This is a genomic window from Bacteroides muris (ex Fokt et al. 2023), assembly GCF_024704895.1.
GTDB lineage: Bacteria > Bacteroidota > Bacteroidia > Bacteroidales > Bacteroidaceae > Bacteroides > Bacteroides muris.
Genome location: NZ_JAMZEE010000011.1, coordinates 56,933 through 107,374 on the forward strand (window position 1 = coordinate 56,933; position 50,442 = coordinate 107,374).

The 50,442-nt window shown below is 46.2% G+C and carries 44 protein-coding genes, 2 tRNA genes and 4 pseudogenes (1 of these 50 running past the window's edge); 17 read left to right on the forward strand and 33 right to left on the reverse strand.

All coding sequences use genetic code 11. The features are described from left to right. The 5 genes from M1B78_RS06360 to M1B78_RS06380 all read right to left on the reverse strand — a co-directional run. Positions 1-1,140, reverse strand: the 5' portion of a protein-coding gene (locus tag M1B78_RS06360) for a site-specific integrase (protein WP_257931418.1). 75 nt of this gene lie to the left of the window's left edge; 1,140 of the gene's 1,215 nt are visible here — the first part of the coding sequence; the start codon lies at positions 1,138-1,140; its stop codon lies off the left edge, out of view. Between the two features lie 117 nt (positions 1,141-1,257). Further along, positions 1,258-1,330, reverse strand: a tRNA-Gly gene (locus tag M1B78_RS06365). 8 nt (positions 1,331-1,338) lie between these two features. After that, a tRNA-Tyr gene (locus tag M1B78_RS06370) sits at positions 1,339-1,421 on the reverse strand. A gap of 73 nt (positions 1,422-1,494) precedes the next feature. Further along, the gene (gene ribH / locus M1B78_RS06375) at positions 1,495-1,989 is read right to left on the reverse strand and encodes a 6,7-dimethyl-8-ribityllumazine synthase (protein ID WP_136010574.1); all 495 of its coding nucleotides are present in this window, start codon (positions 1,987-1,989) and stop codon (positions 1,495-1,497) included. Positions 1,990-2,133: 144 nt separating this feature from the next. Next, positions 2,134-2,817 (reverse strand): tetratricopeptide repeat protein, encoded by a 684-nt coding sequence (locus M1B78_RS06380; RefSeq protein ID WP_136010575.1) that lies wholly within the window; start codon positions 2,815-2,817, stop codon positions 2,134-2,136. Positions 2,818-3,054: 237 nt separating this feature from the next. Here M1B78_RS06380 and recF point away from each other — a divergent pair, with 237 nt between their 5' ends. Next, the gene (recF, locus tag M1B78_RS06385; RefSeq protein WP_257940205.1) at positions 3,055-4,167 is read left to right on the forward strand and encodes a DNA replication/repair protein RecF; all 1,113 of its coding nucleotides are present in this window, start codon (positions 3,055-3,057) and stop codon (positions 4,165-4,167) included. After that, a complete protein-coding gene (locus M1B78_RS06390) occupies positions 4,164-4,454 on the forward strand; it encodes a DUF721 domain-containing protein (RefSeq protein WP_136010577.1) in 291 nt (96 codons plus the stop codon). The genes recF and M1B78_RS06390 overlap by 4 nt, the downstream gene beginning before the upstream one ends. Before the next feature lie 4 nt (positions 4,455-4,458). Here M1B78_RS06390 and M1B78_RS06395 read toward each other — a convergent pair whose 3' ends face one another. The 7 genes from M1B78_RS06395 to gap form a co-directional block, all read right to left on the reverse strand. After that, a complete protein-coding gene (locus tag M1B78_RS06395) occupies positions 4,459-5,250 on the reverse strand; it encodes a histidinol-phosphatase (protein WP_176469047.1) in 792 nt (263 codons plus the stop codon). Beyond that, positions 5,247-5,777 carry a 5-formyltetrahydrofolate cyclo-ligase gene (locus tag M1B78_RS06400; RefSeq protein ID WP_257940222.1) on the reverse strand — a complete coding sequence of 177 codons (531 nt, stop codon included), beginning with the start codon at positions 5,775-5,777 and terminating at the stop codon, positions 5,247-5,249. The genes M1B78_RS06395 and M1B78_RS06400 overlap by 4 nt, the downstream gene beginning before the upstream one ends. Then, a complete protein-coding gene (locus M1B78_RS06405) occupies positions 5,695-7,434 on the reverse strand; it encodes a S41 family peptidase (protein ID WP_136010579.1) in 1,740 nt (579 codons plus the stop codon). Before M1B78_RS06405 ends, M1B78_RS06400 begins: the two co-directional genes overlap by 83 nt. Before the next feature lie 31 nt (positions 7,435-7,465). Beyond that, positions 7,466-7,942, reverse strand: coding sequence for a deoxycytidylate deaminase (locus M1B78_RS06410; protein ID WP_136010580.1), 477 nt, complete (start codon positions 7,940-7,942; stop codon positions 7,466-7,468). A gap of 12 nt (positions 7,943-7,954) precedes the next feature. Then, the gene (locus M1B78_RS06415) at positions 7,955-8,473 is read right to left on the reverse strand and encodes a DUF4847 domain-containing protein (protein ID WP_257940206.1); all 519 of its coding nucleotides are present in this window, start codon (positions 8,471-8,473) and stop codon (positions 7,955-7,957) included. Continuing rightward, on the reverse strand, positions 8,470-10,572 hold the full coding sequence (locus M1B78_RS06420; protein WP_430732563.1) for a M3 family metallopeptidase: 2,103 nt from the start codon (positions 10,570-10,572) through the stop codon (positions 8,470-8,472). The genes M1B78_RS06415 and M1B78_RS06420 overlap by 4 nt, the downstream gene beginning before the upstream one ends. A gap of 100 nt (positions 10,573-10,672) precedes the next feature. Beyond that, positions 10,673-11,683, reverse strand: a complete 1,011-nt coding sequence (gene gap / locus M1B78_RS06425; protein ID WP_005835458.1) for a type I glyceraldehyde-3-phosphate dehydrogenase — start codon at positions 11,681-11,683, stop codon at positions 10,673-10,675. Between the two features lie 140 nt (positions 11,684-11,823). Between gap and mscL the strand changes: the two genes are divergently transcribed. The 4 genes from mscL (at position 11,824) to M1B78_RS06445 (ending at position 15,324) form a co-directional block, all read left to right on the forward strand. Next, positions 11,824-12,264 (forward strand): large-conductance mechanosensitive channel protein MscL, encoded by a 441-nt coding sequence (gene mscL, locus M1B78_RS06430; RefSeq protein ID WP_136010582.1) that lies wholly within the window; start codon positions 11,824-11,826, stop codon positions 12,262-12,264. Between the two features lie 189 nt (positions 12,265-12,453). Next, positions 12,454-12,849: an HU family DNA-binding protein gene (locus M1B78_RS06435; RefSeq protein ID WP_136010583.1), complete on the forward strand. Its 396-nt coding sequence runs from the start codon at positions 12,454-12,456 to the stop codon at positions 12,847-12,849. 76 nt (positions 12,850-12,925) lie between these two features. After that, a complete protein-coding gene (gene guaA / locus M1B78_RS06440) occupies positions 12,926-14,479 on the forward strand; it encodes a glutamine-hydrolyzing GMP synthase (RefSeq protein ID WP_257931416.1) in 1,554 nt (517 codons plus the stop codon). 152 nt (positions 14,480-14,631) lie between these two features. Further along, positions 14,632-15,324, forward strand: a complete 693-nt coding sequence (locus tag M1B78_RS06445) for an SGNH/GDSL hydrolase family protein (RefSeq protein WP_136010585.1) — start codon at positions 14,632-14,634, stop codon at positions 15,322-15,324. A 19-nt stretch (positions 15,325-15,343) separates the two neighbouring features. On the opposite strand, the gene M1B78_RS06450 is transcribed toward M1B78_RS06445, so the two are convergent. Beyond that, entirely contained in the window at positions 15,344-16,006 is a 663-nt protein-coding gene (locus tag M1B78_RS06450; protein ID WP_257940207.1) for a Crp/Fnr family transcriptional regulator, read from the reverse strand. A 100-nt stretch (positions 16,007-16,106) separates the two neighbouring features. Continuing rightward, complete coding sequence (locus tag M1B78_RS06455; RefSeq protein ID WP_257940208.1) at positions 16,107-16,871, reverse strand: rhomboid family intramembrane serine protease; 765 nt, start codon at positions 16,869-16,871, stop codon at positions 16,107-16,109. A 170-nt stretch (positions 16,872-17,041) separates the two neighbouring features. On the opposite strand from M1B78_RS06455, the gene M1B78_RS06460 reads away from it, so the two are divergent. The 3 genes from M1B78_RS06460 to M1B78_RS06470 are packed head-to-tail and all read left to right on the forward strand — an operon-like array spanning position 17,042 to position 21,698. Beyond that, complete coding sequence (locus M1B78_RS06460; protein ID WP_257940209.1) at positions 17,042-18,982, forward strand: amylo-alpha-1,6-glucosidase; 1,941 nt, start codon at positions 17,042-17,044, stop codon at positions 18,980-18,982. A 14-nt stretch (positions 18,983-18,996) separates the two neighbouring features. Then, a complete protein-coding gene (locus tag M1B78_RS06465) occupies positions 18,997-20,265 on the forward strand; it encodes a glycosyltransferase family 4 protein (RefSeq protein WP_136010589.1) in 1,269 nt (422 codons plus the stop codon). A 17-nt stretch (positions 20,266-20,282) separates the two neighbouring features. Beyond that, positions 20,283-21,698 (forward strand): glycoside hydrolase family 57 protein, encoded by a 1,416-nt coding sequence (locus M1B78_RS06470; RefSeq protein WP_257940210.1) that lies wholly within the window; start codon positions 20,283-20,285, stop codon positions 21,696-21,698. 83 nt (positions 21,699-21,781) lie between these two features. On the opposite strand, the gene M1B78_RS06475 is transcribed toward M1B78_RS06470, so the two are convergent. Then, complete coding sequence (locus M1B78_RS06475; RefSeq protein ID WP_257931413.1) at positions 21,782-23,365, reverse strand: DUF4270 domain-containing protein; 1,584 nt, start codon at positions 23,363-23,365, stop codon at positions 21,782-21,784. A gap of 28 nt (positions 23,366-23,393) precedes the next feature. Next, positions 23,394-24,212: a glycogen/starch synthase gene (locus M1B78_RS06480; RefSeq protein WP_257931412.1), complete on the reverse strand. Its 819-nt coding sequence runs from the start codon at positions 24,210-24,212 to the stop codon at positions 23,394-23,396. Between the two features lie 246 nt (positions 24,213-24,458). Here M1B78_RS06480 and panC point away from each other — a divergent pair, with 246 nt between their 5' ends. Then, on the forward strand, positions 24,459-25,316 hold the full coding sequence (gene panC / locus M1B78_RS06485; protein WP_257940211.1) for a pantoate--beta-alanine ligase: 858 nt from the start codon (positions 24,459-24,461) through the stop codon (positions 25,314-25,316). A gap of 32 nt (positions 25,317-25,348) precedes the next feature. Continuing rightward, complete coding sequence (gene panD, locus M1B78_RS06490) at positions 25,349-25,702, forward strand: aspartate 1-decarboxylase (RefSeq protein WP_005823568.1); 354 nt, start codon at positions 25,349-25,351, stop codon at positions 25,700-25,702. Positions 25,703-25,766: 64 nt separating this feature from the next. Here panD and M1B78_RS06495 read toward each other — a convergent pair whose 3' ends face one another. From M1B78_RS06495 to M1B78_RS06510, 4 genes are all read right to left on the reverse strand, one after another. Beyond that, entirely contained in the window at positions 25,767-26,060 is a 294-nt protein-coding gene (locus M1B78_RS06495) for a hypothetical protein (RefSeq protein ID WP_257940212.1), read from the reverse strand. A 515-nt stretch (positions 26,061-26,575) separates the two neighbouring features. Beyond that, positions 26,576-28,876: a bifunctional dihydroorotate dehydrogenase B NAD binding subunit/NADPH-dependent glutamate synthase gene (locus tag M1B78_RS06500; RefSeq protein ID WP_257940213.1), complete on the reverse strand. Its 2,301-nt coding sequence runs from the start codon at positions 28,874-28,876 to the stop codon at positions 26,576-26,578. Between the two features lie 263 nt (positions 28,877-29,139). Beyond that, positions 29,140-30,414, reverse strand: a complete 1,275-nt coding sequence (gene serS / locus M1B78_RS06505; RefSeq protein WP_257940214.1) for a serine--tRNA ligase — start codon at positions 30,412-30,414, stop codon at positions 29,140-29,142. Positions 30,415-30,537: 123 nt separating this feature from the next. Beyond that, on the reverse strand, positions 30,538-31,707 hold the full coding sequence (locus M1B78_RS06510) for a 6-bladed beta-propeller (RefSeq protein WP_246866946.1): 1,170 nt from the start codon (positions 31,705-31,707) through the stop codon (positions 30,538-30,540). Between the two features lie 517 nt (positions 31,708-32,224). Between M1B78_RS06510 and M1B78_RS06515 the strand changes: the two genes are divergently transcribed. Further along, complete coding sequence (locus M1B78_RS06515; protein ID WP_246866960.1) at positions 32,225-32,527, forward strand: transposase; 303 nt, start codon at positions 32,225-32,227, stop codon at positions 32,525-32,527. After that, positions 32,515-32,703, forward strand: coding sequence for a hypothetical protein (locus tag M1B78_RS06520; RefSeq protein WP_257940215.1), 189 nt, complete (start codon positions 32,515-32,517; stop codon positions 32,701-32,703). The genes M1B78_RS06515 and M1B78_RS06520 overlap by 13 nt, the downstream gene beginning before the upstream one ends. A 486-nt stretch (positions 32,704-33,189) precedes the next feature. Here M1B78_RS06520 and rpmA read toward each other — a convergent pair whose 3' ends face one another. From rpmA to M1B78_RS06545, 4 genes are all read right to left on the reverse strand, one after another. After that, positions 33,190-33,459, reverse strand: coding sequence for a 50S ribosomal protein L27 (gene rpmA, locus M1B78_RS06530; RefSeq protein WP_136010598.1), 270 nt, complete (start codon positions 33,457-33,459; stop codon positions 33,190-33,192). A gap of 22 nt (positions 33,460-33,481) precedes the next feature. Further along, entirely contained in the window at positions 33,482-33,799 is a 318-nt protein-coding gene (rplU, locus tag M1B78_RS06535; protein ID WP_136010599.1) for a 50S ribosomal protein L21, read from the reverse strand. Positions 33,800-34,425: 626 nt separating this feature from the next. Further along, entirely contained in the window at positions 34,426-34,842 is a 417-nt protein-coding gene (locus M1B78_RS06540) for a DUF3667 domain-containing protein (RefSeq protein ID WP_257931405.1), read from the reverse strand. A gap of 16 nt (positions 34,843-34,858) precedes the next feature. Then, positions 34,859-35,548: an HAD family hydrolase gene (locus M1B78_RS06545; RefSeq protein ID WP_257940216.1), complete on the reverse strand. Its 690-nt coding sequence runs from the start codon at positions 35,546-35,548 to the stop codon at positions 34,859-34,861. Between the two features lie 173 nt (positions 35,549-35,721). Between M1B78_RS06545 and M1B78_RS06550 the strand changes: the two genes are divergently transcribed. The 4 genes and pseudogenes from M1B78_RS06550 to M1B78_RS06565 all read left to right on the forward strand — a co-directional run. Then, on the forward strand, positions 35,722-37,953 hold the full coding sequence (locus tag M1B78_RS06550; RefSeq protein WP_257940217.1) for a GH92 family glycosyl hydrolase: 2,232 nt from the start codon (positions 35,722-35,724) through the stop codon (positions 37,951-37,953). A gap of 11 nt (positions 37,954-37,964) precedes the next feature. Next, positions 37,965-38,511 (forward strand): annotated as a pseudogene (locus M1B78_RS06555) (RNA polymerase sigma-70 factor); the annotation flags it as partial. Then, positions 38,512-39,051: pseudogene (locus M1B78_RS06560) on the forward strand (glycoside hydrolase domain-containing protein); the annotation flags it as partial. A gap of 217 nt (positions 39,052-39,268) precedes the next feature. Next, positions 39,269-39,538: pseudogene (locus M1B78_RS06565) on the forward strand (glycosidase); the annotation flags it as partial. 502 nt (positions 39,539-40,040) lie between these two features. On the opposite strand, the gene M1B78_RS06570 reads toward M1B78_RS06565, so the two are convergent. The 9 genes and pseudogenes from M1B78_RS06570 to M1B78_RS06610 form a co-directional block, all read right to left on the reverse strand. Beyond that, complete coding sequence (locus tag M1B78_RS06570) at positions 40,041-40,925, reverse strand: TraB/GumN family protein (protein ID WP_257931402.1); 885 nt, start codon at positions 40,923-40,925, stop codon at positions 40,041-40,043. 77 nt (positions 40,926-41,002) lie between these two features. Next, positions 41,003-41,515: a C40 family peptidase gene (locus M1B78_RS06575; protein ID WP_136010603.1), complete on the reverse strand. Its 513-nt coding sequence runs from the start codon at positions 41,513-41,515 to the stop codon at positions 41,003-41,005. Beyond that, positions 41,512-42,321: an ABC transporter ATP-binding protein gene (locus M1B78_RS06580; RefSeq protein ID WP_136010604.1), complete on the reverse strand. Its 810-nt coding sequence runs from the start codon at positions 42,319-42,321 to the stop codon at positions 41,512-41,514. Before M1B78_RS06580 ends, M1B78_RS06575 begins: the two co-directional genes overlap by 4 nt. 25 nt (positions 42,322-42,346) lie before the next feature. Next, complete coding sequence (locus M1B78_RS06585) at positions 42,347-43,834, reverse strand: DUF5687 family protein (protein WP_176469061.1); 1,488 nt, start codon at positions 43,832-43,834, stop codon at positions 42,347-42,349. 83 nt (positions 43,835-43,917) lie between these two features. Beyond that, positions 43,918-46,752, reverse strand: a complete 2,835-nt coding sequence (locus tag M1B78_RS06590) for a M16 family metallopeptidase (protein ID WP_257940218.1) — start codon at positions 46,750-46,752, stop codon at positions 43,918-43,920. Positions 46,753-46,855: 103 nt separating this feature from the next. Next, on the reverse strand, positions 46,856-47,656 hold the full coding sequence (kdsA, locus tag M1B78_RS06595; RefSeq protein ID WP_257940219.1) for a 3-deoxy-8-phosphooctulonate synthase: 801 nt from the start codon (positions 47,654-47,656) through the stop codon (positions 46,856-46,858). Positions 47,657-47,679: 23 nt separating this feature from the next. Further along, positions 47,680-48,606, reverse strand: a complete 927-nt coding sequence (locus tag M1B78_RS06600; RefSeq protein WP_136010608.1) for a diacylglycerol/lipid kinase family protein — start codon at positions 48,604-48,606, stop codon at positions 47,680-47,682. A gap of 59 nt (positions 48,607-48,665) precedes the next feature. Further along, complete coding sequence (gene miaA / locus M1B78_RS06605; RefSeq protein ID WP_257940220.1) at positions 48,666-49,583, reverse strand: tRNA (adenosine(37)-N6)-dimethylallyltransferase MiaA; 918 nt, start codon at positions 49,581-49,583, stop codon at positions 48,666-48,668. A 314-nt stretch (positions 49,584-49,897) separates the two neighbouring features. Continuing rightward, positions 49,898-50,436: pseudogene (locus M1B78_RS06610) on the reverse strand (Arm DNA-binding domain-containing protein). Positions 50,437-50,442: the final 6 nt, after the last annotated feature.

Genomic DNA, 50,442 nt, shown 5'->3' on the forward strand with positions numbered 1-50,442 from the left:
GTCTGAATGTCCCAATGCTTCACTTATCAATGCAATGTTTACCCCCGATTTCTTTAGGACGCTTGCGAATGAGTGCCGGGCGACATAGGTTGTCAAGTTGGCTTCAACTCCAAGTTGTGCGGCAAGTAGTTTTAGATTCTTATTGACCTTTCCTAATATCTTATGTATTCTATTCTGTTTTTGTAGGGCGGTCTTATGTATCTTACTGTCTAAAATCGGAAACAGATAGCCTTTACTCTCTTTTGAATATTTCTCGATTATCAGCATAGCTTCCTGCGGTATTCCTATCTTGATTAGCTTTTTTGTCTTTTGACGAATATAGTGTAATCTGCCATTTTGAATATTCTCGTGTGTTAGATTGGCTATGTCTGTGAAATTGATTCCACCGCATAGATAGCTGAATACGAATATGTCTTTGCTCAACTCCATATACTGTTGCTTTCCAATAGACTGCACTTCTGTTGTGAATTTCAGTACGTCTGCTTTGGCAATGGCTCTCTTTTGAGTAGTGGTGTCGAACTTGTTGATTTTATATTCGTCAAACGGATAATCGGACTTCCGGGCGCACTTAGCTTTGATGGCTTTATTATATGTACTCCGGAGCGTGCGAAACATTAGGCTTATAGTAGTTTCTTTATTGTCTTTGGAGCGTAGCCATTTCTCATATTTGGTAAGCCAAGAAGTATCTATATCGCTGAAAGGTATATCTAACCTACCTTTTGTGAACATTTTAAGCGAATTGAAAGAACTTTTATAGATGAGGCGGTTGCCGCATTTGTCTTCACGTGTGTATTGCTCTATCAGTTCGTGATAGAACTCACTAACAGTTTTCAGTTCAAACTTGGTATTCTCATTATTGAGTAGGGTAGTAGTGGTATATTCTTTCTGTTCGACATTCAACTCTAACATTCGCTGTTGAAGTTCTCGTTGTTTATCCAAGATAATCTTTTGAATATACTCTTTGTTAGGGCAGTTAGGCTTAGGCTTTTCTTTAATGAAGTCCCAAAGGGTAGCTTTGATGGATAGACCTAAACTCTGATACTTTTTCTTGCCGTCTTTACAGATGCGTAGCATTAAAGGGTGTTCACCGTTTGATAGTGTCTTTGACTTGTAACATACCACTGAAATTGTAGCGTTCATACTGATTTTTGGTTTAACTCTCGGTTTAACTCACTCGGTTAAACCACGCTAAATTCAGCACCCTTTAAAAACAAAAATCAGATAGAAATCTTGCGATAACTATCTGATTTTCAGAAGAGCGGAAGACGGGGCTCAAACCCGCGACCCTCAGCTTGGAAGGCTAATGCTCTATCAACTGAGCTACTTCCGCAATTTTTGTGGGCAAAGATGGATTCGAACCACCGAAGGCGTAAGCCAGCAGATTTACAGTCTGCCCCATTTGGCCACTCTGGTATTTGCCCCTTTGCACTTAAGATTCTATTTCAATTCTCTCATTGAGTAGGTTTGTTTCTCAATTGCGGTGCAAAGATACGACTATTTTTGTAAACTCCAAGCAAAATCTATCATTTTTATTGCAGAAATTGCACATTCGTCTCCTTTATTGCCCAGCTTACCACCGGCGCGATCCTCTGCTTGCTCCATTGTATTGGTGGTAATTAATCCGTAAATTACTGGTACATCGCCACTTGCGTTTAATTGGGTGATTCCTTGGGTAGCACCCATGCAAACATAATCAAAATGTGGAGTATCTCCTCTGATTACACAACCAATTGCAATAACTGCATCGACTTCACTGTATTCGATAAGTTGGTTGGCACCGAAAGTCAGTTCAAAACTGCCAGGTACTGTTTTTACCAGGATATTTTCATCTTTGGCTCCATGTCTTTTTAAGGTGTCTATAGCACCTTTTAGGAGAGCACCGGTAATATTATAATTCCACTCGGATACAACGATGCCGAATTTCATTTTTTCCGCGCTGGGTACAGAACTGAAATCGTAGTCTGAAAGATTGTGATAAGCTGTTGCCATAAATAAGGAATTAAGAATTAAAAATTAATAATTGAAAATAGAAGAGAGAGGGGAGAAGAAAGAGGCACGGACTACACGGATTCACGGCTATTTTCCGTGTTTTCCGTGTAATCCGTGCCTAAGATGTCTTTATAATAAGGTATATTACTTCTTCAGCAGTTTGGCTTGTTCGATATACTTGTCGATATCCATTGCCTGGTATGAACGGAAGTATTTATCCTTGATAGTGGTATACGCCTGGATTGCATCGTCATACTTACCTTGCTTTACCAAGATTTCTCCGGCTTGCAGTAGGTAGATGGGGCTGAGTGAGTTGTTGTCAGCTTCGTTGGCGGCTTTCAGCAGCATAGAAGCGGCTTTGTCCAGTTGACCGAGCTGCGCATAGCAGTTACCCATGGCACCTTTCATGGCAGGAGCAACCATTTGGTCATCTCCGTCAAAGCTGTCCAATGCTTTCACTGCCTCGTCATATTTGCCGAGGTGTGCATAGCAGAGACCCATATAGGCTTTTGCAAGATTGGCTGCTTTTGTGCCGCTGTATTCGTCTGCAACTTTTGTAAATCCAGCAAAACCGATGCTGTCGCCGTTCAGTGCTTGTGCATAAGCGTCTGCCTCAAAGTATTCTTGTCCTTTAAATAGGGCTGCTTGTGCTTTTTCTTCACGGGGGTCTGCATAAAGGTTCTTGTACATCACTACGCCGGCAATGATGATGATTACTGCTGCTACAGCGCCGATGATTGCTTTTTTGTTTTTAATGAAAAAGGCCTCCGATTGTGTCAGTGCATCCTCCACGTTTAAGGCTTCATTCGTCTTTTTTTGTTCTGCCATTTTTATATAATCTTTTTGTTATTATTCTTATTTATCTATTTCGACCCGCAAAAGTAAGTTTTTTATAGCTATCAACGAAATTTAGCGGCATCTTTTTTTGTTTTGTATCAGAAAACACTGGAATTATTTCTACTTTTCAATGAGCCGGGCTTCACCTCTGTATTAAAAATAAGCAGGCTTATTTTGTACTGCTTTCGGTTTTGTATTATCTTTGTAACCGAACTCATCGTTGTTATAATGATATTGAAGCGTATATCTATACTCAATTATAAGAACTTGGAGCAGGCAGAGCTTTCATTCTCGCCCAAGTTGAACTGTTTTTTCGGACAGAACGGTATGGGGAAAACGAATCTGCTGGATGCGGTATATTTTTTGTCTTTCTGTAAAAGTGCCGGTAATCCCATTGATTCCCAGAATATCCGCCATGATGCCGACTTCTTTGTTATTCAAGGATTTTATGAGGTTGCCGGCGGAACCCCTGAGGAAATATACTGTGGCATGAAAAGACGACAGAAGAAGCAGTTTAAGCGCAACAAGAAAGAGTATACGCGTTTGTCTGACCATATAGGTTTTCTGCCTTTGGTCATGGTCTCTCCTGCCGATTCGGGGTTGATAGCAGGAGGTAGTGATGAGCGCCGACGTTTTATGGATGTAGTCATCTCACAGTACGACAAAGAGTATCTGGAAGCTTTGATACGATACAATAAAGCCCTGGTGCAGCGGAATACCTTGCTGAAGAGTGAACAGCCGGTGGAAGAAGAACTCTTTTTGGTTTGGGAGGAGATGATGGCGCAAGCCGGCGAAGTGGTGTTCCGCAAACGTGAGGCCTTTATCCGTGAGTTTATTCCTATTTTCCAGTCTTTTTATTCATTCATTTCGCAGGATAGAGAGAAGGTGGGATTGAGTTATGATTCCCATGCCCGCGATGTCTCTTTGCTGGAAGTGCTGAAGGAAAGCCGTGTACGCGACCGGATTATGGGTTATTCGTTGCGTGGTGTGCACAAGGACGAACTGAATATGCTTCTGGGGGATTTCCCTATCAAGCGTGAAGGGTCGCAGGGACAGAACAAGACTTATCTTGTGGCGTTGAAGCTGGCACAGTTTGATTTCCTGAAACGTACCGGGACTACTGTTCCCTTGTTGTTGCTGGACGATATTTTTGACAAGCTGGATGCCTCGCGTGTGGAGCAAATCATCAAGTTGGTGGCAAGCGACAGTTTTGGACAGATTTTTATAACAGATACCAACCGTGAACATCTGGACTGTATTCTGCATAAAGTGGGCAGTGATTATAAGATGTTCCGTGTGGAGCAGGGAACGGTTGCCGAGATGAAGGAGGAAGAGGCATGAAGCGCAATAATGCCGAACAGATAGGTGAACTTATCCGTCATTACCTCAGGCAGGAAAGTCTGGAGTCTCCGCTGAATGAACGGCGGCTTATCAGTGCGTGGCCCGAAGTGCTGGGGCCTACCATTGCTTCCTACACCCGCGAACTTTATATAAAGAACCAGGTGCTTTATGTGCACCTCGCTTCTGCTGCCCTGCGCCAAGAACTGATGATGGGGCGTGAGTTGTTGGTGCGCAACTTGAACCGTCATGTGGGGGCGCAGGTCATAACAAATATCATATTCAGATAAATTATCACCGGTCTGTCAGCATCCTCAGCTCATCTATTCTTTCAATCTTCAGTTCTTTCAATTCCCGGACTGCCCGGTCATAATACACCGGAGTTTCCAAATCCTTGTTGTCATGCGCATCCAGTCCGATGATGGCTGTACAGCCTTCATTGGCAGCGATTCGCCAGAACTCCGGGCATGGGTATGTGGATAAACCGTGCGCTTCATTGTAGGCTACATAGCCTATATTGTATTCCAGCGGGACATTTAGGCGTGCAGCAGTACGGCAGATGTGCCGGCTGATGGTAGAGCAATGGTGGTCGAACTTCGGATAGGAGCGCATGAACAAGTCCGGATGGGCAAGACAAGAGAATAATCCGCTTTCCATACCTTCGATGGCGCTTTCTTCGTAAAGGTCGAGCATATCGCGGCTGTCCGTATGATGGCCGAAATAGGGAAATTTTTCATCGGTGTGGTAGTGATGGTTTCCGAAGATGATATAGTCCAGCCGGTACTTCTTGATTTGTTCTTTCAGCCAATGGATATGTTGGGGGAAGTATTCACATTCAAGTCCTATCCTGATGTCTATCCGGTCGTGGTATTTTCCACGGAGCATCTTGAGGCTCTCCACGTAGCCGGGAAGCTCTTCGGGGAGCATCCGCATGTCGGCTACGTAGTCGGTACGGTATTTCCAAGGAGTATGGTCTGAGAAACCGAGTATCCGGTAACCGCCTTTGATGGCACTGAGCACATAGTCTTCGTCATCTCCGGTGGCATGCATGCAGCGTGTGGTGTGTGTATGATAATTGGTTTTCATTGCGTTATTATTTCATCCATGCGTATGTCAAATGGTTCTGCAGGAACTTCTTCTACGAGTTGAAACGGGAAACAGATGCCGGCTTTGTAGGCTGATGGGATGTGGGGCAGAAGCCGGTCGTAGTAACCTTTACCGCGCCCAAGACGGTTGCCGTTACGGTCGAATGCCACGCCGGGAACCACAATGAAGTCAATGTCTGCATAGTCGGTAAATAACTTGCCGGTCGGTTCTTTGATGCCGTATGCACCGGGTTTCAAGTCCTCAGGTCTGGTGTACAGTCGCAGTTCCAGGTCGTCACCTGCAACTACCGGAAGCAGTATCCGCTTTTTGCGGTTCCACTTCCGGATAAATTCGTGTGTATCCACTTCGTCTTTGAGAGAGTGGTAAAGCAGTACGGTTTTTGCCGCCCTGAAAGTAGGGTGTGCCTCGAGGGCGGCAAGTATTTCAGCAGACTGACGCATAGCGGAAGAGCTGTGTCGGGTCTTCAACAAAGCTATCTGCCTGCGCAGTTCTTCTTTCTTTTCCATCATCTTTTTTATCCTCTATGATTGGTGTTGCTTCCGGGGCTTTTGGGAATGCCTCTCCACGTTCCAGAATATCTAGTGCCTTCTTGACGGTAGCATCGCTCTGGTTGATGTAGCGGATGTATTGCTCCCTCCCCAGTATGTTGTAGATAATGTTGCCGTAAATGCTCCTTTCCAGTAGCTTGTAGGACTTGTGGATAAGCAGGTTGCGCCGCTTTACTCCCTTGGAGTCTGCAAAACGTACAAACTGTTCCACAACACCTTGGTGGCGAAGGTACTTCAACAAATCCACTTCATTGTTGTATTCACTCAATTTCGTGCGGTTACGATCGGTATACTGGAAGCTGAATTGCAGAATCAGTCCCTTGTTGCTTACTTCTATCAGGTAAGAAGATACTCCGGTAGTGTCTTGCGGAACGAATACGTCTGGCATAATGCCTCCTCCTCCATATACGGGTCTACCTAAGCCGGTAGAGTAACGCAGTTTTTCGTCCAGTTTGATACTGTCTTTGGAGAAGAATTCGCCGTGTTCGTAACGGGTAATCCAGTCCATTTCGTATTTGCTGTCCTTGCCGTTTTCGTAAGGACGCTGGATGCAACGGCCCGATGGAGTGTAATAGCGGGCAATGGTCAGGCGGATGGCGGAACCGTCACTGAAGTCGATGGGCTGCTGTACGAGTCCTTTGCCGAAGGAACGGCGTCCTACAATGGTTCCGCGGTCATTGTCCTGAATGGCGCCTGCAAAGATTTCGCTGGCCGAAGCAGAACTTTCGTTTACCAATACTACCAGCGGCAGTTTTTGGCAACTGCCGGTGCCGTTGGCATATTCCTCCATGCGGGGGTATTTGCGGCCATGGGTATATACTATCAATTTTCCTTCCGGCAAGAATTCGTTCACCATGCGCGTGGCTGCTTCCATGTAGCCTCCGGTATTGTCGCGCAGGTCGATAATCAGTCCTTTGCACTTCTCATGACTCAGTTGTGCTATTGCATTCAACAGTTCTACATGCGTGGTACGTCCGAATTTGCTGATTTGTATATATCCGTAGTCATCGTCGACCATATAGGCTGCATCAATGGTGTTTTGCGGGATGTCGCCGCGTGTAATGGTGAATTCGAGCAATTCCTTTTCCGTGGCACGCTTGACACCCAACTTCACCTGACTGCCTTTCGGACCTTTCAGATTGCGCATGGCCTTTTCATTTGTCAGGCCTTTGCCTGCAAATAGGCTGTCGTTGACCATCACAATGCGGTCGCCTGCCATCAGACCCACTTTCTCGGACGGTCCGCCGGGAATCACGCTGTTCACGTGTATCGTGTCTTCTTGAATGGTGAACTGGATACCTATACCGCTGAAACTGCCTTCAAGTTCGGAATTGACCTCTTCCAGTTTCTGTGCGGGGATGTAGGTGGAGTGGGGGTCAAGTTCCGCCAATATCTGCGGCATGGCCTTTTCTACCAGATCGGTCATGTTGACGGTATCCACATACTGGTCGTCAATAACACGCAGCAAAGCATTCAGCTTGTTGGACGAGCTATTGATGATTCCCAGTTTGTTACCGGCAAAATGCCTGGCGTAAAACGTTCCGATAAGAATTCCCGCTACTACACTGATTGCGATGATAAGCGGCATAAAGCGGGATGTGTTTTTTGTACTCATGATGTTTATTTACTATTAGACTATTTACAATTTACTGTTCGGATGCACAAGCAGCCTCCGATTTTAACTTTCCATTATCCATTGAAATAAACACCACCTCGATGCCTGCTCGTTTCAAAAGTTCGACACCATCCTCCAGGCGGTATTTTTCGGAGTAGACCACTCGCTTGATGCCTGCTTGGATAATCAGTTTGGCGCATTCTATGCAGGGGGAGGCAGTGACGTACATGGTAGCACCGTTACTACTGTTGTTCGAACGGGCTATTTTGGTTATGGCGTTTGCTTCGGCATGGAGCACGTATGGTTTGGTTACGTTGTTCTCCTCTTCACACACATTCTCAAAGCCGGAAGGGGTACCGTTGTAGCCGTCAGAGATAATCATCTTGTCTTTTACAATCAGTGCACCGACCTGGCGGCGTTTGCAATACGAATTTTCAGCCCAAATGCTTGCCATACGTATATAACGCTTGTCCAATGCTTCTTGTTTGTCTTTTGTAGAATCGTCCATTATATTTATGTTTTATTGTTGCGGGGTGAATCCCATGATTCTGGTTGTCGGTCCGTCTTTAAAATAGAGGGTCAGTGAATTGGCATCCCCTTCATACTTGTACACGTTTTGCAGTCCGGAGATGAATGCCTTGGCCAGTGCATCGCTCTCTGCAGAGCCGCTGATTTTTAGGTTGAAGTTCAATGATTGCGATTTTCCATCGACACTCCAGGTTCCGTTGACGCTTGAGTTGATGCCTTGTCCGTTGACGCTGGTGCCCATCAATTCTCCATCCAGTTCGGTACCTTCAAAGTTTAGAGTGAAGTTGCCTTCTGTCTTAAGTGCTTCTCTGCTTTTTCTCTCGGCCTTTTCATCCTGCCATAAACCTGAATAGAACTGTCTGTTACTGTCCTTATTGGTGAGCCGGCTGAGCTTCCACGTCTTCCCTGTGAATATCCCGATAACATCGTCCTCGTTGTCGCAACTGCTTAGCAGGGGAAGCAACGAAAGCACGAGCAGCATACAACTGATGTTCCTTATAAGTTTTTTCATTTCTTTATTCCATTTCTGATTAATAATGCGTCGATTGTAGGCTCTTGTCCACGGAAGCGTTTATAGAGAGCCATCGGATGCTCCGTTCCGCCTTTGGAAAGGATGTTCTCGCGGAAGGAGGCGGCGGTCTCCGGGTTGAAGATGCCCGTCTGCTTGAATAGCGAGAAAGCATCTGCATCCAGCACCTCTGCCCACTTGTAACTATAATATCCGGCAGAATATCCTCCGGCAAAGATATGGGAGAATTGTGTGCTCATGCAGGCTTCTGCCACAGAAGGCAGAATCTGTGCTTTTTCCCAAGCCTTCTTTTCATAGGCTTTCACGTCACCTTCAAACGGGGTATTGCGTGTGTACCAGGCCATATCGAGCAAGCCGAAACTTACCTGGCGGAGGCAGGCGTATGCCGCGTTGAAGTTGGATGAATCCACGATGCGCTGTACCAGTTCGTCCGGTATCAGCTCTCCGGTCTGATAATGGCGGGCAAACGTATGGAGGAATTCCTTTTCGATGGCGAAGTTCTCCATGAATTGGGAGGGGAGTTCTACAAAGTCCCAATATACGTTGGTTCCGCTCAGGCTTCCGTAGGTGGAATTGGCAAACATACCATGCAGGCTGTGTCCAAATTCGTGCAGGAAGGTTTCTACTTCGTCGAAGGTCAGCAAAGCAGGCTTGCCCTGTGTCGGTTTGGTGAAGTTCATCACGATGGATATGTGGGGACGGCTGTTCTCGCCGGTTTTTTCGTCAATCCACTGTTCCTTGTAGCTGGTCATCCAGGCTCCCGAGCGCTTGCCTGCCCGGGGGTGGAAGTCGGCATAGAACACGGCTAGGAATTTCCCGTCTTTGTCGAATACCTCGTAAGCATCCACATCCTTATGATAGACGGGAATATCCGGATTCTTCTTAAAGGTAATGCCGTACAGCTTGGTGGCAAGACCGAACACACCGTTCTTCACGTTGCCCAGCTCAAAGTAAGGGCGGAGCAGCTCATCGTCAATATTGAACTTCCGGTCCTTCAGTTTATGAGAATAGTACGCCCAGTCCCACGGCATCAGGGCGAAGTCTTCTCCTTCCGTCCGGCGTGCCAGGGCTTGCACTTCGGCATATTCTTGTTTGGCGGTAGGCGTGTAAGCCTCCAGCAGTTGGTCCAGCAGCTTATACACGGACTCACTGTTCTGTGCCATGCGCTCCTGTAGGTTGTATTCGGCAAAGTTGTCATACCCTAAGAGTTGGGCAATCTCCATACGGACATTGGCCAGTTTTTTTACGATTTCCAGGTTGTTGCTGGCATTGTTGTGCGTACATTTCGTATTATAGGCCATATACAGCTCATGACGCAGGTCACGGTTGTCCGCATACGTCAGGAAAGGGCCATAGCTGGGAGCCTGCAAGGTGAATACCCAGCCTTCGACGCCTTTTTCTCCGGCTGTCTCTGCAGCGGCTTCTATGGCGCTTTCCGGCAGGCCGGAAAGTTGGGTGGAGTCCGTAATCACCAGTTGGTAGTCGTTCGTCTCCTTCAGCGCATTCTCGCTGAATTGCAAGGTGAGCAGGCTGAGCTCCTGGCTCAAGGCGCGGTATTTGTCTTTTGCCTCGCCCTTGAGGTTGGCACCGCTGCGCACAAACCCGTTGTAGATGTTCTCCAGCAGTTTCTTCTGTTCGGAGTTCAGCCCTTCCTTGTCTTGCTGTTCGTAGACGGTCTTGATACGGGCAAACAGCTTCTCGTCCAGGCTGATGTTGTTTTCGTGCTGGCTCATCAGCGGCATCATCTTGCGTGCAAGCTCCTGCAATTCGTCGTTGGTCTCCGCGCTAAGCAGGTTGCCGAACACGGTGCCGGCACGCTGGAGCATATCACCGGACTTCTCGTATGCCAATATGGTGTTGGCAAAGGTCGGAGCTTCGGGATTGCCGGTGATGGCATCGATTTCTGCCTGTTGCCTGCGGATGCCTTCGCGGATTGCCGGCTCAAAGTGGGTGATTTCTATCTTATCGAACGGAACGGCCCCGTGTAGTGTGGAGTACGTCTCGAAAAAAGGATTTTTCTGGTCGGTTGTACAACTTGTCATGATGCAGAACGAAATTAAAGTGAATATAAGTTTTTTCATGATTACTTTTATCAATAAAGCTCGAACTTCCTGCAAAGTTGCAAAAAAAACAGGCGACTTCATAGAAGCCGCCTGTTTTTTATTATTTTCTAACTGTATATTAGCAGTTAACCGATGCCATATGAGCAATCAGGTCGAGAACCTTGTTAGAATAACCGATTTCGTTATCATACCAAGATACAACCTTAACGAAAGTATCAGTCAAAGCGATACCAGCCTTAGCGTCGAAGATAGAAGTACGAGTGTCACCCAAGAAGTCAGAAGAAACAACTGCATCTTCAGTGTAACCCAGAACACCTTTCAATTCGCCTTCAGAAGCTTCCTTCATGGCAGCGCAGATTTCAGCATAAGTAGCGGGCTTAGCCAAGTTAACTGTCAAGTCAACTACAGATACGTCCAAAGTCGGAACACGCATAGACATACCGGTCAGCTTGCCGTTCAATGCCGGAATAACTTTACCTACAGCCTTGGCAGCACCGGTAGAAGACGGGATAATGTTGCCGGAAGCAGCACGACCACCTCTCCAGTCTTTCATAGAAGGACCGTCAACTGTCTTTTGAGTAGCAGTTGTAGAGTGAACGGTAGTCATCAAACCGTCAGTGATACCCCATTTGTCGTTCAATACCTTAGCGATAGGAGCCAAGCAGTTGGTAGTACAAGAAGCGTTAGATACGAATTGAGTACCCTTAACGTAAGTCTTTTCGTTAACACCGCAAACGAACATCGGAGTGTCATCCTTAGAAGGAGCAGACATTACAACATATTTTGCGCCAGCTTCGATGTGAGCTTGTGCTTTGTCTTTGCTCAGGAACAAACCTGTAGATTCTACAACATATTCTGCCTCTACTTCGTTCCATTTCAAGTCAGCCGGGTTTCTTTCTGCAGTGATGCGGATAGCCTGGCCGTTAACGATTAATTTGCTGTTTTCAACATCTGCTTCGATAGTACCGTCGAATTGGCCGTGCATAGTATCATACTTCAGCATGTAAGCCAAGTAATCTACCGGGCAAAGGTCGTTGATACCTACGATCTGAATATCGTTTCTCTTCATTGCAGCGCGGAAAACGAAACGTCCGATACGTCCGAATCCATTAATACCTACTTTAATCATTTTGTTTAAACTTTTAAGGGTTTTATAATGTTTAAAAATAAACTTTCGTCTATAAATTGCATTTCTTCCAGATTTGCGGTGCAAAAGTAAGAAAATGTTTTTATATTCGTAACCAAAATCATAATTAAATAATTGAAAAGATGGGAAAATGTTCGTTTTTACAGGAATTTAAGGCTTTTGCCATGAAGGGCAATGTGATAGATATGGCTGTCGGCGTGATTATCGGTGGGGCATTCGGAAAAATTGTCTCTTCCATTGTGGCAGATGTGATTATGCCTCCTATCGGATTGCTGGTGGGCGGTGTCAACTTTACGGATTTAAAGTGGGTGCTGAAACCGGCTGTTTTGGAAGATGGAAAAGAAGTGGTTGCTGCTGTTACGTTGAATTATGGTAACTTCCTTCAGGTAACTTTTGATTTTCTGATCATTGCCTTCTCCATTTTCATGTTCATCAAGTTGCTGACCAAGCTGACTGAAAAGAAGAAAGAAGAGGCACCTGCCGCTCCTCCGGCTCCTCCAGCACCGAGCAGGGAAGAGGTGCTGCTGACCGAAATCCGTGACTTGCTGAAAGAACGGAAGTGATTGTGGCTCTGTGCGCCTGCCTCTTGGACGGAGAGATGCAGAGTATAGGAGTGAATGATGATTGAAAGCCTTTTAATATGTAATTGAAAGCCTTTTAATAAAGCATTGTAAGGCTTTCAATCAATCTTCTTCCTGCGGGATGGCCGGCCTGACTTCCGGCTTGTATGAATCTCAAATAACGAAAAAATTATGTTCTTTAAGAAAAGCCGTGCCAAAATAGCGGGAAAATTCAAATGGTTTCCTCGTGCGTGTGTGTTGAAGCATCCTGTGAATACGCAAGAATTGGGCGAAGCCATCAGTCGCAAATGCACGGTAACCCCGGCTGATGTGCATGCCGTTATCCGTGCCATGCCCGAAGTGATGGCGTTCTATCTCGAAAACGGGCGCAGTGTGCATCTGGACGGTCTGGGGTCGTTCTACTACAAACTGAGTTGTGCCGGAAAAGGGGTGGACAGCCCCGAAGAGGTAAGTGTAGAGCAGGTGCGGGCAGTGCGTGTGCAGTTCATTCCCGAGCGGAGCAAGCAAGCGGACGGTTATCGCCGTGTGTTGGGTGAAGGCGTGGAATTGGTGGAGTTCGGGAAATAAATCGCAGATTTTACGAGATATTCCCTTACTTTTTTCTACTTTTGCAAATCATTTATTAAAGTCTATACGGATTTATATGCAAGAGAAGATTATTATTCTTGATTTCGGCTCGCAAACCACGCAGCTCATCGGCCGTCGGTTGCGCGAATTGAATGTCTATTGCGAGATTGTGCCTTACAACAAGTTTCCATACGGAGATGAGAGTGTAAAAGGAGTTATCCTTTCGGGTAGCCCCTTTTCTGTTTATGATGAGAGTGCATTCAAGGTAGATTTGAGCGGGATTCGCGGGAAATACCCCATCCTGGGTATCTGCTACGGTGCACAGTTCATCTCTTACAGCAACGGCGGACGGGTGGAACCAGCCGGTACCCGCGAGTATGGGCGTGCCCATCTCGGCTCGTTCGATTCGGAGAACGTCCTTTTTAAAGGGGTAAGGAAGAATACACAGGTGTGGATGAGCCACGGAGACACGATTACCGCCATTCCCGATAACTTTAAGCCTATAGCTTCTACGGATAAGGTGGCGATTGCCGCCTACCAGGCAGAAGGTGAAGACATGTGGGGAGTGCAGTTCCATCCGGAAGTATTCCATAGCGAGGATGGTACGCAGATGCTGCGTAACTTCGTGGTAGACGTTTGCGGTTGCAGCCAGAGCTGGAGCGCTGCATCGTTTGTAGATACCACTGTGGCCGAACTGAAGGAGCAGCTTGGCAACGACCGCGTTATTCTGGGACTGAGTGGCGGTGTTGATTCTTCGGTAGCCGCCGTGTTGCTGCATCGTGCCATCGGCAAGAACCTGACCTGCATCTTCGTAGACCACGGGCTGCTTCGTAAGAATGAGTTCAAGAATGTGATGAACGACTACGAGTGCTTAGGGCTGAACGTGATTGGCGTGGATGCCAGCGAGAAGTTCTTCAAGGATCTGGAGGGAGTGACCGAGCCTGAGCAGAAGCGTAAAATCATCGGCCGCGATTTTGTCGAAGTCTTCGATGCCGAAGCGCACAAGATAACCGATGCCCGCTGGTTGGCACAAGGCACCATTTATCCCGACCGTATCGAGAGTCTGAACATTACGGGTAAGACCATCAAGAGCCATCACAACGTGGGCGGTCTGCCCGAGGAGATGAACCTCCGTCTGTGCGAACCGTTGCAGTGGCTGTTCAAGGACGAAGTACGCCGCGTGGGACGCGAATTGGGAATGCCCGAACATCTGATTACCCGTCATCCTTTTCCTGGTCCGGGACTGGCTGTCCGTATCCTGGGGGATATAACACCGGAGAAGGTGCATACTTTGCAGGAAGCCGACGATATTTTCATCCAGGGCTTGCGCGACTGGAAAGTGGAGGATGCCGACGGCAACGAGACATCGCTCTACCATCAGGTGTGGCAGGCTGGTGTCATTCTTCTGCCCGTACAGAGTGTGGGCGTCATGGGCGACGAACGTACCTACGAACGTGCAGTGGCCTTGCGTGCCGTCACTTCCACCGATGCCATGACAGCCGACTGGGCGCATTTGCCCTATGAATTCTTGGGCAAGGTGTCCAACGACATTATAAATAAGGTGAAAGGTGTGAACCGCGTCACATACGACATCTCTTCAAAACCACCCAGCACAATAGAGTGGGAGTGAGATTGACCAATGATAGTGTTGAGGGTGTGTCAAAACCTTCTTTTTAACAAAATCATCCTTGCTACAGATATCTGTGACAGGGGTGATTTTCATATTTTTGGTGTTTTGACACATCCCCGTTTTTTATAAATAGAATAATAATGAATAGAACGATGAAACTTTTATGTATGATTGCTGTCTTTTTGTGCTTCCCCTGGGTAGCCTCTGACGCACAAAAGCAGGATTGGGGAAATTTGAAACGCTATGCAGAGGCAAACAAGGAATTGCTGCGAAAGGGAAAGCAAAAGAACCGGGTGGTTTTTATGGGAAACTCCATCACGGAAGGATGGGTGGCAAACGATGCCGCTTTCTTTGAGGACAACGGTTATGTGGGCCGTGGCATAAGCGGGCAGACCTCTTCTCATTTTCTGCTCCGTTTTCGCGAAGATGTCATCAAGCTTGCTCCGGCGCTGGTCGTGATAAACGCAGGTACCAATGACGTAGCGGAAAATGCAGGCGCTTATAATGAAGAATACACTTTTGGAAATATAGTGTCTATGGTAGAGTTGGCACGGACCAATAAGATAAAGGTGATTTTGACCTCTGTGCTGCCTGCTGCTGCCTTTGGCTGGAACCCTTCTGTCAAGGATGCTCCTCAAAAGATAATGCAGTTGAATGCCAGAATCCGGAAGTATGCCCGGGAAAACAAGATTCCTTATGTCGACTATTACAGTGAGATGGTAGAAGTGGAAGGCGGTAATAACGCTTTGAACCCCTCGTATACCAAAGACGGGGTACACCCCACTTTGGAAGGATATAAAGTGATGGAAACCTTGATAAAGAAAGCGATAGACAAGGTGCTGTAGTAAACCCCGGCTCAGGTGGCTATAAGAGCTTTTCTGCGTCGGGAATCATTATCTCGCCTCTGCGCAGTTCGAGCAGGCCTTTCCCCTGCATGTCGTTCAACGCTCTCGATACTCCCATGCGGGTATCATTGACTACCTGGGCCAATTCTTCCATTTTAATTTTCAGTATTTTCCTGCCCGACGGACGTTCGGTATGTGTCAGGATAAAGTTGCCGATACGTTTTTCAAGGTTGTCGGCGGTTTTCGCCCAAAGACGGTTGTTCAGGCTTTGGGCGCGGTTGCTGATGATATTCATGTAATTCAGGCGGAATATGTCGTATCTGAACAATTCGCTCATGGCGAAAGCCTTGCTGATGCTTACGGTGTGGGTTTCTGTCTGAGCTGTGTGGGTTGAAACGTAGGAGGTGTTCATTCCGAACAAAGATTGCGGCTCTATGACGTAGGGTGCCTGATAATATTCCGTGAAATTGTATGATGCATCCGCAGATGATGTGTATGAGGAAACTTCACCCTTCAATACAAATATCAGTTGACTGCATGTGTCGCCTGCTTTCACAATGACTTCGCCTGCCTTGTGCTTCGTAAAGTCCAGTTTTACTTTTCCCAGGATATTGGTAAAGTCTTCTTGTGCGAGTCCTTGAAAGAGTGGCAGTTGCAATAATGTATCAAACATTGTATTCATAATGCTTTTTCTTCTTGTTTTGAAACAAAAATAGACATTATCAAGGTGTACTGTAAACTCTTTACCCCTCTTTTTGTTTTTTTATTGTTTCTTAAACGTGCTATTCAATCCTTGTAGACGAATCCTCGTTCTTTTTCTCTTCCTTCCTATCGTCCTCATCCTCATTGTCTTCCTTATCCTCATTGTCTTCCTTATCCTCATTGTCTTCCTTATCCTCATTGTCTTCCTTATCCTCATTGTCTTCCTTATCTTCCTCATCGTCTTCCTCGTCTTCCTCTCCGGCAAACGGGTCAGGCCGTTGGGGACCGTATCCCATAAAGCCTATGGCACACAACGTGCCTGCTATGGCTCCACTGAGGTGCCCTTCCCAGGAAGTGGTCGTCTTGGCAAACTGAGGGAACATGTTCCATACCAGGCCGCCATATAGAAACGTTACCAGCAATGAAATGGCGGTGAGCGGTACGTGCCTGCGCAGTATGCCGCTGAAGAACAGAAAGAATGCCAGTCCGTATATGATGCCGCTGGCTCCGATATGCCATCCCGGTTTCCCTATAAGAAAGGTAAGCGTACCGCATCCTATCCAAATGGCAAAAAAGATGTAGGGGGCTATGTGGCGGTAGAAATAGAACAGGCACCACATCAGGAAAAAAAGTGGAATCGTATTGGCGAACAGATGCTTGAAACTGCTGTGTACCAGTGGGTGTGCGAAAATTCCGAACATGCCCCGCTGTTCCATCGGATATACTCCCAGTTGCGTGAAGTTCCAATCCATGCCTATCTCCAAAAACTTCAAAATGTATAAAATGAATAGCAGGAATAGAGGTATAACCGCTGCCAATGCCATTTTCTGTATGTCATGCTTCATATTTCGTACGTTGATTGCTATTTTTGTACAATACTACGGAATATTTGACGAAAACCGAAAAAAAACTGACTTTTTATTTTGGCTATAAGCTTTAATTCGTATTTTTGGGCATCGCTACATGGCTTGTAGCGCATATACCGAAATAATTAACCTTTAAATAATGCACAACTATGAGTTATTTACGATTTGACAAGACCCTGATGATTAATCTGCAAGAATCTTTGCCAAGGGAGATCTTGCGGACGAATAGATCAGGAGCCTATCATTGTACAACAATTGTAGATTGTAACACACGCAAATATCACGGTCTGTTGGTGATACCAGTCCCCAATCTCGATGATGAAAACCATGTGCTGCTGTCTTCTTTGGATGAAACTGTAATTCAGCACGGTGCGGAGTTCAACTTGGGGTTACATAAGTATCAAGGAAACCACTTCAGTCCCAACGGACACAAGTACATCCGAGAGTTCGACTGTGAAAACATCCCGACAACTACTTATCGTGTAGGAGGCGTCATCCTTCGTAAGGAAAAGATTTTCGTACATCATGAAAATCGGATTCTGATTCGTTATACCTTGGTCGATGCCCATTCGGCAACCACACTCAGATTCCGCCCTTTCCTGGCATTCCGCAGTGTGCGCGAGTACACGCACGAAAATGCGCAGGCAAGCCGCGACTACCAGTTGGTGGAGAATGGCATTAAAACTTGCATGTATCCCGGTTATCCTGAGTTGTTCATGCAGCTCAACAAAAAGAATGAGTTCCACTTTCAGCCTGACTGGTATCGTGGTATCGAGTATTCTAAAGAACAGGAACGCGGATATGACTTCAACGAAGACCTTTATGTGCCGGGATATTTTGAAGTGGATATAAAGAAAGGTGAAAGCGTGGTCTTCTCCGCCGGTATCTCCGAGATTTCTCCCCGTAAGTTGAAGCAGACGTTTGAGTCTGAGGTGGCCGACCGCACTCCGCGTGACAGTTTCTACCACTGTCTGAAAAATTCGGCGCACCAGTTCCACAACAAGCAGGGAGAGGAGCATTATGTGCTTGCAGGCTATCCCTGGTTCAAGTGTCGTGCTCGTGACTTGTTCATCTCCTTGCCGGGGCTTACTTTGGCCTTAGGCGAGCAAGATGAATTTGAAGACGTGATGAAGACAGCCGAAAAGGCCATCCGTGAGTTTATCAATGGAGAACCTTTCTCCTACAAGATATACGAGATGGAGCATCCGGACGTGCTGCTGTGGGCTGTCTGGGCTTTGCAGCAGTATGCCAAGGAGACTTCGCGTGAAAATTGCCGGCAGATGTACGGTAATCTTCTCGAGGAGATTGTTGACTATATCCGTGAACGCAGGCACGACAATCTCTTCCTGCACGAAAACGGACTGTTGTATACCAATGGCACCGAAAAAGCGGTTACCTGGATGAATTCCACCGCCAATGGCCGTCCGGTTATTCCGCGTACGGGCTACATCGTGGAAGTGAATGCCCTGTGGTACAATGCCCTGCGTTTTGTGGCCGATATGGTTCGGGAGGGAGGCAATGAAATTCTTGCCGATACTCTGGACGCTCAGGCGGAAATAACCGGAAAGTCTTTCGTAAACGTTTTCCGCAATGAGTATGGTTATCTGTTCGACTATGTGGATGGTTATATGATGGATTGGAGCGTACGCCCCAACATGATATTTACCGTTGCCTTTGACTATTCTCCTTTGGATAGGTCGCAGAAGAAGCAGGTGCTCGATATTGTGACGAAAGAACTGTTGACTCCGAAGGGCTTGCGTACTCTGAGCCCCAAGAGTGGCGGATACAATCCGAATTATGTAGGTCCCCAGATGCAAAGGGATTATGCCTATCATCAGGGTACGGCATGGCCGTGGCTGATGGGTTTCTACATGGAAGCATATCTGCGCATCTATAAAGTGAGTGGCGTGTCGTTTGTAGAAAGATACCTTATCGGTATGGAAGATGAAATGACTTCCCACTGTATTGGCGCATTGCCCGAACTCTTCGATGGTAATCCTCCGTTTGTAGGAAGAGGGGCAGTGTCATTTGCCATGAATACGGCAGAAATCCTGCGTATCTTGAAGTTATTGTCTAAATATAATTTATAAAAGGAGGAACGAAGATGAAAGTTTTAATGTTTGGATGGGAATTCCCTCCCAAAATATATGGTGGTCTTGCGGTTGCTTCTTATGGAATAACTAAGGGATTAAGTTTGCAGGGTGATGTGGAAACTACTTTCTGCATGCCCAAGCCGACAGGTGAAGAAGAGGATTTCTTGAAGATAGTGGGCATGAACCAGGTGCCCATCGTGTGGCGTGATGTCGATTACAATTATTTGAAGTCGAGGCTGACGCGCAACATGACACCGGAAGATTATTATTCTTTCCGCGACCATATCTATTCGGATTTCTCTTATATGCACGTCAATGACATAGGCTGCATGGATTTTGCTGGCGGTTATCCCGGCAACCTGCACGAAGAGATAAACAACTTCTCGGTGATTGCCGGAGTAGTGGCTCGCCAGCAGGAATTTGATATTATTCATGCCCACGACTGGCTGACGTATCCTGCCGGAGTACATGCCAAGATGGTGAGCGGAAAGCCGCTTTGCATCCATGTACATGCTACGGACTTTGACCGCTCGCGTGGAAAAGTCAATCCTACCGTCTATTCTATGGAGAAGAACGGTATGGATTATGCCGACTGCATCATGTGTGTGTCCGAGCTGACCCGCCGCACGGTGATTGAGCAGTATCACCAGAACCCTAACAAAGTGTTTGCAATGCACAATGCTGTATATCCGCTTTCGCAGGAATATCAGGATATACCTCGTCCCGAACATACCAAGGAGAAGGTGGTTACCTTCTTGGGACGTATCACGATGCAGAAGGGGCCCGAATACTTTGTGGAAGCTGCTGCACTCGTGTTGAAACGTGCGCGTAACATTCGTTTCGTAATGGCCGGTTCGGGCGATATGATGAATGCTATGATTAATCTGGCAGCCGAACGGGGTATTGCCGACCGCTTTCATTTCCCGGGCTTCATGAAGGGAAAGCAGGTATATGAGGTTTACAAGAACAGTGATGTATTCGTTATGCCTTCCGTTTCTGAGCCTTTCGGTATCGCTCCATTGGAAGCCATGCAGTGTGGAACCCCTTCCATCATTTCCAAACAGTCGGGATGCGGTGAAATCCTTGATAAGGTCATCAAGACCGATTATTGGGACATTCATGCAATGGCAGATGCCATTTATTCCCTCTGCACCAATCCCGCTCTCTTCCGATATCTGCAGGAAGAGGGCAAGAAGGAAGTGGATGGAATTACGTGGGAAAAAGTAGGCTTGAGAATCCGCGCCCTCTACGAGGATGTGTTAAGAAACTATGGTAAATAACAAAAACAATAATAGAAATGAGAACTATCTGTCTTTATTTTGAAATACATCAAATTATTCATCTGAAACGTTACCGTTTCTTTGATATCGGTACCGATCATTATTACTACGATGATTATGCCAATGAAACCAGTATCAATGATGTAGCCGAACGCTCTTATATCCCGGCATTGAACACCTTGATTGAATTGGTGAAGAATTCCGGAGGTGCGTTTAAAGTGGCTTTCTCCATCTCCGGCGTGGCATTGGAGCAATTGGAGATACATGCGCCGGCTGTTATAGACCTGCTGCGTCAGCTCAGCGAAACGGGCTGTTGCGAGTTCCTGGCTGAACCTTATTCTCATGGTCTTTCTTCTTTGGCCAACGAAGATTGTTTCAAGGAAGAAGTGATGCGGCAGAGTGCCAAGATGAAGCAAATGTTCGGTAAGGCGCCGAAGGTATTCCGTAATTCCAGCCTGATTTATAATGACGAGATTGGTGCGATGGTGGCAGCTCTGGGATTCAAGGGTATGCTGACGGAAGGAGCCAAGCATGTGCTGGGGTGGAAGAGTCCGCACTATGTATATCACTGTTCTATGAATCCTAACTTGAAGTTGCTGTTGCGTGACTTTAAGTTGTCTGACGACATCAGCCTGCGTTTCTCCAACTCTGAGTGGAGCGAGTATCCTTTGTTTGCCGACAAATATATCAGTTGGATTGATGCTTTGCCGCAAGAAGAGCAGGTTATCAATATCTTTATGGAACTTTCTGCTCTGGGTATGGCACAGCCGTTGTCTTCCAATATTCTGGAATTCCTGAAGGCATTGCCGTATTGTGCTAAAGAAAAGGGAATTACTTTCTCTACACCGACGGAAATCGTTACCAAACTGAAATCTGTTTCCCAGTTGGACGTTCCATACCCGATGTCTTGGGTGGACGAAGAAAGAGATACCAGCTGCTGGCTGGGTAATGTGATGCAGCGTGAAGCATTCAACAAGCTGTATAGTGTTGCCGAACGTGTCCATCTCTGTGATGACCGCCGTATCAAGCAAGACTGGGATTATCTGCAGGCAAGTAACAACTTCCGTTTCATGACTACCAAGCAAAGCGGTGTCGGTTTGAACCGTGGCATTTATGAATCTCCTTTCGATGCTTTCACCAATTATATGAATATTCTTGGTGACTTTATCAAACGTGTAGATTCTCTCTATCCGGTGGATATAGATAATGAAGAACTGAATGCATTGCTGACCACCATCCAGAACCAAGGTACCGAGATAGAGGAACTTCACAAGGAATTGGCGAAAGCGCAGACCAAACTGGAGAAGATAAAGGCTGCGGAAAAGAAAGAGAGCAAGGCTACAGCTAAATCTGCCGCTGAAAAACCGGCAAAGGCCAAGGCCTCTGCCAAAAAGCCTGCTGCTAAGAAAACAACTAAAAAGGCTGTTGAATAATATCGGCAGCTTGTCCCATCAATCATAAAAAAAGCCTTCCGTTCTACAATGAACGGAAGGCTTTTTTATGGAATATCTGTCAGTTACTTGTTGAAACTGGTATATGTTACTTCTATCTTCAATGGAGATTTTACTTTACCGTTTTCTTCTTCCGGACCTCCTTTCAGTTTGGCATATCCCGGCTTGAGGTCATGCTGGATACCGGTCATGGTTTTGTTGCCACTACTGTTTGTACTGTTGTCATAGGTAATGGAAACCGGAATCAGCAATACCTTATCCCAGTCTTCATTTTCTTTGTTCCAAGTTTCCTCCCACTCTGTCTCATTCCAAGAACTGCCGGCTTTATCTTTGGCGGCTTTCTTGGCAGCTTGTTTTTCGTTGATGCAAGTGGTAACCAACCGGGCTATGTTGCTGAATACGTATTGATTGGTGGCAAATGCATTGTGGGTTGTTGTAAATGAGGTGATATTATCCCTGACTTTGTTGTCTTCAAAGAAGCTCTTCAAGTCCTGCTTACGTATCAACAGCACGTCATTGGGGGCACTCATGCTATATTCGTAGTCGCTGTTTATATTGTAATTCGTGAAAGTCAACTTCACGGCATTCAGGGTGTCATTGGACAGTTTGTTGTATATTGAATCGTATGGCATGGTGGCTTGAGTGAAGATGCCCGCAGGAGATTTGATATAAGTCCATCCGGTTTCTTCTTCAGCCTTTTTCTTTATCAAATCGGAATTCAGGAATTGGTTTGCTTGGATAACTTCTTTGGTAGAAGCAAATATAGTATTGGTTATATATCTCAAGGAGTCGGTTCCGTCTTTCTTTTTGAGAGCTACACCGGTTGTATCGTTTGTGTAGTGTGTACAAAGTTCCATTTCCAAAGCTACGTAGTCTACATAAAGGATAGTTCCATCTCCCAAATCGCTCTTTACGTATACTCCTTTAAAGACCTTATCTATGAAGGTATCCGAATCCTTGAAGTATTCAGGATTTGCCCGATAAACCTTTAGTATCCTGTCTTCGCCAAAGGTCTTTTTATCCAGCGGGAATGTTACATTGGGATAGAAAGTATAATAACCGTTATTGTCTTTTTCAAATCTTACAGAGTCCGGAACAGATGTGTCGAAAGCTGAATAGGCCTTGCGTCCGAGCAGGGATTTGTCATCGTACTTGTTGTAGTACTCCTCCGGATTGATGTTGGTATAGCGGTTCTTGTCCAGCTTCTTGTCCAGTTCATAGATACTCATCCGGCATGCGTTCAGGGAGTCGCCGAACCAACTGGAATAATAGACAGCCAATTGTATTGAAACTACCGAGTCGCCTGCCATTATACCGGTAGCTTTCGTCGGATTTCCTTTGCTGTCCCATTCGGTTTCCCTATACACTTCCGGAAGGGAGAAGTTCTCCGTGCAGTTCAATTCCGTGAGGAAACTTGTTTCGTAATAACCGAATTCCGGATCGGAAAACTTGCCTATATATCCGGTACTCGTCTTGGCAAATACGGAATCAACGGGAAATGAACGTGTTATTACATCAAAAGTTGTAGTATGCGCTGACATGCGGTCAGAATCGGGTAACATGCCCAAACCTAATGTACCGGTGTTGTCATCGCATCCAAAGAAAGTCAGGACTGCCAAAAGCAATGTTCCCAGATATCTTACTTTCATAGCTTTATTGTCTAAATCAATTTTATTTTTATTTTGTTTCCCATACTTTGTCGTAGAAGTCGTTGCAGGCTTCGGTAAAGTTTTCGGGAGATTGATATTCCAATACCGGTTTTCCGGATTCGCGGGCATAGTTCATCACTTCCTCATCGACATGCTTGCTTTGCTGGATAATGCCGTCGGAGAAGTCCGCAGCCAGTTTGCAAAGTGAAGTGTAGTCAATAGGTTCCTTCAATCCGGCAATATCTTTCTTGGTGATGCCTTTCAGCAACAGCTTGTTGGGGAAGTCTGCGTGGAAAGGTTGCTTGAAGTCATCTTCATAAAGAGAAAATACGACCTTGGCATCTCTGAAGGAAGGTTCGTCTTTGTAAGCTTTCTTGATATACAGAGGCGCCAAAGCGGTCATCCAGCCGTGGCAGTGGATGATGTCAGGACACCAGCGCAGTTTCTTCACTGTCTCCAGTACACCGCGGGCATAGAAGATGGCGCGGGCATCATTGTCTTCATACTCTTCACCGTTTTCATCCATTGCCTGCAAGCGGTTTTGGAAGTAGTCGTCATTGTCGATGAAGTACACTTGCATACGTGCAGACTGGATAGAGGCAACCTTGATGATGAGCGGGTGGTCGGTATCGTCAATGATGAGGTTCATGCCAGAGAGTCGTATCACTTCATGCAGCTGGTTTCTGCGTTCGTTGATATTTCCCCATTTGGGCATAAACGTTCTGATTTCTCTGCCTTTTTCTTGAATAGCCTGAGGTAGGTTTCTGCCTACGAGGGACATTTCGGATTCTGAAACGTAAGGAGTAATTTCTTGGGTTATAAATAAAACCTTGTTCGCCTTTGTCATAATAACAATGTTCTCAATTATTTTGCAAAGATATAAAAAAAAACGGGCAATAAAGCAAACGTAGCCTGTCTATAATTCCTTATGAATTGTTAACTGTTTGTTTTTCAGTGATTAAAGTGCTTGGGGCTTGGCTGGAAAGTGTATTGGGTTTTGCATTAATTTGCGATATTTCTTCTTTATATGCTAAATAATGGTTTATTTTGCACCGCTTTTGCGAACAACCAAGTTATTATATAACCAATTAAAATGGAAATAGTACATACTATCAAGGACTTGCAGGCCGGACTTTCGGCTTTGAGAGCCCAAGGAAAGAAGGTAGGTCTGGTGCCTACGATGGGTGCTTTGCATGCCGGTCATGCCTCATTGGTGAAACGTTGTGTGGCAGAAAATGACGCTGCCGTAGTAAGCGTTTTTGTAAATCCGACTCAGTTTAATGACAAGAATGATTTAGTGAAATATCCCCGTACGCCGGAGGCTGACTGCCGTCTGCTGGAAGCGTGTGGAGCTGCATTTGTCTTTGCACCTTCGGTGGAGGAGATGTATCCGGAACCGGATACCCGCCGTTTCAGCTATGCGCCGCTGGACACAGTGATGGAAGGGGCATTCCGTCCGGGGCATTTTAACGGTGTCTGCCAGATTGTGAGCAAGCTGTTTGATGCGGTGAAGCCGGATTGTGCCTACTTTGGCGAGAAAGATTTCCAGCAGTTGGCCATTATCCGCGAGATGGTCCGCCAGATGAAGTATCCTTTGGAAATTGTAGGGTGTCCGATTGTGCGTGAGGAAGACGGGTTGGCTCTGAGCAGTCGCAATGCCCGTTTGTCTGCCGAAGAACGCAAAAATGCACTGAAAATTTCGCAGACTTTATTTGAAAGTCGTACCTTTGCAGCCTCACACACGGTAGCTGAGACACGGAAGTTTGTGGAAGACACCATCGCAGCCGCCCCCGGATTGCGTTTGGAATACTTTGAACTGGTGGATGGCAATACCTTACAGAAGATTGCCGATTGGGAGGAAACTTCTTATGCTGTGGGTTGCATCACAGTGTTCTGCGGGGAAGTTCGTCTGATTGATAATATCAAGTACAAAGAGCCTGCTGCCTTGTAATTTATGATTAGTAATTCGTAATTTATAAAGATATGATGATTGAAGTGTTGAAGTCGAAAATCCATTGTGCCCGCGTCACGGAAGCGAACCTGAACTATATGGGAAGCATCACGATCGATGAAGATTTGATGGATGCCGCCAACATGATTGCCGGCGAGAAGGTGTATATAGCCGACAATAATAACGGTGAGCGTTTTGAAACCTACATTATTAAGGGCGAGCGTGGTTCTGGCAAAATTTGCCTGAACGGTGCGGCAGCCCGCAAGGTGCAACCCGATGACATTGTTATTATCATGTCCTACGCGCTGATGGACTTTGAAGAAGCCAAGTCGTTCAAGCCGACGGTGATTTTCCCCGACCCGGCAACGAACAAGGTGGTGAAGTAGTCTCTTTATTGAAATATAGAAATAAAGCCTCGTTTGCAATTTATCTGTAAACGGGGCTTTGTTTTTACTTCTGATACTTCTCCGCAGGGTTCGTATGAGAATGAGGAGCCGATTTAATCTTGTCGAGTAAATACAGAATCTCAGTTTGGACATCAAAATTATATCTTTGGTAATCCTGATAGGTGGGCATCAGGTCCGGATAAAGTGTGTGGGCACACCGGTCTTTGCCCGGAAAGCATATTTGTATGGAGTTGGAGATAGAGCCTTGCATACCGGTATAGGGTAGCCGGAATAAGGTTTGTTCCATATAGGTATTGGGGGCTTGTCCGCTGGGTATTCCTACAAGGGTAGCACCCATTTTCCACAGATAGAAAGTGTAGTGGAAAGCTGCACTGAAGGTACGTTCGTTGGTAATGACGTAAATGTGTTCCTTCCAGTGCTAGGTAACGCTGATTTGCTTGTTGATTGGCTGTGGGAGGTAAAAGGTAGGTGTGTCCGTCTTGCAGATTGGATAGGAAAATGTTTACCTTGTCAAAAAAAAGTCTGTTTTGTACCGGGAGTCCGGCGTAACTCGTTCTCCAGATGGAAAGCTTGTTCGTAGAAGAATACTTTTCCTCCGAAGCCGCTGTAAGGGTCGGGATGGGTTGCTGCCAGTTCTTTTACCAGATACCGAAAGTCTGAAGCAAGGGAATCCCCGTTTAGGGGCTCTTGGGCGCTTGACAATAGGAAACCAGACAGAGAAGTAGGGATAGATAAATACGTTTCATTTTCTTGAAATATTAAATTGTATGTTAGAAGGGGAAAGCAGAGGGAGAGGTTGTAGTAGAATAAAAAAGGTGGAGTTCGTATGTCTCCACCTTTCATGACAGATTCTTATTTTTTTAGCTGTTCGTTCATCGCTGCTGCTGCCTTTCGTCCGTCTCCCATGGCAAGGATTACGGTAGCACCTCCGCGGACAATGTCGCCTCCGGCAAAGATGGTCGGGATGGACGACTGCATATTATCATTGACGGCAATCGTTCCCTTCCGGCCCAATTCCAATCCCTTGATGGAGCTTGGGACAATCGGGTTGGGAGATACACCTACGCTGACGATGGCAAGGTCAATGTCGATGGTTTCCGTGGCTCCGGGGATGGGTACGGGACTACGACGTCCGCTGGCATCCGGTTCACCCAACTCCATCTTCTGAAGCACCACTTGTTTTACTTTTCCTTGTTCGTCGGCGATGTATTCAATCGGGTTGTGAAGGGTCAGGAACTCTACACCTTCTTCCTTGGCATGCTTCACCTCCTCGATACGTGCCGGCATTTCTTCTTCCGAGCGGCGGTAGATAATCAGGGCGCGCTCTGCACCGAGGCGGCGTGCAGTACGCACAGAGTCCATGGCAGTATTGCCGCCACCTATCACGGCTACGCATTTACCGAAAGGAACCGGTGTATCGGAATCTTCACTTGCCGCATCCATCAGGTTGACACGGGTCAGGTATTCATTGGACGAGAGGATATTGATGGAGTTCTCGCCGGGGATATTCATAAAGTTGGGCAGTCCTGCACCCGAAGCTACGAATATGCCCTTGAAGCCTTCTTCTTCCAATTGTTCCACGCTGAGCGTCTTGCCAATGATACAGTCTTTGACGAATTCCACTCCCATTTTGGCAAGGTTGTCAATTTCCACGTCCACCACCTTGTTGGGCAGGCGGAACTCCGGAATGCCGTATTTCAATACACCGCCGATCTCGTGCAGTGCTTCGAAAACGGTCACGTCATAGCCATACTTTGCCATATCTCCGGCAAACGACAGACCTGCAGGTCCCGAACCGATGACGGCAACTTTGATACCGTTCTTTTCCTTGATTTCCGGTATGGAGATTTGTCCGCTTTCCCGTTCGTAGTCGGCGGCAAAACGTTCCAGATAGCCGATGGCTACCGGCTTCTCGTTCATCTTCAGATGGATACATTTGGATTCGCACTGCTTCTCCTGCGGACAGACGCGACCGCAGACTGCGGGCAGTGCACTGGTTTCTTTCAGGGTCTTGGCAGCTTCGAGGAATTCGCCGCGCTCGATGTTCTTGATGAAGCGGGGGATGTCGATGCCTACGGGACAACCTTCCGTACATCCGGGGTTGGCGCAGTCCAAGCAACGTTTGGCCTCTGTCAGCGCTTGTTCTTTCGTTAACCCTTGATTGACTTCCTCTTTGCGGCTGTGCGAGCGGTATTCTGCATCGAGTTCGTTCATCTCCACACGCGGAATTGCCGTGCGTTCTTTGGCTTTCATGGATTTGCGCAGTTCCTGGCGCCAGGCAGCGTTACGGCTTTTCTCGTCTTCTTTGTTCTCACTGGTGGCCTGGCAGGTTTGCGGTTCTTCCAGCTTGTGCATTTCTTCGCGTTCGATACTTTTGAAGGCGCCCATACGCTTCAGCATTTCGTCGAAATCCACTTGATGTCCGTCGAACTCGGGGCCATCTACGCATACGAACTTCGTTTTTCCGCCTATCGTGATGCGGCAGGCTCCACACATGCCCGTGCCGTCCACCATAATTGTGTTCAGCGATACGTCGGTGGGTATTTCATATTTCTTTGTCAGCAAACAAACAAACTTCATCATGATGGCAGGGCCGATGCAGAAGCATTTATCCACTTTCTCGCGTTTGATGACTTCTTCCACACCTTCCGTCACCAGACCTTTGCGTCCGTAGGAGCCGTCGTCGGTCATGATGATGACTTCATCGGAACTTTCGCGCATCTCCTTTTCAAGGATAATAAGTTCTTTGGTACGACCTGCCAGTACGGTAATGACACGGTTGCCGGCAGCTTTCAGCGCCTGTACGATGGGGAGCATGGGAGCTACGCCTACACCGCCTCCGGCACAAACCACGGTTCCGAAGTTGTCAATGTGGGTGGCTTGTCCCAACGGACCGACAACATCCGTAATGTAATCGCCTTCATTCAGTTCGCAAAGACGGGTAGAGGAGAGTCCGACTTCCTGAACCACCAGAGTGATGGTTCCCTTTACCGGGTCGGCTTCTGCAATGGTAAGCGGCATACGTTCGCCTTTTTCGCCTACGCGCACAATGACAAAATGTCCTGCCTTACGTGACTTAGCAATTAGCGGTGCTTCAATGACTAATTTGAATACCTTTTCTGAAAAATGTTTTTTGCTAATGATTTTATTCATTATCTAATGATTTTGTTGGTATAATTACGTAATTACTGTCAGATTGATAGATTTTGCAAAGATAAGGGTTATTTGTTAATAACAAAGAAAGGGGGATGGAAAAAATGATGGAGGTGAGGGAGTTGAGGGGATGGCACGCAGATGACACAGATAAGGCAGATGACCACAGATAATTGTTGCTATAAATAATTAATCTGTGGTCATCTGCCTTATCTGTGTCATCTGCGTGCTATTCTCTTTTTATAGCACAAAAGATGCGGCTTTTAGTCAATTATCTCGAATCCGGTATACGGTACCAGTGCTTTCGGAATGCGGATTCCTTCCGGAGTCTGATTGTTTTCCAGCAAGGCGGCAACGATACGTGGCAGAGCCAGTGCAGAACCATTCAGCGTATGGCAAAGCTCTGTTTTCTTTTCTGCCGTGCGGTAGCGGCATTTCAGACGGTTGGCTTGATAAGTGTCAAAATTGGAGACGGAACTTACTTCCAGCCAACGTTTTTGTGCTTCGGAATACACTTCGAAGTCGAAGCAGAGGGCAGCCGTAAAGCTCATGTCACCGCCACAAAGACGAAGAATGCGGTAGGGCAGTTCCAGCTTCTGGAGCAATCCTTCCACATGGTCCAGCATTTCCTGATGAGACTGCTTGGAATGTTCGGGCTTGTCGATGCGCACCAGCTCTACTTTGGAGAATTCGTGCAGACGGTTCAGGCCGCGTACATCTTTTCCGTATGAGCCGGCTTCGCGACGGAAGCATTGGGTATAAGCGCAATTCTTGACGGGCAACTGCTTTTCGTCCAGAATCACATCGCGGTAGATGTTTGTTACCGGAACTTCGGCTGTAGGAATCAGATATAAGTCGTCCACTTCGCAATGGTACATTTGTCCTTCTTTATCGGGAAGTTGCCCCGTACCATAGCCGGAAGCAGCGTTCACTACTGTCGGCGGCATAATTTCCGTATAGCCCGATTTGCGTGCTTCGTCCAGGAAGAAGTTGATGAGGGCGCGTTGCAATTGTGCGCCTTTACCTTTATATACAGGGAATCCCGCGCCTGTAATCTTTACGCCGAGGTCGAAGTCAATCAGGTCATATTTCTTGGCCAGCTCCCAGTGGGGCAGGGCATCTTTGGGCAATTCGGTTTCCATACCACCCATTTTTTCCACTACATTGTCCTCGGCGCCTACGCCTTCGGGCACGCTATCGTAGGGAACGTTGGGAATGGTGTAAAGCAAAGTCTGCAAATCATTGGCAGCCTGCTCCATATTGGCCTGCAATTCTTTGTTGGCCTCTTTCAGTTCGGCCACACGGCTCTTGGCGGCTTCCGCTTCTTCTCGCTTGCCCTCCTTCATCAGTTGTCCGATGGATTTGGAGAGTGAGTTGGCTTCCGCCAGGTTTTTATCTAAGAGGGTTTGGTTGGCTTTTCTTTTGTTATTGAAGTCCAGCACTTGTCCGATGGTTTCCTTCGCATTCTTGAAGTGCTTCTTTTCCAGTCCGCGGAGAACCGCGTCGGTGTTTTCTGTAATCTGTTTGATGGTAAGCATATTCTTATATACAATTTAAATACTCTGATTTTGAGGGCAAAGATAACGCAAATAGCAGGTAATACAAAAAGATAGTTGCTTATTTTTTGTATTGCCTGCTATTTGCGTGGTTTTATCTTCCTGTCATTTCACAACTTCATAGAATGCGATAATCGGATTGCCGGAATCGGGATTGTAGCTGCGGAATATTTCAGGATAATCTTTGTCTGGTTCATTGGCTAAAGCCCACTCGATGGTTTCCGGGGTTATATACCCCCAGAATCGGTTTTTGTACACTCCGTTGATTAATCGGTAAAAGGGAACTTCTCTTCCTGCTTTGTCCGCCAGTCTTTTTCCACAATATATCTGCTTTTTCCGGGATAGGTCATAGAGGACAACTTGCAGATAGCCGCCTTTATAAAACTGGAAATAAAGCAAATTTTCGCACTTGTATATACATTCTATTCCCAAAGAGTAGGCTGATTTCATGAGTCCCATCTCATTTGCTTTTTCTTCAATCTTCGAGAATGGCAATGGATTGGGAATCTTTATCTCGTAAACGGCCTTTAAACCATTCGGGCTTAGTTTGTAGACTATGTTATCGAAGTTTCTGCAATAGTATAGTACGGAATCATTGTAACTGAACGGCTGTGGTGTGGCACTGAAATGATATTCGGCTTCTGCTTGATTGTGTGCAAAATAGCGTTGAACAATATCAGTGCCGTTTTTTGATAATAATAGGGAATAGTGCAGTGTACTGTCGTTGGGGTAATTACTGTGAAACTGATTATCGTAGTAATAAACTCCATCCGATGAAGCCATTGCACCGGGATTGGGCTTGGGAAACTTCTCTGTTTTAATATGTTTCCCATTATCGGAGTTATAATATAGCAGTGTCGTCTTCGGGTTGTCGTAAATAACCAGTTCTCTGCTTTGCTCGTTTATTGCAAAAGCGCTGATACGTACATATTCTCCCGGTCCGGCCCCTACTGCATCTATCTTAAAGATGACATTGCCTTGCATGTCATAACAAACAATTCTGGAAAATGCATCAAGCACATATATTTTTTCGTTTTTTATCTGCACTTCCTTGATAGCGCCAATTAAAGGTTCGGCGGCCAGTTGAACATAAGAAGCGGCCTTGAGGTATTTTCCTAAGTACTCGAAATCATAGTCTTCTACTTCCACCGTTATGGTTTGTAGTCCTTCGGTGGATATATTCTCTGCTTGAAATAAGGATTCGTTACTTCTGTTCTTGTTTTGGCAAGAACAGAAAATAAGTAGGAAAGTTGTGATATAATATAGTTGTTTCATAATAGTTATTTTTTATTAAAAGACTCCACCACATGCTACTGAGGTACAAGAATATGGTACTACGCAAAATACGCAAACTCTTTCTACACTACTTTCAAGCCATCCTCCACCTAATTCTAGTTTACACCTTCGGGTCTCAGGTTGATACCATTGATTGTCACCTTCACTCTCATTTTGGGCTAAGGCTTCAATATTTAGTAAATCAAAGTCGGTGATTAATATTGATTTGCTATTTGATTAAAAAAATAAATTAGAAATGATAATAACCAAACTGGTAATAGCTAAAATAATAACTTTTCTTTTCATGGCATTTACAATTTAAAAGGTCGTTAAACAATCATTAGAATATTTTTTTTGTATTTGTTTGAAAATGCATAAAGGTAAATTCGGGCACTTCTTTGACAGGGAAGAAAATATCTCTAAGAGCCTGTTTAAAAATGACTGAAATCTTTTTCTAAAGAGGTTTCCGTATCCGTCAGATTATTTCTTTCTTTGAAGCGACCAAACTTTAAAAAAGATGTATCAGACAGATTTAACGGAAACCGATTGGCAATATATAACAAAAGTATTGAACCTGCAAGAAAGAAAGCGAAAATATGATTTGCGATTGATTTGGAACGCTATATTTTACCTGGTAAAGACAGGTTGTCAATGGCGGATGCTTCCTCTTGACTTTCCCAAGTGGCAGTTGGTCTATTACTACTATCGCAAATGGGCCTCTCAATTGGATTTTGACTTGTTGTTAGAGAAATTACGTGGGCATGTACGTGTGAAACGTGGTCAAAGCATGGCTTTCTTATTGCCGTTATGGTCACCATAGCTAATGTGCATGACAGTAAAGCCGCTTATTTGCTGATGAGGGTTCTTAAGGAGATGTGCTCCAGTGTAAGAAACATCCTTGTCGATGGAGGTTACCGAGGAGAACTTGTCGATAACATAAGAAAGAAATTCGGATATGTCATTCAGGTTGTTATCAGCGCGTACAAGGAACTGTGATTCAGACCCATTCAAAAGAGATGGATTGTGGAAAGAACATTCTCATGGATGGATTACAATAGAAGGCTCTGCCGAAACTATGAACTAACATTCGATTCGGCAGAGGAAATGGTCAAATTGGCCACTATAAGATTATTATTGAAGAAAATTTAAACAGGCTCTTATTGCCCACAAGATAGAATTTAGTTCGATTTCTTTTTCTGTTTGTTTTTGTATGCTACTTTTTAGGGTATAATGAAGTTGGAGATTGGATTTGACCGATAGAATCAATCCTATTGAAAGGACAAATATGATTATATAGGTCAATTGGGTTTTCATACTACCTGTTTTTCACAAATGTCGCGGAAAAAAATATCTTATTCTATTTTTTAATATTTTTTTTATATTTATTGCTATGCAACTCGTTTGAAGCATGTTGTATTATAATAAAGAAAGGCTGAACTCATTGAAGAATCCAGCCTTTCTTTTATTTCTTGTCTGTAAAACTTATGCTTCTGCATTTTCTGCGGGGATAACAGAAACTGAACGTCTGTCTTCCTTGCCCACTTTGAACTTTACAGTTCCATCTACTAAAGCGAAAAGAGTGTGGTCTTTTCCCATACCGATGTTGTCACCCGGATGGAATTCAGTACCTCTTTGACGAACGATGATGTTACCTGCCTTGCAAGTTTCGCCACCAAATATCTTAACGCCTAATCTCTTACTCTGTGATTCGCGGCCGTTCTTAGAACTACCGACACCTTTTTTATGTGCCATTTCTTCTTACTGTTTTAATTGATTAAGCTACTACTTCTGTGATTGTTAACTCTGTGAATTGTTGACGGTGACCGTTCAACTTGCGATAACCTTTTCTTCTTTTCTTGTGGAAAACGAGAACTTTATCGCCTTTTACCATGTTTGATACGACTTGGCAAACAACCTTTGCGCCTTCTACGGTGGGAGCACCTACGGTAATGTTGCCGTCTTTGTCTACCAAAAGAACTTTGTCAAACTCTACTGTTGTACCGTTTTCTGCATTCTGGATGTGGTGTACAAACAGTTTCTTGCCAGCTTCTGCTTTGAATTGCTGGCCGTTGATTTCTACAATTGCGTACATTTCTTATATATAATGTATAAGTTAGCTCCGTCGGGTGGTCTCTAATCACTTAGAAAGCACTTGGTCGAACCCGGTGCGGAATAATCGGGCACAAAAGTACTCTTTTTATTCTAATCGGGCAAATGTTCTTTTGCTTTTTTATTTTTTTGTATACATGGCTCTTTAATTTGAGGTAGCTAGAAGGAGTTTGGAGAGTGTAAACCTCTACTTGAGCATCCTGAAGTTGACAACTGTATATGGCAAGTTGACAGACTCTTGTGTCTAATCTGACAGACACTTGTGTTCAGCCCGACAGACACTTGTGTTTAATCTGACAGACACCGGAGTCTGTCGCGATAGGCACCGGAGTCTGACAAACATGCCGGAGAAGGTGTTCACCGCCACTCTCCGAAGGGAAAAGAAGTTTCACCGGAAATGCCGATGGATAGGGCGTTTCAGAAAAAGGTGAAAGATATGGAAGCACAATAATGCAAGTAAAACAAGCCGGGTACAGGTCATCTCATGCAGCTGCAAAGGAAAGGCACGGGAATGAAAATGTCAAGCTTTACGTCAACAGGGCTCTCTTTTTGATGTCTTCAAGATTATGACGAACTGGATAAAGCTCTCTATTTTCTTTATGAAAGAAGTTATAGGATGGCTTCCGCTATAAAATGAATTTTATCATATAGATACAGGCCAACGCCAGCGCGGCAATGATTTCTTCTTTGTCTGTCTGTTCTGTCTCTTCCGTCCTTTCCGTCCTTTCTTTTTTGGCTCAGGGCTTCCGGGTCTACCGGTTGCACGGCCATGATATAAAGGACTGCAAGAATGAAGAGTGTCTGGAATGGGTGAAAATACTCTACACGCTTATCGTCGATGAAGTCTCTAATCATGTATTCCGGACGGTAGAGGAGTTCCAGAAGGGTACGCCCAAAAACGTTGTCTATATTGAATAAGCCTCCGGCAATGTTTTTAAGAGTGTTACTCAACCGGTAGCGTGGAGTGTTGCGGCTTTGTCCGCAACGGTTGCAGTAGTTGCCAGTATAGGTGGTGCCGCAATTCAAGCGGGTGCAGGTTGCGTTACCGGCAGGAGGAGTTTTTCAATCTTGAATATGAGGAATGCTCCTCTTGTATTGTCGGCAGCTCTTCCAAAGTGCTCATTATTTTCCGGTGGGGGTACTTCTCCAGCTCTTTGACAGTGGTTACTCCGTGGGTAATCCCGGCAAAGTCTATTCCGGCTGCTTGGGCTGTTTCTGCATCTACCGTGCTGTCGCCTATATAGAGGGTCTCGGCTTTGCTGACATGCAGTCGTTTAATGGCAAGGAGCAGCCCTTCGGGGGATGGCTTGGCGGCTTTCACGTCTTCACCACCCACGATAATCTCCATAAAGTCTGCGGGAAAATGCTGGTCGAGGAGTTCCTTGATGCGGAATCGGTATTTGGTCGAGATGATTCCGATGCGGGCGCCGGAGTCCTTCAGCGCAGTCAGTACGGACTTGGTTTCCGGAAAAAGCATCGTATTGACAGTCATATGCGTGTCGGCCTCTTTTCGGTATTCCGCCTTGAATCCTGCCAGTTGTCCGGCATCTGTCATACCGGTGAGGATGGAAAAAGAGGCTTCCAGAGTCTTGCCGATAGTACGTTTGATGTCATCATCCGTCACCTCTGTATATCCGTGACGGGTCAGTACGTTGCGGAAACAAGTGACGATTCCGCGGGAAGAATCAGCAAGCGTATAGTCAAAGTCGAAAAGATAGGTCGTGTAATTCATTGTGACTTTTTGTGGCAAAGATAGTGTAAAGTATATTTTTGTAAAATTAAAAAGAGGATTAATCGGAAATTTGTATTATTTTTGTTTGCGTGAGTTCTGTTTAAAAGTTGCAAGATGTGTAAGTGTTTTCTTCGGTTGGGTTGTTACACTATACATGTTAACTCTATAATGTTATGAATTTGATAAAGTCTTATTGTTGGGTTGTAGTCTTTTCATTCTTTGGGGCATGTACCCCGCAAGTGTCGGACATGAAAAGTGTGTCTTATACAGAGTTCGTGAATCCCTTTATCGGTACGGATTTTACCGGAAACACCTATCCGGGTGCCCAGGCGCCGTTTGGCATGGTGCAGCTCAGTCCTGACAACGGACTGCCGGGCTGGGACCGTATTTCCGGATATTTTTATCCGGACAGTACCATTGCAGGCTTCAGCCATACCCATCTCTCCGGAACCGGCGCTGGTGACTTGTATGACATCTCTTTTATGCCGGTGACATTGCCTTATAAGGAGGCGGAAGCTCCGCTCGGCATTCACTCTTTGTTCTTTCATTCGGAAGAATCGGCAAGCGCCGGATATTATCAGGTGCGTCTGAAAGATTATAATATCAATGTAGAGTTGACGGCCACCGAGCGTTGTGGCATTCAGCGGTATACTTTCCCAAAAGCCGATGCTGCCGTTTTCCTGAACTTGAGGAAAGCTATGAACTGGGATTTTACCAATGATTCTCATATAGAAGCTGTCGATTCGGTAACGGTGCAAGGTTACCGTTACTCTGACGGTTGGGCACGCGACCAGCGCCTCTACTTCCGTACACGTTTCTCCAAACCGTTTGCTGCGATGCAGCTCGATACGGCTGCCATAGAGAAAGACGGCAAGCGGATAGGGACATCCGTCATTGCACGATTTGACTTCCGGACTAAGGAAGGGGAGCAGATTCTTGTCAGTACTGCCATTTCCGGTGTGAGTATGGAAGGGGCGGCACGTAATCTGGCAGCCGAAGTACCCGATGATGATTTCGACAAATACCTGGCTGCTGTGCAGGATGATTGGAACGAACATTTGTCCCGGATAGAAATAAAATGCGATGACCGCGATGAGAAAGTCAAGTTCTATACGGCTTTGTATCATTCGATGATTGCTCCTACCATTTACAGTGATGTGGATGGTGCCTATTACGGTCCAGACAAGCGAGTGCACCGGGCAGAGGGCTGGACAAATTACAGTACTTTCTCCTTGTGGGATACTTACCGTGCGGCTCATCCTCTCTATACCTTTATTGAGCCGGAGCGGGTGAACGATATGGTGAAGTCCTTCCTCGCTTTCTTCGAACAGAACGGCCGCCTTCCCGTATGGAACTTCCAGGGAGGTGAGACCGATATGATGATAGGATACCACTCTGTGCCGGTCATTGTAGACGCTTATCTGAAGGGTATTGGGGATTTTGATGCGAAAAAGGCCCTGGAGGCTTGTGTGGCTACTGCCAATATCGATTCCTATCGTGGCATCGGGCTGTATAAGAAATATGGCTATGTTCCTTATAATGTGACGGATTGGTATAATTCGGAAAACTGGTCACTTTCCAAGACTTTGGAATATGCATACGATGACTATTGCATAGCCCGTATGGCAGAGAAGCTGGGCGATAAGGAGGTTGCGGACGAGTTTTATAAGCGTTCCCGTAATTACCGGAATGTCTATAATCCGGTAAGTTCTTTCATGCAGCCCCGTGATGACAAGGGAGAGTTTATCCAGAACTTCTCGCCGGATGACTATACTCCGCACATATGCGAGAGCAACGGCTGGCAGTACTTCTGGTCTGTGCAGCAGGATATTGACGGTCTGATAGCTTTGACCGGAGGCAAGGAACGGTTTGCCCAGAAATTGGACAGCATGTTTACTTACAATCCTTCTTCAGATGATGAGCTGCCTATTTTTAGCACTGGGATGATTGGCCAGTATGCGCATGGAAATGAGCCCAGCCATCACGTCGTCTATCTGTTCAATGCTGTGGACCAACCTTGGAAAACCCAAAAATATGCAGCCCGGGTGATGCATGAACTCTATTTGAACACTCCTGCCGGTTTGTGTGGCAACGAGGATTGCGGACAGATGTCTGCATGGTATGTGTTCAGCGCGATGGGATTTTATCCGGTAGACCCGGTTCGCGGAAAATATGAAATCGGTACTCCCCTATATCCGGAAATGAAGATGCACCTGCCCGGTGGAAAGACTTTTACGGTACTGGCACCGGCGGTGAGCAAGGAAAACTGCTACATCCAATCTGTAAAACTCAACGGTAAGAGCTATAGTAAAAGTTATATTACGCATGAACAGATTATGGATGGAAGTGTTTTCGAATTTGAAATGGGGGATAAGCCAGGTCAGGCATGGTACCGCTCCCGATAACCGGCTAAAATATGGATGAACATTTCGACTTGACATATAAATCCCTTTTCCGCAGGTATTACTCTAACCTGCTGTTCTACGCCACACACATTGTGGGAGAAGAGGATGCGGAAGATGTGGTACGGGATGTTTTTGTGGAATTGTGGAAGCGGAAAGATACTATAAAGGTGGGGGCAAATCCAAGCTTTTCTGTATAGGGCGGTGTATGCCCGTGCCTTGAACGTTCTGAAGCACCGGGACATTGTAAGTGGCTATGAGGCTGTCATGCTCGAAATCCATAAAAAGAGGGTTGGGTTCTATCAGCCCGACAGCAATGATGTGGTGAAACGGATAGAGGATGCCGAGCTCAGGAGGAAGCTGTCAGATGCCATCAATGAATTGCCGGACAAGTGCCGGATGGTATTCAAACTCAGCTATCTGCATGATATGAAGAATAAGGAGATAGCTGATACGATGGGGGTATCATTGCGTACGGTGGAGACCCACATGTACAAGGCTTTGAAGTTGCTGCGCGACAAACTGGGGTATCTGGACTTGTTGTCGGCCCTGTTTTTCATCGGGAAAGTAAGCCATGAAATCCGTGAGATGACAGTGATGAATATGGGTAACTATGCCCATGGCAACCAACCCATCCAGCACATGATTTACCTTTATAACTACACCGGGGAACCTTGGAAGGCTCAATATTGGCTTCGTCAGGTTATGAACCGCATGTACACTGCCGGTCCCGACGGTTATTGCGGTGACGAGGACAACGGCCAGACTTCCGCGTGGTATGTCTTTTCCGCACTCGGTTTTTATCTGGTCTATTCGGGTACGGACGAATATGTGCTGGGTGCTCCTCTGTTCCGGAAGGCCACACTCCGTTTCGAGAACGGCAGGTCCCTTACTATTGACGCTCCGGATAATTCACAGGAGAACATGTATATCGAGTCTCTCACGGTGAACGGTGTGGATTATTCCAGGAACTACCTGAAGCATGGCGATTTGCTGAATGGCGGTACCTTGAGGTTTGATATGGGCAGCCGGCCTAATATGAAGAGAGGTACGCAGCCGGAAGACTATCCTTATTCTTTCTCGAATGAGCTGAAGAAGTAAAGAGTAGTAATAATATTGTAAGAAAAGGGTTGCTTCGGAAATAAGTTGAGATATCATTTTGTTATTTGCTATCTGTGTTAGGGATGGCTTTCTTGAATCGGGTGAGAATAGATATTTACTTCGTTAGTAATATTGAGCAAAATGATATATTGACTTGTTTTCGGGGGAACTTTTTTTAAAAAGGCTCTAATGATAAAAAAGATACTTTTTTAGTAAGTGCAGCGGTTTTCGTTACTCCATGGAATCGGCTATTCTGGATAAGGACAATCCTGCCAGGTTGCTCTACCGCACCCGTGAGTATCTGCTTGTGCCTGCTGCTCCTTATGAGTTGCAAGGTGATGTTCCCAACGTGGTGCTCCCTTGTGCGGCATTGCAGGATGGAGAACGTGTAGCTGTATGCTACGGTGCAGCCGATACGGTAGTGGGGCTTGCCTTTGGCTATATCCGCGAGATTCTGGAGTTCACGAAGCGCACAAGTATTTTATAAGTACCAAGCAGTGGGCAGGCGCTTGGTATTGCTGAAAAGCGTCTCGCGTAACTGTTTTATACTTAGTGTAATATCACTGCAAAGCTGCTGCATGCTTTTTGCAGTGCTACTGCAAAGCCGTTGCAGCGTCACTGCAAAGCTGATGCAGCGCCACTGCAAAGCTGTTGCAGCGCTACTGCAAAGTAGTTTGCAGTGTCACTGCAGACCGTTTGCAGTAACTTTGCAGAGTGCATGCAATGACACCGGCATGGGCAGCATGCTCACTAACTCCAGATTCCGAGTAGCAGGGATAATAACTTTCGCTTCTTGCGTTCTTATTAAGTCAAAAATGACCATTATCGCTATAACTGCCAAGACCTTGGTGCAAAAGTTGTATATTCTTCGGGAAGTACGATATGGTGAGGGCAGTAAAGTATGTATGTAAACAAAGCGTGATGGTATTTGACCGTCACGCTTTGTATGGCTTGCCATTAAAAGTTGTTAGAGAGAATTGTTAGCGGATTTATTTCATGGCTTCTACGGTGTATCCTTGTTGCTTCAGAAGGTTCAACACTCCGTTGTCTCCGGGCAGGTGTCCGGCGCCGACTACGAAAAGGGTAGGGGCTTCTGTCATGATGGCAGGCATCTTTTCAACCCATGCCTTGTTGCGGTTGTCCAGCAATGCTTCCATCTCTCCGGGCAGCGGGTCGCATGAATTGCCGTCGCGCTCTTCCATCAGTTGCAGCATGGCATCCAAATCTTGCTTTTCATAAGCGGCAATCAGGCGTTTGCTTTGGTCGATGCCTTTCTCAATGTCACTGATGGCGCAGTAGAGGAGGTTTGCCTGGCGTTGCAGCGTCTGGCTGTTGAACAGAATGTCTATTTGTGACTGGGCTGTTTCCAGACCACCAACTTTCTTGCCTTGCTGTCCGGCCTGCTGCTGGAAGTAAGTGTCAAGCTGTTCTTGCGGGTTGAAGCCCGGAGTATGTTTCATGTATAGCAGGACGACAAGCTGCTGGTTGATGGCAGCCGGTTTCAGTTGTGCCAGCATGGCAATGTCCACCATCATGTTTTCCTTGACGGCTTTGCCCACTTCTTCGTATTGTTCGGGAGTAAAGAGGCTTTGCAGCGTGGTGTCTTTGGGCATCATCATCTGCTGTTGCATGCTTTGCATGAAGGCGGGTGTCGCCATTTCGCTCATCACGACCTCCCCGTAGACTTGGGTGGTTTCGTTCATGGCCTGCGGCATGGCGGCAATGCTGTCCTTGATGCTGAGTGGAGAGAGATGGTAAGTACCGAAAATATAGGATGGTTTCTCTAATCCTTTACCGGATACTTTCCATAAAAGTTGTGCATTGGCGCTCAGCGCAATGCTGATGAATAAGAGGATACCTAAAAGTTTCTTCATTGTTTTCTTCTTTTAATTGTTTCTGGACTATCAGTCGGGATAGAGTAAGGAAAATCACAAGAAGGGAAAAATCAGTATTACTTTATTCTGCCTCCGCAGAGCCAGTGTTGGGTGTAATATTTTTCCCGGAGGTTGCTGACTATGACTCCCCGGCTGGTACTGGCATGTATAAACTTGCCGTCTTTGAGGTAGATGCCCACATGTGCCACTTTCTTGCGGGAAGCACGGCTGGTGAAGAACACCAAATCTCCCTCACGCAGGTTGCGGCGGGAGATTTTGCTGCTCTCTTTCAGTTGCCCGTCTGTGCTTCTCGACAGACGGGTGTGGTAAACTTTCTTATACAGTTGCGATACCAGTCCGGAGCAGTCCGTTCCACGTTTGCTGTCGCCACCTGCACGATAGGGCGTGCCTATCCATTCGGAGGCATGGATGTACAGCTTGTGGTTGTCCCGCAGTTCAATATCCACTCCCAAACGGACGGATGCCTGTGCCAGGGCTTTGTAGTCCAGCCGTGGCGCGGAGGTATGGCAGGAACTTAGACCTATCAATATTGCGGTAAAGGTTACTATATAAGAAAGATATTTTTTCATGCTTCCACGTTTTTTTCTTCTACTGTTTTTTCTTCTTTTTCCGTTATTTCTTCTACGGCAGCTTCTGCTTTTACTACCGTTTCTTCTACTACGGCCTCTTCCTCCACGCCGACGTTGAAGTAAGCTTCCAGTTCCTGCTCGGCAGAGTTGCCCTCATTCCGTATATCGCGGATAATAACACCGTTTTCCAGCAATGCAATACGCGGACAAACGTCCACAGTGTGATTCAGGTTATGGCTGGAAATGATGACAGTGGCTCCGTGTTCTTCATTGTATCTTTTCAGCAAGTGTTTGATTACGGCTTGCGAACTGGGGTCAAGGAAGTTGAACGGTTCATCCAGAATCAACAGTTGCGGATGATGTAGCATAGCGGAGATGATGCCTATTTTCTGCTTGTTTCCGGCAGAATAGTTGCGGATGAATTTCTTCTGTCCCATCACTTCGCCGTTCATGAAGCGTTCGAAGGGAAGCAGGCGTTCGTCTACTTCCTCTTTCTTCAGACCATACATCTTGCCGATGAAGTAGAAGTATTCTTCGGGGGTGAGGTAGTCTATCAGGAAGCCGTCGTCTATGAAGGCTCCCGTGAAGCTCTTCCAGTCCTCGCTTTTGCTGACGTCAATGTCATTGATGGTTACATTGCCACGGTCTGCCCGCAGCAAATCAAGAATAAGGCGGAAGAGGGTGGTCTTGCCTGCACCGTTGTTGCCCACCAGTCCCAGCATATCGCCTTGCCCGATGGTGTAGTTCTCTATATCTACGGCCTTTTTTGTACCGAAATTCTTTTGCAAATTGTTGATGTGTATCATGTTAGCGATTGATGTTTAATGATTTCTATTTCTGTCTACTGTCCCTGAAGCCTTCCATATTCTTGTAGCGGCGTTTCATGAGTCGGTGATATACATTCATCAGCCAGAATTTGGAAGTGGCGATAAATGCCACGCCGATGCCGATAAGTATCCAGGGGGTAACTTCCTTGCCGAAAATGGTATTCAGAGCAAAAAGCAGAAGTAAAGGTATGCCGAAGGCGCCTCCTGCAATCAGGTTCTGCAGACCGGTACCTATATTCTGTCGGCTGGTCATTTTGGAATTCAGGTCGGTGGTCTTGTTGTTGTAGACCGCCAACTGGAACAGACAACAGTATACAGCGCCCGGAATGAATATCAGCCATGCAATGCAACCGAGTACGGATACCTTGCCGGTAACCATACCTGGAATCATCAGAATCGTAGGGATGAGCAATGCAATGCTGTACAGTATGTATTTGGCACGCAACAGCGAATAGATGGATTCTTTGCGGCTCATCAGTCCGTCAATGTAGTTGCCTTCGTAGCTCATCAGTCCGCTCAAAAACATGATACCGAAGATGATATAGTTATAGAGAACGAAGAAATCTCTCATGCCTCCGTCATAGATGTCGGAAAAACTGATGATGCAACTGAACATTATTACTACGCCGGTGATGGAATAGAGCGAACGCTTGCAAATTTTGTTGCGAAGCAATAACTTGAGCTCCAGCCTCATGTATTCGCCTATTTCGCCATACCGGTCGAGGAATTTGTATTCGGATACGTGCTTTATCCGTGTATCTTCCACTTTGTTCAGTTCATTGTAGATGAGTTTCTGCATCAGAGTGCGGTTGATGAACCACATGAGGGCGATGGCGACCAGCACACCGATGAATGACAGAATATTGCCGGTGATGAACCCTTCTCCCAGATTGACAAAACAGTCGAAAAGTGGACTGTTGTCCGGAATGAATAGTGCAGCGGCAATGCCACCGTATACTACTGCCGGTAATGCCAGCCACCAGATGCGCTCGCCCATCAGTGTGCGGCACAGCAGGAACCAGTAGTTATTGAATACCATCAGCAGCCAGATGCCGATGCAATAGGTCAGCACACCACTGATTCCATAGAATTTGGTGACGGTGATGATGGAAAACGGAACAAACAGAAACAGCCAGAACAGGTTGAAGCCGTCCAGTGCGGAACGGATTAGCAGGAAATCTATAAGACGGTTCCGTTTGATGGGAAGCAGCAGGTAGGGTTTTACTTCCTGGGTGGGCGTTTTTTGGAAAGGCAAGCGTATAAGGAAATCCAGCACGAGGACAAATATCAATCCGGAGTTCATTACGTGATAGGCTTCTGTGGCACCGCCGTCAAAGGCGAATGCAAAGGTCGTACCGAAGAATATCAGGTAACCGGCCCAGAAGACGAACATGAAGTACATCCAGAATTTTCCGAATTTACTTTTTTCGTACATCGGATTTCGTTTCTCCGCCAGTTTTCCGTGTTTGCGCAAATCTAAGAAAAGACTCATGGTATTTGTATATATATAGTTGGTATGAAAAAGGCTGCGCTGCCTTTCATCGAACAACGCAGCCTTCTGTGTGTATGGCTCTCTTATTCTTTGTCGGGAGTTTCAGGACTGATCATTGATACCTCAATCTCATTCTTCTGCTTGAACAAGTCATCGGTGAATTTCTGAATGTCCTTCACGGTGATGCTGTTGACAATCTGTTCGTAATCCTTTATCGGATTCATGCCGGTGAACAGGTACTCGTCAATGCTTCCCAGCCAGTAGCTGTTCTCCTTCAAGTCTTCGGCATGTTTCTTCAGCATGAACTCCTTCACTTTATTCAGGTCTCCTTCCGACGGACCTGCTTTGGCGATGTTGCCGAGTTCTGCAAAGATAATCTGCATCAGCTTTTCTCTTTTTGCCGGGGCGGTTTCGAATATAATCTGTAGAAGGGCCTTTTCTTTCGGATACTTGCTTAACTGGCCGCCTACATATACACCGTATGTGCCACCTTCGTCTTCACGTACCTTGGCTGTATAAACCAAGTCGAGAATCTGGCTGGTCATATCCAGCAGGATGTCATTTTTTAGGTCGTATTTGCAGTCACCGTTTAGCAGGACAAAATTCGACGCTTTAGCAGTTTCCTGTTTCCTTATGAACTCGTTCTTGTAAACTCCCTGGCGCATGTCGACTTTATTGTCCTTGAATGTTTCGGTAAACTTGCGATTGGTGGCAGGCAGTGCACCCAGGTACTCGGCGATGAGTGGTTTCATTTCCTCTACATTCACATTTCCTACAAAGATAAAGGTAAAATCGCTGGCGTCTTTGTAGCGGTCTTGATACATGGACAGAATCTTGTCATAATCCATCTTGTCAATCATGTCCGCCTTTATTCTGGCTCTTCTGGGATGGTGCATGTAAATACTGGCCGAGATAGAATCACTGAATGCTACCTGGGGATTCATTTCCATATTCTGCAAGGCAGCTTTGTTGCGGTTCTTGTAGGATGCAAAGGCATCGTCGTCACGGCGTGGAGCGGTGAATGTCAAGTAAGTGAGCTGCATCATTGTTTCGAAGTCTTTCGGTGAACAGCTGCCATTGACGGTTTCTGTCTTGTCACCGATACCATAGCCGACAGAGGCTTTTTTGCCGGCCAGGACTTTTTCCAGGTCTACGGCACTGAAATTACCCAGACCACCTACACTCACTGCATCCAATCCGTTGATGTTGATGATTTCCGAGTCGGGGAACAGGGAACTACCGCCCAGGCTGACTCCCTTCATGCGGATTTCGTCTGCCTTGAAGTCTGTTTTCTTGATAATGATTTTGACTCCGTTGGAGGGTGTCAGCGTTGTAGTGCCGAATGTATCGTCCGTCTGTTCGGATACAATCTTTCCGCCTTTCGGGGCTTCGGCCATCAAAGGTTCGTCTGATACCTTGTCTACGTAGGCAGTCAGCTTTTCAGCTTTAATATCCTTCAGGATTTTCTTGATTGCATCTTTTGTCGGCATTTTCAGGCCTTCTTTGTCCGGTCCGAGGATGGCAACCACTTGGTTACTGTCTGTCACAAGGGCTTGTATCATTTGGTTCAGTGCGGCAACCGGAATGGCGGGGGCTATCTGATTGATGATGGTGTATTCGTTCTCAATGCCCGGAATAGGTTCGTTGTCGAGGAAATGGCGGACGTATTCATTCACGTACTCTTCATTCTTGCGTTTGTCACGTTCGTTATAGGCAGATTCCAGTTGGCGCAGATATTCGGCACGGGCACGGTTGTATTCCGTTTCCGTAAAGCCGAATTGGCGGGCACGTTCTGTTTCGCGCAGGAGAGTGGCTATTCCGTTTTCTATGGCATCTTCCTTGCAGACAACGACACCGGTGAAGGCATCTTTGGTTTTGGCTACGAAGAAGTCATCGTCATAAGTGGCGGCATATATATAAGGAGGATTGGCGGTCTGTACCAATTCGTTCAGACGTGCATTCAGCATATTGTTGATGAGAGTGGTTGCATAATTCTGTACCAGATAGCCCATGTCGCCTTTCTGCTCGTCAGGAGTGGCTTCGTGCTTGTTGAAGAAGAGGGCTTGTACATTGGACTGTTCCTTGTCCTGATAAACCAATACGATAGGCTCCTTGTTGTCGTTTACCGGATAGTACTCACGTTTGGCGGCATTGGGCTGGGCGGGAATATCAGAAAACATTTTCTTGATTTGGGCTTCGATGGCATCCACATCTATATCACCAACTACCACAATACCCTGCAGGTCCGGACGGTACCACTTTTCATAGTAGTCTCTCAAAGTTTGCGGTTTGAAGTTCATTACGACCTCCATTGTTCCGATAGGGAAACAAGTGGCATACTTCGTTCCTTCGAACATGACTGGAAGCATCTTTTCCTGGAAACGTTGTATGGCGCTCATACGGGTACGCCATTCTTCGTTGATGACTCCGCGTTCCTTGTCTATTTCCTTCGAGTCCAGAGTTAAATCGTTACTCCAGTCGTGCAGAATCAGCAGGCAGGAATCGATGGCTCCCGGAGTAGTGACCGGCACATTGGAAATGTTGTATACGGTTTCGTCTACGGAAGTATAGGCGTTCAAGTTCTCACCGAATTTCACCCCGATACGCTCCAGGTATTGTTTCAGTGCATCACCGGGGAAGTGGGTCGTTCCATTAAAACACATGTGTTCCAGGAAGTGGGCAAGGCCGCGTTGGTCGGCTTCTTCCTGAATGGAGCCTACCTTCTGGGCAATGTAAAAGTCGGCCCGGTTTGCGGGTTGTCCGTTCTTGCGGATATAATAGGTCAATCCGTTGTCCAACTTTCCGATACGGACATTTTTGTCGATTGGGATAAGCGGCATTTGCTGTGCAAATACCTGCTGAAAATTGCAGCAAAGAATTAATGCTACAATCCATAAACCACGTAATAGATGTTTCATCTTATTATAAATTTAAATTGTTCTTGAACTATCTGTCGGACAGTCCTTAGATAAATCACAACTTTTGTTGTTTTTTTCGGATTCCATTCCGGATAAATGGAATTTATCTGACTGCCTCCCGGATGCGGACTAATTTGGTTAGCAGGTCTTCCAGCAGGTCGAGTTTCAGCATGTTGGCACCGTCACTTTTGGCTACGGTGGGATTTTCGTGAGTTTCGATGAACAGTCCGTCTACTCCTACGGCGACACCGGCTTTGGCTACGGTTTCGATAAGTTGCGGCATACCTCCCGTGACACCACTGGTTTGGTTGGGCTGTTGCAGGGAGTGTGTTACATCCAGAATGACGGGGAAACCGAAGGTCTGCATTTCGGGGATGCCACGATAGTCAATGACTAAGTCCTGATAACCGAAAGTAGTTCCGCGTTCCGTCAGCATGACGTTTTTATTGCCTGCTTCCACAACTTTATCAGCTGCAAAGCGCATGGCAAGCGGAGAGAGGAACTGCCCTTTCTTGATGTTGATGGTTTTTCCGGTTTTGGCAGCGGCTACAAGTAGGTCTGTCTGCCGGCAGAGGAAGGCGGGAATTTGCAGAATGTCCACATATTCGGCAGCCGTAGTGGCTTCTTCGGCTGCATGAATGTCGGTCACGGTAGGTACTCCGAAGGTGGTGTGTATTTTTTGCAGTATTTTCAGGGCCTTTTCGTCGCCGATGCCCATAAAGGAATCTAGGCGAGAACGGTTGGCTTTGCGGTACGATCCTTTGAATACGTATGGGATTTGCAGTTTTTCTGTGATGGTCACGATACGTTCGGCAATACGCATTGCCATTTCTTCCCCTTCAATGACGCAAGGGCCTGCTAGTAGGAAGAAGTTTCCGGCAGGATTATTCTTTAATTCAATCATAAGTTGTTGCTGATTAAGTATTTTTAATTGGGTATAATCAATGTTATCGCTTCGTGTAGTATGCTGATATCCAGCGGAAAATGACGATCGAGAATACGTCCGTCCAAATCGACAGAGGCATTTTGCGCACGCAGCACTTTTACTTTTTGCGTACGGTAGGGCATCACTACCTTGTGGTTCAGAATCCGCCCTTGGATAAGCATCCACAATCCCGACCATAGTTGCAGCAATTCGGGACGGTAAATGACAGAAACATCCAGCCAGCCATTATAGGGCACTGCACTAGGCGCTTGTCCGTATCCCCACGCACTGCCTATGCAGACAGTCATGATGCGTCCGCGTATGTGCTCGCCGTTTATCTTGAGATGCATGCGGTATAGCTTCCGTTCGAAGATAATGGATAGCAGTGCCATGAAGTAGGAGAGGAACTTCACTCCCCAGAAACGCCTGCACTGGTCAGTGATTTTCACGATACGGGCTCCTAAACCTATGTTGATGGCATTGAGAAAGTAGCGTGTCAGATGCTTTTCACCATCGTAATAATAGCAGGTACCCACGTCTATTTTCCGACGGCGGTTGTTGATGATGCAATCCACCGCTTTCTTGTAGTCCGAACTCATTTCCCAATAGTCGGCAAAGTCATTTCCTATGCCATTGGGGATGATGCCAATGGCTATATTTTCCTTGTCTGGTGCATTGGAAAGCATGATGCCGTTAATGACATCATTCAGTGCGCCGTCACCGCCTACAACAACAATGGTGCGGTAGCCGTTGTTGGCAAGGATACCTGCCAGACGTTCTACCGAACCGAACCCTTCGGATTGCACATAGTCGTAAGGAACACCTTTGCTGTCCATGTATTCTTTGATTTCTTTCCACCGTTTCTGCACTTTCCGCGTTCCGGCTTTGGGGTTGTATATCACTCCCAACTTTTTGGGTTCTGCACTCATGATTCTATTTACAATTTGGCTATTTACGATTTAAATCACTTGGTCACTTTCTCATTTTATCATTCTTCCAATTTCTTCTTTACAAAAGCTATCTTTTCTTCCATTGGGCATCGGACATTCATCCAGTGGATGGTAAAACCGCGCCGCTCCATGCCGCGAAACCAAGTCATCTGGCGTTTGGCAAATTGGTGGATGGCTGTTTCCAGTTGTGTGAACATTTCTTCATAGGTTAGCTTGCCGATGACATAAAGTGTCAGATACTTGTATTCCAGTCCGTAATAGATAAGGTCATCCGGTTGGATGCCTTGCTCTATCAGACGGCGTACTTCGTCTATCATTCCTTCTTCTAGGCGCTGGCGTAGGCGGCGGGTGATTTTCTTCCGACGTAGTTCTCGGTCGATGTCAACACCTATGATGAGGCTGTTTAGCTGGGGAAAGGAACGTTCGTCTACTGGGGTATGGGCATAATATTCTTCGATTTCGATGGCTCGTATGGCACGTTTGGCTGTGTCCAGGTCTGTGCTATTGTGCAGGCTTTTGTAACCTTTCAGTATGTCGGTCAGTTCTTCCAGCGATTTGTCTGCTAGACGGGTGCGCAACTCGGAATTCTCGGGTACAGGTAGCAAACGGTAGCCTCTCAGCACTGATTCGAGATACATTCCGGTTCCTCCACATACAACGGGCAGGCGGCCTTTGTGTTTAATACTCTCGTAAGCATTCAAGAAATCACGTTGATACTCGAAAACATTGTACTTATATCCCGGGTCGACTATGTCGATGAGGTGATAGGGAATCTGTTTTCCATCGACGGTATAGTCGGCAAGGTCTTTGCCGGTGCCCAAGTCCATTCCCCGGTAGATTTGCCGTGAATCGGCACTGATGATTTCCGTATGGAGTTTGGCGGCCAAAGCGGCTGCAAATGGAGTCTTTCCCGAAGCGGTAGGCCCTAATATGGCGATTAAATCATAGTCTGGCATATATAAGTTCTTGTTAATCTCACTACAAAGATAGTGCAAACCGAATGCAGAATAAAATGAACTCATTTATTTTTTATGCTAAGGTGTGGCTTATCTTCTTGTTAGTGCAAAGATAATGCAAACTGGGAGTATAATGGAAAGAACTTGCTTATTTTTTTACGTGATGTTATACCTTCTTTTCTACTTTGAAGCAAAAAAAGTGAAAAAGGACGTGAAAACGAGTATTTATCTTATTAAAATGTGTTATGAAACATGCTTTTTTTCTTGGAAAGTTTGTCAATATCCCAAAAAAACGTACATTTGCAATGTGTTTTTCATAGTATTAGATTTAAGGTTAACAAAGGTTGGAGTACAGCGGTACTCCTTTTTTTATGCCCTAAACTGAACTTTGGCACATTTTTGGGGACGGTAATCAGGGCATAGTCCTTTCCGACAAGTTCACGGCATTGGTCGTTATGTTCTTGGATAGTTTGAATAAGTGTACGGACAACTTCCGGTGCTTGGTCTTGTCCGAAGAACTTTTTCTGCAACAGGCGGGCGGTGATGAACTGCCCTTGTTCTTCCAGTTCATTGAAAGTCTGGTGGAGTTTGATTCTTGCATCCTCGATATAAGCATTCAAGTCGCAGGATTTTCGGCTTTTGCCTTTGGCGCACTCCTTCGCCTGATTCCACAAGGCTGGTTCAATGCTTTTGGGATATTGTTTTCCACTCGTACACCGTTCACGGTGATACGCATACATACGGAGGCTTCCCCGTTTTTCAGCAGTTTGGCTTTCTTGATAAAGAAAAGCACATTGAATGAGTCTCTTTTCATGTTCCTACAGTTTTTCGTTGTACAAAAGTAGGAAACCATGCACGC

Excerpts from the sequence above, each read along its gene's own strand:
- serS (WP_257940214.1), bottom strand. The coding sequence starts at position 30,414 with ATGCTTACCATCAAACAGATTACAGAAAACACCGACGCGGTTCTCCGC.
- M1B78_RS06390 (WP_136010577.1), top strand. The coding sequence starts at position 4,164 with ATGAAGCGCAATAATGCCGAACAGATAGGTGAACTTATCCGTCATTAC.
- recF (WP_257940205.1), top strand. The coding sequence starts at position 3,055 with ATGATATTGAAGCGTATATCTATACTCAATTATAAGAACTTGGAGCAG.
- mscL (WP_136010582.1), top strand. The coding sequence starts at position 11,824 with ATGGGAAAATGTTCGTTTTTACAGGAATTTAAGGCTTTTGCCATGAAG.
- M1B78_RS06445 (WP_136010585.1), top strand. The coding sequence starts at position 14,632 with ATGAAACTTTTATGTATGATTGCTGTCTTTTTGTGCTTCCCCTGGGTA.
- M1B78_RS06420 (WP_430732563.1), bottom strand. The coding sequence starts at position 10,572 with ATGAAAAAACTTATATTCACTTTAATTTCGTTCTGCATCATGACAAGT.
- M1B78_RS06380 (WP_136010575.1), bottom strand. The coding sequence starts at position 2,817 with ATGGCAGAACAAAAAAAGACGAATGAAGCCTTAAACGTGGAGGATGCA.
- M1B78_RS06585 (WP_176469061.1), bottom strand. The coding sequence starts at position 43,834 with ATGAGTCTTTTCTTAGATTTGCGCAAACACGGAAAACTGGCGGAGAAA.
- M1B78_RS06395 (WP_176469047.1), bottom strand. The coding sequence starts at position 5,250 with ATGAAAACCAATTATCATACACACACCACACGCTGCATGCATGCCACC.
- kdsA (WP_257940219.1), bottom strand. The coding sequence starts at position 47,656 with ATGATTGAATTAAAGAATAATCCTGCCGGAAACTTCTTCCTACTAGCA.
- M1B78_RS06545 (WP_257940216.1), bottom strand. The coding sequence starts at position 35,548 with ATGAATTACACGACCTATCTTTTCGACTTTGACTATACGCTTGCTGAT.
- M1B78_RS06475 (WP_257931413.1), bottom strand. The coding sequence starts at position 23,365 with ATGAAAGTAAGATATCTGGGAACATTGCTTTTGGCAGTCCTGACTTTC.
- M1B78_RS06580 (WP_136010604.1), bottom strand. The coding sequence starts at position 42,321 with ATGATACACATCAACAATTTGCAAAAGAATTTCGGTACAAAAAAGGCC.
- rpmA (WP_136010598.1), bottom strand. The coding sequence starts at position 33,459 with ATGGCACATAAAAAAGGTGTCGGTAGTTCTAAGAACGGCCGCGAATCA.
- rplU (WP_136010599.1), bottom strand. The coding sequence starts at position 33,799 with ATGTACGCAATTGTAGAAATCAACGGCCAGCAATTCAAAGCAGAAGCT.
- M1B78_RS06600 (WP_136010608.1), bottom strand. The coding sequence starts at position 48,606 with ATGAGTGCAGAACCCAAAAAGTTGGGAGTGATATACAACCCCAAAGCC.
- M1B78_RS06510 (WP_246866946.1), bottom strand. The coding sequence starts at position 31,707 with ATGAAACAACTATATTATATCACAACTTTCCTACTTATTTTCTGTTCT.
- miaA (WP_257940220.1), bottom strand. The coding sequence starts at position 49,583 with ATGCCAGACTATGATTTAATCGCCATATTAGGGCCTACCGCTTCGGGA.
- M1B78_RS06410 (WP_136010580.1), bottom strand. The coding sequence starts at position 7,942 with ATGGACGATTCTACAAAAGACAAACAAGAAGCATTGGACAAGCGTTAT.
- M1B78_RS06460 (WP_257940209.1), top strand. The coding sequence starts at position 17,042 with ATGAGTTATTTACGATTTGACAAGACCCTGATGATTAATCTGCAAGAA.
- M1B78_RS06495 (WP_257940212.1), bottom strand. The coding sequence starts at position 26,060 with ATGGGTGCTACCCTTGTAGGAATACCCAGCGGACAAGCCCCCAATACC.
- M1B78_RS06590 (WP_257940218.1), bottom strand. The coding sequence starts at position 46,752 with ATGAAACATCTATTACGTGGTTTATGGATTGTAGCATTAATTCTTTGC.
- M1B78_RS06575 (WP_136010603.1), bottom strand. The coding sequence starts at position 41,515 with ATGAAAAAATATCTTTCTTATATAGTAACCTTTACCGCAATATTGATA.
- M1B78_RS06500 (WP_257940213.1), bottom strand. The coding sequence starts at position 28,876 with ATGAATAAAATCATTAGCAAAAAACATTTTTCAGAAAAGGTATTCAAA.
- M1B78_RS06550 (WP_257940217.1), top strand. The coding sequence starts at position 35,722 with ATGAATTTGATAAAGTCTTATTGTTGGGTTGTAGTCTTTTCATTCTTT.
- ribH (WP_136010574.1), bottom strand. The coding sequence starts at position 1,989 with ATGGCAACAGCTTATCACAATCTTTCAGACTACGATTTCAGTTCTGTA.
- M1B78_RS06465 (WP_136010589.1), top strand. The coding sequence starts at position 18,997 with ATGAAAGTTTTAATGTTTGGATGGGAATTCCCTCCCAAAATATATGGT.
- M1B78_RS06480 (WP_257931412.1), bottom strand. The coding sequence starts at position 24,212 with ATGACAAAGGCGAACAAGGTTTTATTTATAACCCAAGAAATTACTCCT.
- M1B78_RS06570 (WP_257931402.1), bottom strand. The coding sequence starts at position 40,925 with ATGAAGAAACTTTTAGGTATCCTCTTATTCATCAGCATTGCGCTGAGC.
- M1B78_RS06435 (WP_136010583.1), top strand. The coding sequence starts at position 12,454 with ATGTTCTTTAAGAAAAGCCGTGCCAAAATAGCGGGAAAATTCAAATGG.
- M1B78_RS06515 (WP_246866960.1), top strand. The coding sequence starts at position 32,225 with ATGTATCAGACAGATTTAACGGAAACCGATTGGCAATATATAACAAAA.
- M1B78_RS06405 (WP_136010579.1), bottom strand. The coding sequence starts at position 7,434 with ATGAGTACAAAAAACACATCCCGCTTTATGCCGCTTATCATCGCAATC.
- M1B78_RS06455 (WP_257940208.1), bottom strand. The coding sequence starts at position 16,871 with ATGAAGCATGACATACAGAAAATGGCATTGGCAGCGGTTATACCTCTA.
- M1B78_RS06470 (WP_257940210.1), top strand. The coding sequence starts at position 20,283 with ATGAGAACTATCTGTCTTTATTTTGAAATACATCAAATTATTCATCTG.
- panC (WP_257940211.1), top strand. The coding sequence starts at position 24,459 with ATGGAAATAGTACATACTATCAAGGACTTGCAGGCCGGACTTTCGGCT.
- M1B78_RS06415 (WP_257940206.1), bottom strand. The coding sequence starts at position 8,473 with ATGAAAAAACTTATAAGGAACATCAGTTGTATGCTGCTCGTGCTTTCG.
- M1B78_RS06520 (WP_257940215.1), top strand. The coding sequence starts at position 32,515 with ATGGTCACCATAGCTAATGTGCATGACAGTAAAGCCGCTTATTTGCTG.
- gap (WP_005835458.1), bottom strand. The coding sequence starts at position 11,683 with ATGATTAAAGTAGGTATTAATGGATTCGGACGTATCGGACGTTTCGTT.
- guaA (WP_257931416.1), top strand. The coding sequence starts at position 12,926 with ATGCAAGAGAAGATTATTATTCTTGATTTCGGCTCGCAAACCACGCAG.
- panD (WP_005823568.1), top strand. The coding sequence starts at position 25,349 with ATGATGATTGAAGTGTTGAAGTCGAAAATCCATTGTGCCCGCGTCACG.
- M1B78_RS06400 (WP_257940222.1), bottom strand. The coding sequence starts at position 5,777 with ATGGAAAAGAAAGAAGAACTGCGCAGGCAGATAGCTTTGTTGAAGACC.
- M1B78_RS06450 (WP_257940207.1), bottom strand. The coding sequence starts at position 16,006 with ATGAATACAATGTTTGATACATTATTGCAACTGCCACTCTTTCAAGGA.